The sequence below is a fragment of the Streptomyces sp. SM11 genome (genome assembly GCF_002910905.1).
Taxonomy (GTDB): domain Bacteria; phylum Actinomycetota; class Actinomycetes; order Streptomycetales; family Streptomycetaceae; genus Streptomyces.
On the sequence record NZ_NEUE01000246.1, the window covers coordinates 1 to 57,671 of the forward strand.

The following is a 57,671-nucleotide window of genomic DNA, read 5'->3' on the forward strand; positions in this document are numbered from 1 at the left end:
CGCGTCGAAGACCTCGTCGATCAGCCGCTGGGCCATGCGCGGGGCCTTCGGGCGGATCAGCTCCACGAGTCTGCGGCGGCCGGCCTTGCGCAGGGCGGCCGGGGAGCCGTGGCGCTCCAGGAGCCAGGTGACGGCGTGGTGGTCCAGACGCGGTCCCAGGACGCGTTCCTGGGAGGGGTGGAACTGGGTGAGCAGGCCGCGTATCCGGTTGCTGGTGCGGGTGGCCTCGGCGGCGAGGTCCTGGTCGAAGCCGGTCAGCACGGTCAGCTCAGCGGTGATCTCGTCGGTCAGTTCCAGGGAGCGCAGGGTGTGCGGCATCGTCCGCGCGGCATCGGCGATGGCGGCCGCGTCCTTGGCGTCGGTTCTGGCCTCGCCGGGGTAGAGGTCGGCGATCCGGCGCATGGCCAGGCCGGGCAGGTAGGCGACGCGGCAGCCGGCGTCGCGGGCGACGGTCAGCGGCAGGGCGCCGATGGAGGCGGGCTGGTCCACGATGACCAGGACGGTGCCGAACTTCGCGGTCAGCTTGTCGAACACGGCCCGCAGCTTCGGCTCGCTGTTGGGCGGCGGCTTGTCGAAGAACTTCTTCCCGGCCGGGGTGAGTCCGTGGCCGTGGTGCGCGGACTTGCCGACGTCCAGGCCGTGGAACACGCCCACGTCTTCGATCTGGAACATCGTTTCCTTCCAGGGGTGTTGACGGTGCCGGCCTCGGCTCGGGTGTCGTGCTCGCGCATCCATGTTATGCAGACCTGCCGCCCGCGAGCTGTCCGGCGTTGCGCCGGACCGGACGGTGGCCGGACCTCTGATCAGCGTCTCCGACGAACACCCCTCGGGCCCGGTGACACCACCCCCCCCAGGTCATTCCTTCGACAGGGGGACACAGTCATGCCGAGCCCGGAGGCCAGCGGCCCTCTTGCAGGACCGCAGAAAAACATAACGGGGGGAATGGCTGCCTTGTCGCTCGTATCGGACGGTGAGGCGGCGGTAGTCGAAGAGTCAGAAGATCGAGCGCTCGATCTTCCAGCGGTGGCGGCCGAGGCGTTCGCCGGACTCGATGCCGGGACGGGCGATGTGCGGGATGAGGTTCCGGCTGCGCAGCCAGCGCTCGGCGGAGTAGTACGCCTTCTCCGCACGGATCCTCCCCGGCCTCCACCGGCAGAGTCCGCGCCGGGCACGGACGGCGGGTATGCCCAGGATGAGCGGCTTGAACGCCTGGCTGTCGTGTGCGTTCGCCACGGACACCGCGACGGCCAGCGGGATTCCCCGTGTCTCGGACAGCACGTGCAGTTTGCTGCCCTTCTTGCCCCGGTCGACCGGATTCGGCCCGGTCAGCGAGCCCCCCTTTTTGCCCGCACCGACGCAGCGTCAACGATCGCGGAAGTCCAGTCCAGTTCACCTCTGGCGCCGAGTTCGTCCAGGACCGCGCGGTGCAGCCTGCGCCACAGTCCGGCCTCGGTCCACACACTGAACCGGCGGTGCGCGGTGGCCGGCGAGACACCGAACGATTCCGGCAGATACCGCCAGGCGCACCCGCTCGTCAGCACGTACACCACGGCCACGAACACCGACCGCTCATCCACCGGAGCAGTACCCCCGCCCTGCGGGCGCGACGTGAACTTCGGCAGCAACGGAGCGACCAGCTCCCACAGTTCGTCGGGAACCAGCCGACGCGACAGATCATCCCTCACGAAACAGCATCATGCCGCATCAACGAGTCACCACATGAGACATCCTCTAAGAGGATGCTGGGCAGGGACGATTAGTGATCAATTCTTTGTAGACAATGCCGATAGGATGAACCTAGGATTTGGCCGGAGATGATCGCGAAGGTAGATCGATTAAACTTTGACTTTCAGGGGATTCCTTATGCCCAGTCCCACCGTGTGGAATGTCGTTTCGGATGCAGGGCCGGGTACGGGGTCGCACGCCGACGCCGACATCGTGCTCGCCGTGGATTTCCCGGTCACGGGGAGGAACGAGGGCGGATTCGCCGATCTGGCTCCGGGCCTGAAGTTGGACTGCGCCCTGTGGCAGACCGTCGCCCCGGTCCGTGACCCGCAGACGGATGCTCTGGACGACACCTATCTGGAGCCCTGGCTCTCCGAGGTGGCCGCCTCAGGCCGCTCGGTCCGCGCCGTGCTCGGCTACTGCGCGGGCTCCGTCTTCGCCGGCGTGCTCGCCGAGAAGATCGGCGCACGGCAGGTGACCGTGCCCCGGGTGGTGCTGTTCGACCCCGAACTGGTCGACGTACCCACCGTGCACCTTCAGTTCGGCCGGGTGATCGGTAACATGACCACCGTTCTGACGACCGGGGAGATAGTCGAGCTGTCCGGCGCCGCGGAGAAGCTCGCCGCGCAGAGTGGTGTCGCTCCCGGCGTCTTCGCCGCCGGGCTCTACGCGGCCTTCCGCCCGATCGGCACCTCGGCCCTGCAGCGGGCCGGGCTTGACGAGGGCTACGCAGGCGAACTGGTGCAGTTGGTCGGCTCGTTCATGTCCTACCTGGCCACCGCTGCCGGTCTCGACCCGCGTCCAGGCTGGCAGGGCGCCACCGTCGTCACCTCCGCCAGCGAGAGCAGCGGGCTGAATCGGATGCGCGCCACGCCCGGTGTCGCACCCATCGAGGTCGCCGACGAGCGGCGCTTCGAGGTCGAACACCGTGACCTGCTGCGCACGCCCGCCATCGCCGAGACGGTGGCTGGCTTCCTGGCCGCCGGGACCGGGGAGAGCGCGTGAGCGGCGAACTCCCGGTCACCGCCGCCCAGGACGGGCGGGGGCTGCCGGCCGGGCACATACGGCCGAGCCGCAAGGAGACCACCCTGTGGCTCCTCGACGAACTCGTCCCTGGCAGCGGTGCCAACAACCTGTCGCTGGCCTTGCGGGTACGGGGTCGCCTCGACGCCGCCGCCACCGCGCACGCGGTACGCCTCCTGACGGAACGCTTCGAGGTGCTGCGCACGGTTTACCACCGTGAGGACGCCGAGCTGACCAAAGCCATCGCGCCGTCCGTGGCCGTCGACCTGGAAGAGGCGGAGCACCACGGCAGCGAGCAGGACGAACCGGCCCTGCTGACGGCCTTCGCCGCCAGGCCGTTCGCCCCGGACGGCAGCCCCCTCCTACGTGCCCTGCTCCTGCACGGCCAGGACACCGACGTCCTGTGCCTGGCCCTCCACCACGCCGTGTCGGACGTGCAGTCGACGGAGATCCTGCGCGCCGAGTTCGTCTCGCTCTACGAGGAGGTGCTCCAGGGCGGGCACCGCACCCCCACCGAGGTGCCCGCCCTGCGCGAGTCCGCACCGTCCGCCGAGAGCCGCGGCTACTGGCAGGAGCAGATGGCCGGCTTCCGGTCCTCGGGCCTGGAACTCCGCTGCGAACAGCGCGACCAGCCCGTCCCCACCCTGCGGGGTGACGAGGTCACCCACGTCCTGTCACCCGAGGCCCACACCGTGGTCCGCCGCCTCCAGCGCGAACTGCGGGCGCCGGAGTCCGTCGTGCTGCTCACCGCGTACGCGGTCCTCCTCGCCGCCCACGGGGCCGGACCCGATCTCGCCATCGGTTCGCCAGTCAACACCCGCCCCCGCGACGCGGTGGACGCGGTCGGTTACCACAGCAACCTGGTCGTCCTGCGCCTGCTCCTCGACCGTGACGCGACCTTCAGAGACCTCGTGTCGCTGACCCGGCGGACGTTCATGGAGGCGATGGCGCACAAGGACGTACCGACCGACGACGTCCTCGACATGGTTGAACGGGGTGGTTCCGGCTGGCGCAACGCGCTCTTCAAGCACGTGTTCAACTACGTTCCCTTCGCCGAGGACCAGCGCACCTTCGCGCTGGCCGGCACCGAGGCCGAACTCCTCGTCGTCGAGAACGGCTTCAGCCAGTTCGACCTCGAGTTCTTCGTCTCGGCCAACCGGGAGACGGCCACTGTCCGTGCCGCGTTCTACACGGGAGTGCTGGACCGCTCGGACGTCGAGCTGATGGTCCTGCGCTACGACGCCCTCCTAGTGGCCCTGGGCACCGGCGTCGACACCCAGATCGCCGCCCTGCCGTCCTGGTCGGACCGGGACCACGGGATCATCGACGCGGCCAACGCCACCGCCCGTACGATCGACCTGCCTTCGGTACTCACCGGATTCGTCCTTAGGGCCGCCGCCGACCCGTCGGCGGTGGCAGTACGGGAAGGCGACCGCACGGCCACATACGGCGGACTGTGGTCCGCCGCCGTCAACACGGCCGCTCGGCTGGCCGACGCCGGCGTACGTCCCGGAGACATCGTCGCGCTCCTCCTACCGCGTGGCGCCGCACTGGCCGCCTCGGTGTTCGGCACCTGGCTCGCGGGTGCGGCCTACCTGCCGCTCGACCCCAACCACCCGGTGGAGCGGCTGACCTACCAGCTCGACGACACCCGGGCCCGCGTCGTCATCGTCGGTGCGGGGATCACCGCCCCGGACGGCCAGGTCACGGTGCCCGCCACCGACTGCGACGCCGTGCCGCAGGTGCCGGTGGACGAGTCGGCGGTGAAGGTCGACCCGGACGCCCTCGCATACGTGATCCACACCTCCGGCTCCACCGGCAGGCCCAAGGGGATCCCGATCCGGCACGGCAGCCTCATCAACCACATCGTCGACTACGCCGAACGGTTCGGCGTTGCGGGCTCCACCCGCCCCACGGGCTGGCTCAGCACCTACAGTTTCGACACCTCCTCGCTCGAATTGATGATGCCACTGCTGCACGGCGGTCACACCGTCGTGCTCCCGGACGAGGCGCGCACGGACGGCGCCCTGCTGGCGGACGCCGTCCGTGCACACGACATAGGCCTGCTCCAGGCGACCCCGACCACCTGGCGGCTGGTCGCCCACGAGGCGGCCGACGCCACCGCCGGACGCGTCATCCTCACCGGCGGTGAACCCCTGTCCGCCGAACTCGCCACCCGGCTGCTCGACGCGGGCGCCGAACTGTGGAACGTCTACGGCCCCACCGAGAGCACCATCTGGGCGACCGCCGGAGCCATACCTTCCGGTCACGGCGGCCGGGTGGACATCGGTGTGCCCGTGACCAACACCCAGATCTTCATCGCCGATCCACACGGCAGGCCGCTGCCGGTCGGCCTCCGCGGAGAGCTGTGCGTCGCGGGCGTCGGAGTCGCCTCCGGCTACCACGAACGGCCCGGACTGACCGCGGAGCGCTTCGGGCAGAACGACGAGTACGGACGTTTCCACCGCTCCGGAGACGTGGCCCGCTGGCGGCCGGACGGCAGGATCGACCTGTTCGGCCGGATGGACCGGCAGGTCAAACTGCGCGGCAACCGGATCGAGCCGGCCGAGATCGAAGCGGTCCTGCTCAGCCACCCCGACGTCGAGGCGGCGGCCGTCGTGGTCGTTGGCGATCCCGGGGCGGACGGCTACCTGGCCGCCTTCGTCCGGATCCCCAGCCGACCCGAGGCCGTGGACGAACTGTGGGACCACGCCCACGGGCAGCTCCCGCGCTCGGTCGTCCCGCACCGGTTCATCGCCGTGGACGCCTTTCCCCGTACCGGCAGCGACAAGGTAGACCACCTGGCGCTCGCCGAGCAGGCCGCCCGGCACCACGGCCCGGCAGTCGGCGGCCGGCCCGAGGGTGCGGCGCCGGCCGACGACCTGACGGCCACCGTCCTGAGCCTGTTCGCCGAACTGCTGGACCGCTCCGACCTCGACGCCGGTGCGCACTTCTTCGCCAACGGCGGGCACTCGCTGCTGGCCGTCTCCCTCGCCCAGCGGATCAAGGACATCACCGGTATAAGGCTCGCGCTGACCGACGTATTCGAGACCGCCACCCCTGCCGCCCTCGCCGACCGGCTGCGCCGGCTCGTCTGACGGACCGAAAGAGACCTCTCATGGAAATCCTCAAGCTCGCAGTCAGCGGCTGGTTCGCGCGGGCCCTCGCGGTCGCCGCCCGCCTGGAGATAGCCGACATCCTCGACGGCGGATCGATGACCTCGGCCGAGCTTGCCGAGCGTACCGGGTCCGACCCCGACGTCCTCCAGCGCCTCCTCCAGATGCTCACCGTGCCGGCCGTACTGGAGAGGGACGGGGAGAAGTTCCGGCTGACCGCGGCGTACGCGCCGCTGCGCGCGGACCACCCCACCACCCAGCGCCACTTCGCCATCCTCGCCGCCGAGCTATACGACGACGCCTTCGCCGGTCTGCTGCACACCGTGAAGACCGGCAAGTCCGGCTTCCAGGAGGTCTTCGGGGAGTCCCTCTACGAGTACCTGGAGACCCACCCCGAGACGGCGGACCTGTTCGACAAGGGCATGGTCGACCTCGCGACGCCGGTGGCCCAGTGCCTGCTCGGCCTGCACGACTTCAGCACGGCGAAGAGCGTCGTCGACGTTGGCGGCGGCAGCGGCGGGCTGCTCCCCGTCCTCCTGGCCGCCCACCCAGACCTGCACGGCACCGTCGCCGACCGGGCCAGCGTCTGCGCCAGGGGCCGCACCGCCCTGGAGCGGGTCGTGCAGCAGGACGTGCGCGACCGCATCGGCTTCGTCCCCAGTGACTTCTTCGTCGAGGTCCCGGCCGGTGCTGACCGCTACCTGCTGAAGAACGTGTTGCACGACTGGACGTACGAGAACTGCGTACGGATCCTGCGCACCGTCGCCACCGCCATGGCCGACAGCTCACCGGACGCCAGGCTGCTCGTCGTGGAGCCGCTGGTCGAGAGCGACATCGACGGCTGGCGGGCCATGTTCCAGGCCGTCGCCTGCGACGAGGGCACCACGGGGCTGGACGAGTCTGCCATGCGGCAGGCGCTGGAGGAGGCGGGCTTCACGGTAAAGTCCGTGGGTCAACTGCCCACGCAGCACAAGGTGTTCGTCACCTCCCTGCGTGCCTCCTGATGCTCACGCCCGTCTTCCTGTTCGCGGGGCAGGGATCGCAGTACCACGGCATGGGCAGATGGCTCTACGGGGCCGACCTCGCCTTCCGTGACGCCCTGGACTCCCTGGACGCGACCGTCAGGGAGGTGCGCGGCGATTCGGTGATCGAGGCGATTCATGGCCCCGGCCTGGGCCCCCAGCACCCGATGTCGCGGTTCTCCCTGACCCAGCCGGCCATCTTCATGGTCGAGTACGCGCTGGCGCGGATGCTGCGGGCCCACGGGTTCGAACCCGGCGCGGTGCTCGGCGCCAGCCTGGGCGAGATCGTGGCAGCGTCCGTTGCGGGGGCCGTCGACCCGGACGAGTGCCTGCGCTCCCTGCTGCGCCAGGTCGACGTGTTCGAGGCCGAGTGCCCCCGCGGGGGGATGCTCGCGGTGCTGGCCGACCCAGGCCTCGCCCACCGAGACCCCGTCCTCGCCGAGGCGTACGTCGCCGCAGTGAACTCGCCGGAGAACTTCGTCCTGGCAGGCACCGCCGAGGCCCTGGACCGGATCGAGAGCCACCTGCACGCCACCGGAACGCTCTGCCAGCGGCTGCCCGTATTGTTCCCCTTCCACTCGCCGCTGATCGACCCGGTCGAGGGCGTGTTCAAGGAGCTGATCGGCGAGCTGACCATGAGGCCGGCCACGATCCCGCTGATCTCCGGCACCACCGGCACCGCCGTACGGCTGCCGGACCCGGCGCACCTGTGGCGGGTGCTCCGGGACCCCTTCGACCTGTCCCGGGCGCTGGGGCCGCTGCTGGACCGGGACGACCTGCTCTTTCTCGACCTTAGCCCCTCCGGGGCCATGGCCAACCTGGTACGGGCCTCACTGCCGGAGGGCAGCCGTGACCGCGTGCTGCCCCTGCTGTCCCCGTACGCCCGCGACGAGGTGTTGTACCGGGCCGTCCTCGACGCGAGCCCCAGCCTCGCCGCCACCACAAGAATCGAGGTGAACCCCATGAGTGCTTCCGCACAGACACCGGCCCGTCCGTCCACCGCCGCGTCGACGCTCGATGTCCACGTCTTTCCCGGGCAGGGTGCGCAGGCCAAGGGCATGGGCCGGGAGGTGTTCGACCGCTTCCCCGACCTCGTCGCCCGTGCCGATGCCCTCCTCGGCTACTCGATCCGCGAACTGTGCCTGGAGGACCCGGGCCGCAACCTGCGGGACACCCGCTACACCCAGCCCGCTCTGTACGTGGTCAACTCCCTCAGCTGGCTGGCAGCCGTGGGCGAGGGCGGACGGCTGCCGGACTACGTACTGGGGCACAGCCTCGGTGAGTTCTCCGCCCTGTTCGCCGCCGGAGTCTACGACTTCGAGACAGGACTGCGCCTGGTCGTCGAACGAGGCCGGCTCATGGGGCAAGTCACCGGCGGCACGATGGCCGCCGTCTCGTCCGTCGACGCCGCGCTCGTGGAGCGGGTGCTGCGGGAAAACGACCTCAATGACCTTGACATCGCCAACTACAACACGCCGAACCAGACCGTGATCGCCGGCCCCGTGGAATCGGTCGACCGGGCACTGCCCGCGCTGAAGGAGGCTGGCGCCCGGTGTGCGCCGCTCAATGTCAGCGCCCCCTTCCACAGCCGGTACATGGCCGCGGCGGCCGAGGAGTTCGGCAGGCTACTGGACGCCACCCCCTTCGCCGCGCCGAAGATCCCGGTGATCGCCAACGTGGACGCGCGGCCCTACGCGGCGGGCGAGGTGGCCGCCACCCTGCGCCGGCAGATCGCCTCGCCGGTGCGCTGGACCGACAGCATCCGGCTGCTGATGGGCTACGGCGACCTCCGGGTGCGCGAGCTCGGCCCGGGGCAGGTGCTGACCAAGATGGTTGACCGGATCCGCAACGAGGCGATGCCCCTGACACTGCCCGGCCCGGCGGAGCAGACCGCCGTCCGGCGGCCCGAGCCTGTACGTCATGAGGCTGTGCCTGCCGTGTCCGCACGCTCCGCGAAAACCCCCGCCGGGTCGCTAGGGTCGGAGGCCTTTCGTCAGGACTACGGCGTTCGTCTCGCCTACGTCGCTGGCGGGATGCGGCAAGGCGTGGGCTCCGTAGAGCTGGTCGCCAGGATGGCCAGTGCCGGACTGCTCTCCTACTTCGGGGCCTCGGGACTCGCGGCCAGGGACGTGGTTCTGGCGGTCGCCGCGGTCCGCGCACGTGTCCCGGCGGGTGCGCCCTTCGGGGTCAACGTCACGCACGACCCCTTCGACCCGCGTGCCGAGTCCGACCTGGTCGACGTACTGATCCGGGAGGACGTGCGGTTCGTCGAGGCCTCCACGCACGTCGAGGTGACACCCGCCCTGGTACGCCACCGGCTGACCGGCGCCCGGGTGCTGCCGGACGGCACCGTGCACGTGCCCCGGAAGATACTGGCGAAGGTGACCCGGCCGGACTCCGGGCGTCTCTTCCTGGAGCCGCCGCCCGCCGCGCTGGTGAGCCGGCTGGTGGAGCAGGGGCTGCTCAGCACCGAGGAGGCGGCAGCCGGCAGCCGCGTCGCGCTGGCCGACGACGTCTGCGCAGTGGGCGACGCGGGGGACCACTCCGACATGGCGGCCCTGTGGGCGCTGCTGCCCGCGCTGCGCGGACTGCGTGCGGAGCTCGGCGGCGTCGCCGGGGCGGTCCGCATCGGGGCCGGCGGCGGAATCGGCGCCCCCGAGTCGGCAGCGGCCTCCTTCGTACTGGGCGCCGACTTCGTCCTCACCGGCTCCATCAACGCGTGCACCGCCGAGAGCGGGACCAGCGTCGCGGCCAAGGACCTGCTCCAGGCTGCGGACGTCCACGACACCGCCTTCGCACCCTACGGCAACCTCTTCGAACTGGGCGGAAGGACAAGGGTGTTGCGCAAGGGAGTGCTCTTCCACGCCCGCGCGGGAAAGCTCCACGACCTGTGGCGCAACCACGACTCCTGGGAGGCGGTCCCTGCCGCGGCGCGCGCGAAGGTGGAGCGGGACTATCTGGGGGCCTCCTTCGAGGAGATCCTCGCCCGCTCCGGCAACTCCTCCGTCGGCTCTCGCGGGCAGGCTCTGGACCCCAAGCGGCGGATGGCGCTCGTCTTCCGCTGGTACTGCGCGCAGGCCGCGATCTGGGCGATCGAAGGCACGCCGGGCCGCGTCGCCAACTACCAGATCCCTTGCGGCCCTGCCCTCGGCGCCTGCAACCGGTGGCTGGCCGGCACCCCGCTGCACGCCTGGGCGGACCGGCACGCCGACGAACTGGCTGAACGCCTGATGACCGAGGCCGCCGAGGTCGTGAACGGTGGCCTCCAGCGCCGCAGCTCCTGACCGCACGTCCCGGCCTCGGCACGGCCGAGTCCCCGTGCGACGTCAGCACGATCCCCGTGCGACGTCAGCAATCTCAGCAAGCTCTCAACAGGAAACGAGGCACGCCAAATGACCGCGGTTCCCCCCACGGAACTCACCACCGAACAGGACGACCTCGCCAGTGAGTTCGATCTGTCCGACCCGAAGTTCATCACCGACCCGAAGGCGGGGGAGCGCTGGCTCGGCGGCCCCCAACCCGTCTGCCGTGGGAAGTTCGCGGACGGCAGCGACATCTGGGTGGTGACCGGGTACCACGACGTCAAGACGGTGCTCGGAGAGCCGACCCTGCGCAGCAGCCCGCCGGGCGACTCCCACCGGGAGAGCATGCTCTCCCGGGGCATCCCCGAGGACATCGTCGACATGTTCGACGCCACCCTGCTGACCATGGACGGCGAGGATCACATGCGGGTCCGCCGACTCGTCACCCGGGCTCTGTCCGCCCGTCGGATGCTCGCACTGACACCGGCCGTCGAACGTGTCGCGGCACATCTGCTCGACGGCCTCGCCGACAGGGCCGAGCCCGACCTGATCGCGGATTACGCGCACCCGCTCGCCATCATCGTCATCTGCGAACTCCTCGGCGTCGACGAGGAGTACCGCGAGCAGTGGCGTGAGTGGAGCGAGACCCTCGCCCAGGCGCTGCGCCCGAATCCCGAGCAGTTCGCCCCTGCCGTACGGGGCATGGCCCGCGTGACGAGGCAACTGATCGCCGCCCGCCGGGCCGAGCCGCGGGACGACCTGATCTCCGAGCTCGTGCAGATCCACGAGGAGGACAGCGACCGGCTGACCGACGACGAGCTGACGGCCCTGGCGATGGTGCTCGTACAGGCCGGCCACGAAACGGTCCGCAACCTCGTCGCGCTCGGCGCCTTCACCCTGCTCCAACATCCCGACCAGCTGGAGCTGCTGAGGAAAGACTCCTCCCTCGGCAGTCGCGCCGCCGCCGAACTCGTACGCCGCACGGCGCCGGTGAAGCACACCTTCCGCCGCTTCGTCACCGAACCCCTCGAGATCGGCGGTGTGCAGGTGCAGCCCGGAGAGGCGATCCAGGTGGTGCTGGCCGCCGCGAACCGCGATCCCGAGGTCTTCGAGGAGCCGGAACGCCTCGACATCACCCGTGAGCAGAACGCACACCTGGGCTTCGGCCGGGGCGCGCACTACTGCCTGGGCGCGAGCCTCGCCCTGATCGAGGGGGAAGTCGCCCTGACCGCGCTGTTCCACCGGTTCCCCGACCTGGCGCTGGCCGTGGACCCGCAGGAGATCGAGCCGCGCTTCCTGCTCCCGATGCAATGCCTTCCCGTCCGCCTGTTTCCGGAGAGCGAGATGCGATGACCGACGACCTCCCCACGGTTCCGCGCCTGCCGATGGCCCGGGGCGGCTGCCCGTTCGATCCCGCACCCGAGCTGGGCGCGCTCAGTGCCGACCGCCCCGTCGCCCGAATGAAATTCCCGGACGGCCACGTGGGCTGGCTCGTCACCGGATACCCCCAGGTCCGCGAACTGCTCGCCGATCCCCGGATGAGCTCGAGGGGAGAGGCACTGCGCGCGCCCCTCGCACTGCCGATGGCAACCGACCGCATCAAGGTGCCCGCCGGCATGTTCACGGCGATGGACCCGCCGGAACACACCCGCTACCGGCGGGCGGTGGCCGGCTGGTTCTCGGCGCGCCGCACCCTCGCCCTCGAACCTCGGCTGACGGAGCTCGCCGCGCACCATCTGGACACCATGGCCGACGGCAAGGGCGAGGGGCCAGCCGACCTGGTGGCGGAGTACGCGGCGCCCATGGCCGCCTCGGTCATCTGCGAACTGCTGGGCGTGCCCCCGGCGGAACGCCTGGCCTTCGGCCAGGCCGTCAACTCCCTCTTCGCCGTGCACTCCAGTGCCGAGGAGGCCATCGCCGGCTGGCAGGCCATCGGCGCGCTGCTACGCGGGCTGGTCGAGTCGAAGCGCACCCGGCCGGCGGACGACCTGCTCGGCGCCCTCGTCACCGAGGGCAAACTCACTGACGAGGAACTCGCCACTGTCGGCAGCGTCCTGCTGACCGCCGGGTACGACACCAGCACGAACATGATCGCCCTCGGCACCTTCGCCCTGCTGGAACATCCTGGGCAACTGGCCGCGCTGGCCGCCGACCCCTCCCTGGCGGACAGGGCGGTTGAGGAACTGCTGCGCTACCTCACGGTCGTCCACGCGGGCGGCATCCGGGTGGTGGGCGAAGACCTGGAGTTCCAGGGACACCGGATGGCGGCCGGAGACGCGGTCTCGCTCTCCTTCGCCGCCGCCAACCGTGATCCCGCGCTCTGTGCCCTGCCTGACGAGCTCGACGTGACCCGTGAGCCCGTACCGCACCTCGCCTTCGGGCACGGCATCCACCAGTGCGTGGGTCAGCAACTCGCCAGGCTGGAACTGCGGGTCTCCCTCTCGGCGCTGCTCGGCCGCTTCCCGGGACTGCGTCTCGCCGTCCCCGCCGCAGAGGTCCGTACCCGCGCAGACATGATCATTTACGGCGTCCACGAGTTGCCTGTGACCTGGTGAACGGAGAGCACGTGCTGTACCGAGAGATGTTCAAGTCCAAGATCCACCGCGCCACGGTGACCCAGGCGGACCTGCACTACGTGGGCTCCGTCACCATCGACTCCACCCTGATGGCCGCCGCGAACCTGTGGCCGGGGGAGAAGGTCGACATCGTCGACATTGACAACGGGGCCAGGCTCAGCACCTACGTCATCGAGGGCGAGGCGGACAGCGGGGTCATCGGCATCAACGGCGCCGCGGCCCACCTCATCAACCCCGGCGACCTCGTCATCATCATCTCCTACGCGTCCATGAGCGAGGAGTACGCCCGCACCTACGAACCCTCCGTGGTGTTCGTCGACGTGGACAACCGTCTCGTCACGACCGGCACCGACCCCGCCGACGTACCCGAAGGATGTGATCTGGTGCGCGGCGACACCATCACCGCCTGACTGAGGTTCTCGACTGTCCTGTTGGGGATTTTTCGGCGCGTCAGCGGGGCCACCACACACGCGGCCGAGGACGACCCCAAACGCATGACCTCCGAGGCCGCTTTCGCCCATCTGTCCGGCTTCGCCTTGATTCTGCCTCCTCTGTCACGTCGAACGCCGCACCAAGGAAGGGCTGGCCAGGAGGGACATCATGCGCTGCCTCAAGCGATTCGTCGCCCGCGAGGTCTACCGCGCACTGGCCACCACACCAACGGAATGAATCCCCCAAACCGGCCTCGCTCCAGCGGCTTGACATCCATAGGAGCATCCGACCCCCTGCGCATCGGAGACCCGTATGAGTTCCACCCCTGACGTGATGACCGCTTTCACCAGCGGCCTCGCGGACATCAACCTCGACGAGTCAGGCGGCACGCGCCGCAGCGCGAACGCCGCCGGCATGAAGTCGGCCAGCGCCACCATCTACGACATGGCCGCCACGCTCTCCGGCCAGGGAACGCTGTGGAACTGGGGCATGTACGACCCCGACCTCGCCAAGGAGATGCGCGCCCGCGTGCCCGGCTTCGGCGAGCCGTGGACCGACGGCTTCAGCGAGCAGCTCTACTTCCTCGCCCTGCGCGACCTGCCGATCGACCTCGGCAACTACGCGGGACGCCACGTCCTGGAGGTCGGCTGCGGGATGGGGGAGGGTCTCAACCTCCTCTCCCGGATCGCCCCTGGCGCCCGGATGACTGGCCTGGACCTCTCGCCGAAAGCCGTCGACCGGGCCACCGCCACCCTTTCCCGGGGCGACGCGCTCACCTTCGTCCACGGCGACGCGGAGGACCTGCCCTTCGAGGACGCCTCCGTGGACGTCCTCGTCAACATCGAGAGCTCGCACACCTACCCCGACCTCGGCAAGTTCCTCGGTGAGGCCGCCCGGGTGCTGCGCCCCGGCGGCTTCCTCAGCCACATCGACGTCTACACCCGCCAGCGTACGGAGACCATGCGGCGCACTGCGGAGGAGACCGAGGGCCTGGACTGGAAGTCCGACCACGACATCTCGGACCGGGTCCGTGCGGCCGTCCGTAGGCGCATGGCACCCGGCAGCCACTTCCGCACCACCCTGGGCAAGCAGCGCATGAACCCGCTGGTGCGCCAGATCGCCGCGCACAGCCAGATCCTCATGTTCGGTGGGATGTTCGCGGGCTACCAGCCGAGCCCCACGATCAAGGCGCTCAACAAGATGGGCATCGTGCCCTGGATGAGCGGGCTGCCCATGGAGAGCTACCGTCACCGGATCGCCGTCCGCCGATGACCCGCCGCCCGGACCGAGCCCGAAGGGAGGAACCATGAGTGCACGACTGTTCGCCGTCGCCGCCGCCACCGAAGGCCTGCTCCAGGCCCTGCTGCACGCACACCTCGACAGGGTCGGCGGCGCGGACGCCCTGCCGCCGCTCGCCAGGTACTGCCACGAAGCCGCGACGGGCACTGGCGGCGACCACCGGATGTCCCTTGCCGTCGACTCGTACGAAGACCTGCGCACCCAGCTCGAAGAGGCCTGCGCGGGCGAGGCGGCGAGGGTCCCGGCAGAGGTCACCGTCCGCCGCCCCGGCCTGGCGTTCGTCTTCGCCGGGCAGGGGTCCCAGTGGTACGGGATGGGACGCGAACTCCTCGCGCAGCAGCCGGTTTTCCGTGAGTCGATGTACCAATGCGACCGTATGGTGACGGAGTTCGCTGGCTTTTCCGTGGTCGAGCAGCTGAACCTGCCGGCCAAGAGCGCACGGCTGGACGAACTGGACGTCCTCCAGCCGACGATGGTCTCCCTCCAGATCGCGCTCACAGCACTGTGGCGCAGCTGGGGGATCACCCCCGACGCCGTCATCGGCCACAGCATGGGGGAGGTGGCCGCCGCCCACACGGCAGGCGGGCTGACCCTGCGCGAGGCCCTCATGGTCGCCTGCCGGCGCAGCGCGCTGCTGCGCCGGATCGCCGGCAAGGGGGCGCTGGCCGTGACGGAACTGCCACCCGTCAAGGCGCACGCGCTGGCCGGGGCCAGCGGCGGCGCGATCAGCGTGGCGGGGGAGAACAGCCCCCGCTCCACCGTCCTGGCGGGCGACTCGCACTCGCTGACCTCGCTGGGTGAGCAACTGGAGGCGCGGGACGTCTACTTCCGGGTGATCAAGGGGACGGTCGCCTCGCACAGCCGCTACGTGGAGGAGTTGCGAGGGGATCTGCACACCGCCCTGCGTACCCTGGAGCCGACCCCCACCCGGGTGCCGATGTACTCGACGGTGTCGGCCGAGCCGGTGATGGGTGCCGGGCTCGGGTCCGCCTACTGGATGCGCAATTTGCGGGAGCCGGTGCGGTTCAGGGCCGCGGTGGAGAACCTCGCCGCCGCGGGACACGAGGTGTTTCTTGAGGTCAGTACCCATCCGGTACTGCTCAGTCCGGTGCGCCAGACGCTTGAACACGGCGAGCGGCAGGGCTGGTTGCTGCCCTCCGGCAGGCGGGGGGCCGAGATCCGCTCGATGCTCACCTCGCTCGGGACCCTCTATGCCTGCGGGCGGGAGCCCGACTGGGCGAAGCTGTCACGGCAGGAGCGGGCGGATTCCCCGACTCCGTACCAGGCCGCCGTGCTGGAGGCCGTACGCCTCCCCAGGCCGGTGCCCGTGGGCGAGGCCTAGGAGAACCCGGGACGCGGCTCGGCGGGAAGCCATCAGGAAGCAGGAAAGGGAAGGCCGACGGGGCCCGGAGGCGGGCCCCGTCGGTGTTAGGCGGCGTTGGCCGGGGCGGCGGTCAGGCCGTACAGCCCCGACTGCCGGTGCAGGATGTCGAGGTCGACGAGCGCCCGGCGCAGCGAGACGGCGTCCAGGGCGCCGCTCTCGCACCATGGTTCGAGACGCTCCGTCACGGTGTGCTCGTCGTACTCCTCCCCGGGGGAGAAGGTGGCTTCCGCCATGTGCCGCAGGACCGAGTGCCGGGCCTCCTGCTCCGCCTCGTCGGGCAGGCTCACCAGCACCCGGCCACGTACGAAGCCGCGCAGCCGGGCGTCGGGCTGCTCCGCGGCCGTTTCCTCGTCCCGGCGGCGTGCGGCGGTCTCCGCCACCGCCTCCAGGAGGCCTTCGGAGAGTGCGAGCCGGCCGCGCCCGGCGGGTACGAGAAGTCCGTTGCGGGTCATCTGCCCGATGGCCTTGGCGGCCATCGGGGTGTCGAGCCCCGAGGCGGTGAGGATTTCGGACGAGGTGGACGAGCCGAGCGCGACCGCGGAGAAGATGCGGCGCAGGATCGGGTCGGACAGCACGAGAGTGAATTCGTCAGGTGTCATCGGAGTGTTCCGCAGCCTGCCGGTACGGGCCCGCGCGACGCCGGGGCGCTGTGCGGGCCGGGACCTCAGGGTCAGCGCCCCTTCCGCTTGATCTTGATGCTGGCCAGGTCGGTGGAGACCGACTTGAGCTCGACGCAGTCGGCGCCGAGCTTGCGGACGGCCGTCGTGGCGAGCTCCTCGGCCTGCGCGAGGACGAGTTCCTCGGTGTCGTCGTCGGTCGCGGGGATCAGTACGCGGAAAGTGAAGCCGTGCAGTCCGCGCTCGTAGGCCACGGTGCCCACGTCGGTGAACCGGGCGCTGAGTACGCCGTGTTCGTCTGCCTGGGCGAGCAGCGACGCGCGCTGCTCTTCGTCGAGGGGCGCGAACTTGCCCCGGGTGAGGACCTGGTAGGTCGTATCGCTGCTCATGGTCGTGGGTCTCCAGATGTGATTCTCGGGGCGACGGGCCGTCAGCGGGGCGGCGCCCTACGCCATTTGGTCCCGCCGCACTCGGTGGTGCGGCAGGAGTAGCACCAGGGCGGTGACCGGGATCAGGCCACCGGCCGCCCAGTACAGCGTCTCGCTGTAGGTGGACACGAATGTGTTTGCACGGATCTCACCGAGCGCGCCATCGATCGTATCGCGGGCACCGGGGTCGGCGCCCTGAACGAGTGTGGAACAGCTGGCCGGAACCTTGGCGAGATCGTCCTGGCCCAGTGCCTCGGTCGCACACTCCTGGAGGTCGGCGGCCTGTTGGGAGGAGACCGACCGGACGGTGGGCGCGACCTGTTCGGCCTCCCGGACCGCGTTGCCGGCGAGCGAGGCGAAGAAGAGGCTGCCGATGACCGCCACGCCGAGCGCGGCGCCGAGCTGACCGGTCGCGTTGATGATGCCGGACGCGGCTCCTGCCTCGTGCGGCTTGACCTCCCTGAGGATCAGCGCCGTCAGCGGAGGCATGAGCAGACCCATTCCGGAGCCGATCAGGAGCATGGAGGGGATCGCGTGCCAGGAGGTGATGTCCGTACCGAAGTGGTCGGCGACCCAGGCGAAGGAGGCGATGCCCGCGGCCATCAGGACCGCCCCCGCGAGCAGGCAGTAACGGCCGTAGAGCGGGGAGAACTTGCGTACGGCGAGACCGCCGACGATCGGTACGCACACGGAGAACGGGATCGCGGTCAGACCCGTGTGCAGTGCCGACCAGCCGAGACCGGCCTGGAGGTAGAGGGTCCAGCTGAGGAAGAAGCCGGCCGGGACGGCGCTGAAGAGGAGCTGCACACCGGTGCCGGCACCGAACGCGCGGACCTTGAACAGGGACAGGGTCACCAGCGGCGAGCCGTCCGTGCGGGTCTTGTGGCGTTCGTAGACCACGAACAGTACGAGCACGGGGGCCGCGGCGACGAGCGAGACGATGCTCCACAGCGGCCAGTCGAGTTCACGGCCGAGGGTCAGGGGCATCATGAGCAGCAGCAGCCCGGCGATCACCAGCAGCATGCCGATGATGTCCAGCCGCTTCGCATGAGGAGAGCTCGACTCCCGCATCCACTTCGAGGCGCCGATCAGGGCCGCCACCCCGACCGGCAGGTTCACCACGAAGATGCTGCGCCAGCCGAGGTCCAGCGGGCTCCAGCTGATCAGGGTGCCGCCGATGAGGGGGCCGGACACAATGGCCAGGCCGACCATGCCCGCGTAGAGGCTGACGACGCGGCCGATCTCCTGGGGTGGGAAGGAGACGTGGATGAGCGCGAGTACCTGCGGCACCATGATCGCGGCGGTGAGTCCCTGCAGGACCCGCGCGATGACGAGGAACTCGGTGCTGGGAGCCGCGGCACACAGGGCGGACGCGAGGATGAAACCGCTGACGCCGACCAGGAACATCCGCTTGCGGCCGAAGATGTCGCCGAGCCGGCCGCCGGTGATCAGCAGGACCGCGAGGCTTAGGGTGTAGCCGGCCGTCATCGCCTGGATGGCGGCGGACGAGGCACCGAGGTCGCGCTGGATGCTCGGGATGGCCACGGTGATGATGTTGGCGTCGAGCAGGTCCATGAAGGTGGCGACCAGCAGGACGGTCAGTGCGAGCCACCGCTTCGGGTCGGGCTCGGGTGCGTCTGGGGTGGCAGCTGGACCGGCGGTCGCCGGTTTTACTGTCTGCCCTGCCTTGCTCATGGGTTCTTCTCCAGTTTCTCGGTGGCCGGTTCGGCCGTGGTGCTGCGGGCGAGGGCGGTCCAGGACTTCATCAGTAGTTCCACCACGTCCACGACGGAGTCGGTGCCGCTCTCGGCGGGGCAGAGCACGCGCTGGATGGACAGCCCGTCATCCAGTGCGTGCACGATCAGCGCCAGCATTTCCACCGGAGCCGGGGTGCTCACGCCGCGTGCGGCGAACCCCTGCTCCAGCGCCTGGGCGAGCGCCTCCCTGGACCGGCGCTCGCGGGCCGCCAGCACCGGCAGCAGCTCGGGGTCGCGCAGGCCGTAGAGCCAGAGTTCGGTACGCAGCGCGAGCCAGCTGGCGAGGTTCTGGTCCCGCCGACGGTGCCAGGAGCGGAGGTGTTCGAGCATCACCTCGAAGGTGGCCGCCTCGCGGGTCATCGCCTGGATCTCTTCCAGCTCGTGCTGGGTCCGCTGTTCTAGGAGGGCGAGGACGAGCTCGTGCTTGCCTTCGAAGTTGCCGTAGAAGGCGCCCCGGGTGTAGCCGGCGGCCTCGACGATGTGCTCCACCGAGGTGCCGCTGACCCCCTGGTCGGCGAAAAGTGAGGCCGCGGACTGGAGGAGCTGCTCGCGGGTGACCTGCTTGCTCTGCTGTCTGGTGAGCCGCTTGGTGATGGTGATCGCCTCCTTGGCGCGCTACTCAGATACAGGACCGTATCCCAATCCAGTTGTGTATCTGAAATGGATTCACCCGGCAGGGGTCCCCGGAGCACGACAACGGGCCGCCACCGGCGCCCGAAGACGTGGTAGCGACCCGTTGGGGCCGTCCTGGCAGGAGGTCCAGTGCGTCAGGAGTCCGTGAACTCGGGGGCTCTGAACCGGTTGATGGCGTCGATGTGCCGGGCCCGCAACTCGTGGTCACGCACGCCCAGGCCCTCCTTGGGGGCCAGCGCGAGGATGCCCACCTTGCCGTGGTGGCGGTTGTGGTGCACCTCGTGCAGGGCCTGCCCGGTGTCCGCCAGGGTGTACACCTTCGACAGAGTGGGGTGGATCCTGCCCTTGGAGATCAGCCGGTTCGACTCCCAGGCCTCGCGGTAGTTCGCGAAGTGCGAGCCGACGATCCTCTTCAGCGACATCCACAGGTAGCGGTTGTCGTACTCGTGCATGTACCCCGAGGTGGAGGCGCAGGTGACGATCGTGCCGCCCTTGCGGGCCACGTACACGCTCGCGCCGAAGGTCTCCCGGCCAGGGTGCTCGAAGACGATGTCGACGTCCTCGCCACCGGTCAGCTCACGGATGCGTTTGCCGAAGCGCTTCCACTCCTTCGGGTTCTGGGTGTGTTCGTCCGCCCAGAACGCGTAGCCTTCGGCGGCGCGGTCGATGACCGCCTCCGTACCCATGGCCCGGCAGATGTCGGCCTTCTGCGCGCTGGAGACCACACAGATAGGGTTGGCGCCGCCGGCGAGGGCGAACTGGGTCGCGTACGAACCGAGTCCGCCGCCGGCGCCCCAGATCAGGACGCTGTCGCCCTGCTTCATGCCGGCGCCGTTCCGCGAGACCAGCTGGCGGTAGGCGGTGGAGGCGACCAGTCCGGGGGAGGCGGCCTCTTCCCAGGACAGGTGCCGCGGTTTGGGCATCAGCTGGGTCGACTTCACCAACGCGAGCTCCGCCAGACCGCCAAAGTTCGTCTCGTAGCCCCAAATGCGCTGCTCGGGGTCGAGCATCGCGTCGTTGTGGCCGTCCGGCGCCTCCAGTTCCACCGACAGGCAGTGTGCGACGACCTCGTCCCCCGGCTGCCAGGCGTGGACGCCGGGTCCGGTGCGCAGGACGACGCCCGCGAGGTCGGAACCTATGACGTGGTACGGGAGGTCGTGCCGCCGGGCGAGCGGCGACCGGGCCGCGTACCGCTCCAGGAATCCGAAGGTCGCCAGCGGTTCGAAGAGGGCCGACCAGACGGTGTTGTAGTTGACTGAGGAGGCCATGACGGCCACCAGGGCCTCTCCCGGGCCGAGTTCGGGAACCGGGACCTCGTCCAGGTGCACCGATTTGCGCGGGTCCTTGTCCCGGGCGGCGAGCCCGGAGAACAGGCCGGTTTCGCTCTTGTGCAAGGTGATGGCCCGATAGGCCTCGGGGACGGTGAGTGCGGCGAAGTCCTCCCGCACCGCTTCCCCGCTCATGACGGCGTTGACGATGTCCTGCATGTGGTGTCCGTCCTGCTCGTGGGGCCTCAAGAAGGGGGGAGGGCGGTGCTGGGACGTCGGGTCAGCGCACCAGGCGGTTCATCAGCCGGTCCAGCTCGGCCGTCGGGTCGGCGGTGAGTCCGCCGTGCACCGCGCCGGTCTGGACGACCGCGCTGCGCGGAGCCGTGAGCCAGCCGAACCGCGAGCGGAGCGTGCCCGCGCCGGCCTGGCCGGCCGACTCGTCGCCCGCGCAGATGGCGCGGATCGCCTCCAGGGCATCAGTGACGCCGGTCAGGTCGACTTCGGTGTCCAGCGCGCGCAGGCGGGCGGGGTCGATGTGAACCTCGGCCGCGAGGAAGTCGGCCTCCTTGCAGTAGAGCAGGGCGCCTACGTTGATGCGCTCACCGCGGTCGACGCGGGGAACGGCTTGTAGCAACGTGTAGTCGAAGCCCAGGCAGGGGGCGGAAGTGGCGCTGCCCGGGGAGGGCGTGGAAGTTGTGCTCATGCCAACGCCTCCGGCCACCAGGCGCGCTCACTCGCGAGACGGGCCAACAGGTATTCGACGTAGCGCCTCCGAAGGGTCTGCGGAGCCGCGCCGTCGGCCGCATTCATGCTCGCCAGGAAGACGTCGGGCACCAGGTCGAGGATCCGCTCCAGCACCTCGGCCGAGACGAGGGCGGCCAGTTCGGCGTCGAGGGCGTCGAGAAGCGGGGGGGCGAGCGAGGACACCCGCTCGGACAGGACGTGCGAGCCCATCCCGTAGTCCCGGTTGGCCCAACCGTCCACCGCGGGCCACGAGTGCTGGAAGATCAGCGCCGCGCCGTGGTCGATCGCCCACAACTGGCGGTGCCAGATGAGGAGGTTGGGATTGGACCAGGTGCGGTCCACATTGGCGGTCAGGGCGTCGAGCCAGTAGATGCGAGCGGCTTCCTCGGCCGGCGCCCGCCAGGCGATGCCGTCGTAACCCACTGAACCCGGCAGGAAGTCCATGGCGAGATTGGGACCCGTGCTGGCCTGGAGGAGTTGCTGCACTTCTTGGTCCGGCTCGCGGCGGGCCAGTTCGGCGTCCACATCGAGGATGACCAGGTCGGGTACCCGGATGCCGAGGTGACGGCCGAGCTCACCGACCACGATCTCGGCAACGAGTGCCGCGCTTCCCTGGCCGGCTCCACGGAATTTCACGACGTACGTTCCGTCGTTGTCCGCCTCAATGATACCGGGCAGAGAGCCACCTTCCCGTAGAGCCGTCAAATATTGCGTTCCTTTTACTTCTTTCAGCATGTCGATCACCCTAATGGCCTCGGATGGGCCCCTCCAAGGGTGATATCGAGTTTCGGCCATTCGGCCGCTGGATTGAGCGGGGAGGGGGTTCCGGTGGAAATGTCGCACCTCTATTGGTTTTGGTCAAGATGGGCCTGTGGCTGGAAAAGGCCGTTACCGGTGGTGAGGAGTCCGCTTGGTCTCCGCAGGGAATTCGTCGGGTGTGTTACGGGCGCGGGCCGGTCGGCACGACGATCCCGGTCGCCACGTACTCGGCGCCCTCTCGGACGACGGTTCGCCAGTGTCCGGTAAAGGTGTTTACCCGGCGCCCGCCCACCACGGGCCCCGGCACGTGCAGCGAGCTGCGGAAGGTGCCCCGTGCCGGGTCCGGGATGATGGTGCAGTCGCTGAAATCCAGCCATCGGCCCATGAGCGGGAACCATGTCTTGTATGTGCTCTCCTTCGCACTGAACAGCAGCATGTCCCAGGCGACGGCAGGATGGGACAGGGCGAGCCGGTCCAACGTACGGCGCTCGTCGGCCGAGGCCACCATCTCCTCCACGCCCCTCGGCAGCGCGGAGTTCGACTCAGCGTCGATTCCGACCGAGGCCACCGCCTTGGTCCTGGCGACCGCCGCTGCCCGGTAGCCGGGGCAGTGGGTCATGCTGCCCGCGACGCCCTCGGGCCAGACGGGGGCCCGCGAGGGATCGTGCAGGATCGGTCCGGGCCGGACTCCGATCCTGGAGAGCGCCGTGCGGGCGCACAGCCTGACCGTGGTGAACTCGCGTCGGCGCTTGTCGACCGCGTGCTTCACGATGTCGGCTTCCTCCGGGTAGAGGCGGATCCCGGGCGGGTCGGCGAACAGCTCGACGATCATCACGTCCGGCAGCACACCGGCGAGTAGGCCGGGCTCGACGGTATCGGCGTCCGCCCAGGTCGCATGGGGTTCGAGCATGGGGTGACGGTGGCCGAGCTCCGGCCCCTGGATTCTTGGCACGAGTGACCTGTCCTCTTGCGTAAAGCGGCAATGACCGTCCACGATGCTTTCTTGTCGACCCAATTCCGGTCAAGGGGAAGGAGATCGTGTCCAGGGTAGTTTCGATGTTCAACTACTTTGGCGGATACTGTGCTAGACAGGGCCCTCCGGAATGCAGTGGGAGGGGGAGTGGGGAGGGGGAATGGTGAATCGTCACCGCCGTCAGGTACGGTCGCATCCGGGTAGTGGGGCGCGCTTATTCGCCAAATTAGCCGAATCCGTTCGGGTGCCCATATGCTGACTCGTGCGGTCGTCCTGGGTCTTCCCTCGCTCTCCGTGGGCGGCCTCTCCGAGAATTGGCTGCTGCGTGAGGCCGGTGACCTCCACTGGTCGCTGCTCGGAGAGCACTTCGACCTCCCGATCGCGGAGCTCGCGGACGCCGACGGAGCACGGCTGCTGCCGGCCTTCACCCGTGCCCGGCTCCTCGCGGCCGACTCCCTGCGGTTCTTCACCGAGCACGACGAAGGCGAACTGACCGGTACGCTGGCCAAGCTCGATGAGCACACCTTCGTCAGTGACATCCGTTTCGCGACGGCAACGACCTCAGTGGCGGTCCGTCTGCTCACCTCCTTCGTCCGCCGGGGCGCCGGCAACTGGCTCGTTCCCGGCACTCCGTTTCGCGACGGCCGTACTGCGGTGGCCGAGGCCAGTGCCGAAGACCGGTATTTCCAGGGCGAGTTCCGCTCCCTGGCCCAGTCGGAGCCCGCCGGCGCCACCGGGCTGTACACCGACATCTACGAGTTGAACCCCTTCGCCGACGTGAACGCGGCGGGACTGCTCTACTTCGCCTCGTACCCGCACATCAACGACCGCGGCGAGCGCAAGTACGTACAGACGCTGGTGCCCGACGGCGAATGGGCCGTCGACGCCGCCACGGTCAGCCGCGACATCGTCTACCTCGGCAACTGCGACCTCGGCGACGCCGTGCGCTACCGCCTGGACGAATGCCGTTGGGAGACAAACGCCCGGGTGGTCCTCACCTCCTCCCTGCTGCGGGAACGCGACGGCCGGCCGCTCGCGCGTCTGGAGACCGTCAAACGGCTCGTCCGGCCCGAGGCCTGTACGGCCCTGCGGGGCGACGGAGCCCCGGCCGCGATTGCCTCCTCGTCCGCCGACTTCTCCGCCTCCTCGGCTTCTTCGGCTTCTTCTTCCGCGGCATCGGTGCGGGCCGCCCTGCCCGACGACTTCGAAGTCCGTCTGCTGGCCCTGCTGGAGAAGGTGCTCGACGAACCGGCCGGCTCACTCACCGCCGAGGATGACCTGCGCCGGCGTGGACTGGACAGCCTGGCCCTGACGGAGGCCGCCGCACGGGCCGAGGAAGAGATCGGCTGCGAGATAGACCCCAGCACCCTGTTCCAGGCCTTCACGGCCGGCGCCATCGCGCGGGTACTGCGGGACGAGCGCCCGGCTCCGGCCACGGCCGCACAGCTGCCGGCGCCCGGCGGCGTGATGTCGGCGTCCGGCGGGCCCATCCCGGTACTCGCGTCCGGCGGTGCGGTACCCGTACCCCACGGCGCGACACCTGCGTCCGACGGACCCGCGCCGATCGCCGTGATCGGCATGGCGGGCCGCTTCCCCGGCGCACGGAACGTTCCCGAGCTGTGGGACCTGTTGGGCCGTGACGAGGACGCCGTCCGGGACATCCCCGCGGACCGTTGGTCGGCGGCCGACCACCCCGGGCTGATCGGCAAGGCCGCCCTGCTCGACGACGTACGCGGCTTCGACCACGAGTTCTTCGCGATCAGCCCCCGCGAGGCTGCCTTGATGGACCCCCAGCAGCGGCTGCTGCTGGAGACCGTGTGGGCGACGGCCGAGGACGCCGGATGCGATCCGACCTCGCTGACCGGGAGCCGCACTGGCGTCTACGCGGGCGTCTGCCACTCCGACTACGCCGCGCTGATCGCCCGGCACGCCGGGCAGGACGAACCGCACCTGAGCGTCGCGGTCTCCCCCTCCCTGGTGGCGAACCGGGTCTCCTACGCCCTGGGCCTGCGCGGACCCAGCGTCGCCGTGGACACCCTCTGCTCCTCGTCCTTGGTCGCAGTCGCGCAGGCCGTCGCCGCGCTGCGGGCCAGCGAGTGCGAGCAGGCGTTCGCGGGCGGCGTCAACGTCCTGTGTGACCCTGCCCGACACCACGCCTACCAGCGCACCGGAGTGCTGAGTCCGCGTGGCCGCTGCCACACCTTCGACGACGGTGCGGACGGGTACGTCCGCGGCGAAGGCGTCGCCGCCCTGCTGCTCAAACCGCTGGACCGGGCGCTGGCCGACGGCGACCGGGTGCACGCGGTGATCCGCGGGGTGGCCGTCAACCACGGCGGGCAGGCCCAGTCCTTCACCGCCCCCAACCCGGACGCCCAGGCCGACCTCCTCGTCTCCGCCTACAACGAGGCGGGTGTGGATCCGCGCACCGTCGGCTACATCGAGGCGCACGGCACCGGAACGCGCCTGGGCGACCCGATCGAGGTCTCCGGCATGGTCGCGGCGTTCGAGCGGCTCTACGAGCAGTGGGGTCACGCGCGGCCCGCCAAACAGCACTGTGCGGTCGGTTCGGTCAAGAGCAGCATCGGCCACCTGGAGGCTGCCGCCGGAATCGCCGGCATGGTCAAGGTGATCCTGGCCATGCGGCACCGGGTGCTGCCCGCCGTGCGCAACCTCGACCGGCCGAACCGGATGATCAAAATCGACGGCACTCCGCTGCGGCTCCAACTGCGGCGCACCGCATGGGAGCCGCCTGCGGGCGGCGGCCCTCGCTTGGCCGGCGTCAGCTCTTTCGGGATGGGCGGTACCAACGCACACGTGGTCCTGGAGGAGGCACCCCGGACCGCCGACCGCGCGACCGCCGGTCCCGCGACGGCAGCACCGGTCGTCGTGCCGGTCTCGGCCCGGACCCCGCAGGCCCTGCGGGCTGCCGTGGCGGCTCTGCTGGAGGTCGTACGTTCGCCGCAGGCTCCGCCGCTCGCGTCGATCGCGCGGACCCTGCGGACCGGGCGGGCGGCACTGCCCTGCCGCGTGGCCGTCGAAGCGGCCGACCTCGGCGAACTCGGTGCGCGGCTCGTCTCGGTACTCGACACCTTGGCGAACGCACCCGCGGACGGACTGCCCGGCGCGCTGCCCGAAGGGCCGGAAACGGCCTGGGCCCCGCCCCCGGCCGCCCCGCCCGTGTCGCTGCCGACCTACCCCTTCAGCCGCGACCAGCACTGGGTGGCACCTGTCGTCGGGGCCGAACTCCTCACCACCACATGGGTGGACGCCTCCGAGCCCGACGCCCCCGAGCCCGACACCGGCGACGCCGCTCGCACTGGGCGGCTGCTGGTGGTCACCACCGACCCGCAGCTGGCCCGTACGGCAGGCGCAGAACACGCCGTGGTGCACGTCCCCGGGGATCCGCTGCCCGAAGTGGGCGGCCTGGGCGGGATCCTCGACCTGGTCGACCTGACCGCCCCCGGCGCCCTGGTCACCGAACGCATCGCCCTGCTCCAGCTGATGCTCACCTCCAACCCCCGTGCCGGGCTGCGCTGTGTGCACGTCAGCGGCGCCGAACGCTCCGTGCTCGCGGGCTTCTACCGCTCCCTGTCCGGGGAGTTCCCCATGCTCCAGGGGCGGACCGTCCGCGTCGACGGCAGCCCGGCCGAACTCGCCGCCGCCGTCAGGGCGGAGACGTCGGCCACCGACCGGGAGACCGAGATCCGTTACAAGGGCACGCGCCGCTGGCGGCCGGTGGTATCCTTCGCCCCGGCGCGGGCCACCGAGGACGCCCTCGACGGCATCGGCCAAGGCGCGGTGCTCATCACGGGCGGCCTCGGCGGCATCGGCCTGCGCCTCGCCGCCCACCTGGCCGACCGCGGCGCCCGGCACATCGTGCTCGTCGGCCGGTCCCGGATACCGGTCCGCAACCAATGGGCCGCCCTCGTCGCCGCGCCTGCCACGGATCCGGTCCTGCGCGGCCGCCTCGCCACGCTGCTCGCTCTCGTCGAGCGCGGGGTGACGCTGACCGTGCGGACCGACGCGCTGGACGACGTGGCCTCCCTGCGCAGGCTGATCGGCCGGGTCAGGAAGCAGGCGGGCGGGATCGACGCCGTTTTCCACTGCGCGGGAGTGATGGACCCGCCCACCTCCTTCCTGTCTCGCACGTCCGAGGACATCTCCCGGGTGCTGCGGCCCAAGGCCGAGGGCCTGAAGGTGCTGTGGTCGGCCTTCGGGGCCGCCCCGCCCAGGCTCATGGTGCTGTTCTCCTCCGTGGCCGGAGCACTTCCGCGCCTCGCCGCAGGCCACCTGGACTACGCGGCGGCCAACGGCGTCCTCGACGACTTCGCCGCCGCCCACGACGCCGACGCCTCCGGCTGCGAGGTGCGCGCGCTGCGCTGGCCGCTGTGGCAGGGCGTGGGCATGGGAGCGGACGGGAAGAGCGCGAGCGGCGCACTCGGCATTCCCGACCTCGCGGCGGCCGACGCACTGGACCTGCTCGACCTCGCCCTGCGGGTGCCCGGTCATCCGGTGCTCCTGCCCTGCCGTACGGAGCGCGCGGGGATGGCCGCTGACGAACTGTTCCTGGCGCCGGAGCGCCCTGCCGCGTCCCACGCCGGCCGGCCCCACGCCGACGCCAGCACGGCGCAGGGCCCCGTCGCCCCGAACACGGTCGCCCCGGGTGCGTCCGTACCGCAGACGCAGGGTGCGTCTGTCGCTGCGGTGGCTCCGGACTGGCTGTACGACCTCGTGGCCCGCACCACCAAGGTCGACGGCGATTTACTGGGCCCCGACACCCTGCTTGGCGACATCGGTGTGGATTCGCTCCTGATGGCCGAACTGGTGCGTGACTTCGAAGAGAAGCTCGGCCACCCGGTGGACCCGAGCCTCCTCCAGGAGCACCCGACGCTCGGCGGACTCGCCGCCGCGCTCGGCGCACCTCCCGCCGACCAGGCGCAGGCCGAACCGGCCCCCGCCGAACCGGCCCCCGCACCGACCGAGCACGCGCCAGTGCGGGAGCAGGCCGGGGCGCGGACGCAGCCTGCAGCCCCGTACCCCGTCGGCCCGTCCCCGGACAGGCGGCCGACGCCCATCGCGGTGATCGGGATGGGCTGCCGACTGCCGGGCGCCGCCGACACCGGACAGCTCTGGGAGGCCCTGCTTGCGGGACGCGACCTTGTCACAGAGGTGCCGTCCGACCGCTGGGACCTGTCCTCCCTCTACAGCCCCGTCGGCGGGACCGGACGCAGCCAGAGCAAATGGGGCGGATTCTTGGACGACGCCGCCCTGTTCGACCCGGAGTTCTTCGGATTCGACGCCGAGGCGGCCCGCCATCTGGACCCGCTGGCACGCAAGGCGCTGGAGGTGTCCGTGGAATGCCTGCGGGATGCCGGCTACCGCGAGGACGAGGTACGGGGAGGGGCTGTCGGCGTCTTCGTCGGCACGCGTACGGGAAACCACCGCGCACACCTGCAACCCCCGGAGCGGCCGTACATCGCCGGTGTCAACCAGAACTTTGTCGCGGCCCACATCTCGCACTTCCTGGACCTCACAGGGCCGAACCTCGTGATCGACAGCGCGTGTTCCTCGTCCCTGGTGAGCATCCATCTGGCTGCCCAGAGTCTGGCCTCGGGGGAGTCGTCGATGGCCCTGGCCGGAGGTGTGGACCTGCTCTTCGACGAGGAGCCCTACCTCATGCTCAGCGCGGCCAAGGCGCTATCGCCCAGCGGGCGCTGCCGCACCTTCGACGAGTCCGCCGACGGTCTCGTTCCGGGGGAGGGCGCCGGGATGGTACTGCTCAAGCGTCTCGACGACGCCCGTCGGGACGGGGACCGGGTGCTCGCGGTGCTGGAGTCGTCGGGGGTCAACAACGACGGCCGGACCATGGGGTACACCACGCCCAGTGGCCGTGCTCAACGGGTGCTGATCGCGGACGTGTTGAACCGTGCGGGGATCGACGCGCGCACGGTCGGCTACGTGGAGGCACACGGCACGGGCACGATGATCGGCGACCCGATCGAGCTCCAGGCCCTGACCGCCGTCCACCGGACGCACACCGAGGATGTCGGCTACTGCGGCATCGGCAGCATTAAGAGCACGATGGGGCACCTCCTCAGCGCCGCCGGCGTCGCAGGATTCATCAAGGCGGTGCAGATCCTGCGGCACGGTCTGGTCGTACCCACGCTGCACTGCGAGCGGCCGAACCCGCGCTTCGCCTTCGCCGAGTCGCCGTTCTTCCCCGTCACCCGGGTTTCGGAGCTGCCACCAAACAGCCGGGTGGCGGTCAGCGCCTTCGGCTTCGGAGGCACCAACGCCCACGTTCTGCTGGGCCCAGGCACCCCGGGGGAGCCGGGACTGCCGCCGCTGCCACCGCCCGCCTACCGGCGCAGCAGATTCTGGCGCGTACCCGCCGGGCCAGGACCGGCCGTCCGGCCGGTCCGCTCCGCCAGGCTCGAACTGACCTTCCCGTAACCCGGCGCGGCCGGGCCGACCGGCCCCCGCATCGCCGACCACCAGGAGAGATCACGTGGACCGAAGGTCCGTTCGTTGTGCCCTGCACCTGAAGCGGGACAACCCGATCGTCGACGACCACCGGGTACACGGGGTGCGCACCCTGCCGGGTGTCACCTTCCTCGACATCGTCTACCGGCTGCTCGCTTCGCGCGAAGTGGACTTGAACAGCACTGAGTTGAGCGACGTACTGTTCGTCGAACCGGTGGTGACCACGGACTCCTCCGACCGTGAGATCGCCGTCGACATCACACCCGACGGCGACGTCTTCCAGGTGACGGCGACCAGCCGCCGGATCCGGGACGGCGCTCCCGCTCCCGCCGACGACGTCGTGACGACCCATCTCCGGGCCACGCTGCGCACCGGTCTGCCCCCGCTCGCCGCGGCTACCGCCGCCCCGGCGTCGGGCACCTCGCACGACGTCGGCGAGGTCTATGCCACCGGCCGGTCGGCCGGCATCGAGCACCGGGCGTTCATGCGCTGCGAGGGCACCCTGCTGGCGACTGCGGACCGGGTGCACGCCGAGATCGCGCTCGGCCACGAGGCGCGCACCACGGTGGGCGACTTTCTGCTGCATCCTGCGCTGCTCGACGGCTCGACCATGCAGTCGTACGCACTCGTCTTCGATGGGGCGGACGCGGACGGCCGCCCCATCATCCCCCTGCACATCGGATCCTTCCGCGCGGCCCGCACCCTCGGGGACGCCTGCACCGTCGACCTGCGTCGGCACCCGGCAGGCGCCGGCGCAGGGGGCGATGTCGTGAAGGCCGACATAGAACTCCGCGACACCTCCGGGGTGCTGGCCGCCACCTTCACGGACCTGACCTTCAAACGTGTCCGCTCCGCGGCGGCGATCACCCGGCTCACCGATGAGCGGACCGGCGGGCAGAGTGCGGAGCGGGCCGGTGGGCGTTTCGGCGACGCTGTGCACACCTCCGTCCAGGCCGCCCCGACGCCCCTGCGGGACGCAGCGGATCCGGGTGTCGCGGCCGACGGGCCGGAGGACATCCGGGCGGAGGTGGCAGAGCTCGTGCGCCGGGCGACTGCCGACCCCGCACTGGCGGTGGAGGGCGACCGGGGCTTCTATGAACTCGGGCTGGAATCCTCCCAACTCCTAACCCTGGTAAGGCTGTTCGAGGGGCGATGGGGCATCTCGCTCTATCCGACCCTGCTGTTCGAGTACCCGACCGTCGACGCCGTCGCGGCCCATCTGGCCGGGCTGCTGCCGGCCGGCCGCCCCGCCGCAGCCGCGCCGGTGCACATCCCTGCGGTCCCCGCCCGCACCCACTGCCTGACGGGACTGTGGCAGCCGGCTCCCCGCCCTCTCGTGCCGACCGCGCCCCCAGTCGCGCCCGCTCCCCTGATAGTCATCGGCGGCCTGCGCGTACGGCCCGACCAGATCACCGTCCGGCGCGGCCCCGCCTTCCGCCGGATCGACCACCGCACCTACGAACTCCGGCCGTACGAGACCGAGGACCTGAGGCTCCTCCTCGCCGACACGTGGGCCCTGGGCACACCCCCGCGGGTGGTCCTGCATGCCGCGGAGCAGGACGGCGACCTCCCCGAGGCCGTACGGTCCGCCTGCTGCGAGGTCCTCGCCCTGGCCCAGGCCCTGACCGACCGGCCGGCCCCCGTGGTGTACGCCGGCTCGGCCCCGGTCGCCGCCGCCGTGGCCGGACTGGCCCGCACCGTCCGCCTGGAACAGCCTCGCCTCACGATCACCGCCGTCGAGTGTGAGGGCCCCGTCGATCCGGATGCCCTGCTCGCCGAGTTCGCGGACCTGACGGAGCCCTGGGTGCGGCACGCCCCCGGCGGCCGTAACGTCCGCCGCTACCGTGATGCCGACCTCGCTGCCACCACCACCGTCCGGCCCGGCGGTGTCTACCTGATCACCGGCGGGGCGGGCGGTATCGGCAGGGAACTCGCCGCCATGCTGACCGGGCGCGGTGCCACGGCGGTCCTTGTCGGGCGCACCCCGCGCCCCCAGGCGCAGGAGAGTACGGACAGCCCGTACGTATGCGCCGACGTGACGGTCCCCTCCGAGGTGGACGCGCTCGTCACCGGCATCCTCGGACGGCACGGCCGGCTGGACGGTGTCGTCCACGCGGCCGGTGTGCTGCGGGATGGCCTGTTCACCACCAAGACTGCCACGGACCTCGCGGCGGTCCTCGCGCCCAAGGTGCGAGGAGCCGTGCTGCTCGACGGGGCGACCCGCCATCTGGACCTCGACTTCTTCGCCGTGTTCTCTTCGGTGACCGGCGTCGCGGGCAACGCGGGGCAGAGTGACTACGCCGCCGCCAATGCCTTCCTGGACGCCTACGCCCGCGAACGCGGATTCACCTCTTTCGCCTGGCCGTTGTGGGCCGACGGCGGAATGCGTACGGACGCCGCCGCCGAAGCCCTGTTCAGCAGGCAGGGCCAGGCCTCCCTGCCGACCGCGGCGGGCCTGGGCGTGTTCGAGCAGGCCCTCGGTCTGTCCGGCACCGAACTTGTCGTGCTCCACGGCGAACCGGAGCGGGCCCGTGAAGCCCTGGGTCTGGCCGCGGCCGACAGCGCTGCCGAGGACAGCCCCGCCCCGGAGTTGCCTGGTTCCGTCACCGAGCCCTCCGCCTCCGGCACCCAGCCCTCCACTGTCGTCACCGAGCCCCGTCCTGCCCAGGAGCCCGGCACGCCGGAGACGCGCGACGGGGACATCGCGGTGATTGGCGTCGCCGGCCGCTATCCCATGGCCGAGGACCTCGACCGCTTCTGGGCCAACCTCAGGGACGGTCGGGACTGCGTCACCGAGATCCCGGCTGACCGGTGGGGCTCGGACGGCTTCTACCGGCCCGGCCGCACGCCCGGCCACTCGTACAGCAAGTGGGGCGGATTCCTGGAGGGCATCGACGAGTTCGACCCCGGCTTCTTCCGGATCACCCCTCGTGAGGCTGCCGGGATGGACCCGCAGGAGCGGCTGTTCCTCCAGTCCTCCTGGCACGCGCTGGAAGCCGCCGGCCTGACCCGCGCCGACGTGGCCGGGCGTGCGGTGGGCGTCTTCGCCGGAGTGATGTTTAACCACTACCAGATGCTGGGCCTGGGAGCCGAGGACCGGCTGCCGGTACTGCCCACGTCCTTCTCCTCCGCGGTGGCCAACCGCGTATCCTACTTCCTTGACCTGCGCGGCCCCAGCCTGGCTCTGGACACGATGTGCTCCTCGTCCCTGACCGCGCTGCACCTCGCCTGCGAGAGCCTGCGGTCGGGCGACAGCGAACTGGCGCTCGCCGGCGGAGTGAACCTCATCATCCACCCGTACAAGTACCTGCACCTGAGCCAGGTCGGCTTCGTCTCCTCCGACGGCCGCTGCCGCGCCTTCGGCGCGGACGGGGACGGCTACGTACCGGGCGAGGGCGTCGGTGTTGTCGTGCTCAAGCCGCTCGCCCGCGCGCTGGAGGACGGCGACCGGGTCCTCGCGGTGATCAAGGGCAGCGCCGTCAACCATGGCGGGCGCGCGGGGGGCTTCTTCGTGCCGAACCCCACTGCGCAGGCCGACGTGGTGCGCCGGGCCCTGCACAGGGCGGACGTGGACCCGGCCTCCGTGGGCTACATCGAGGCACACGGTACGGGCACCTCCCTCGGCGATCCCATCGAGATCACCGCGCTCTCCCAGGCATACGGCGCCGCGAGCGGTCGGCTCGGATCGGTGAAGTCCGGCATCGGTCACCTGGAGTCGGCCGCCGGCATCGCCGGGCTGACGAAGGTCCTCCTCCAGCTGCGCCACCGCACCCTGGCCCCCTCCCTGCACGCCGACCCGGCCAGCCCGAGCATCGACTGGGATGCCACCGGCTTGCGGGTGCAGCGCGAGAGCGCACCGTGGCCCGCCCCCGCCGACGGTGTGCCTCGCCGCGCCGGGATCAGTGCCTTCGGTGCAGGGGGGGCCAACGCCCACGTCATCGTGGAGGAGTTCCAGCAGCTGCCCCCGGCGGCCGGGGGCGTGCCCGTCGCAGGACCGCAGGTGGTGCTGCTCTCCGCCCGCACCCCGCAGGCGCTGCGCGAACTGGCAGGGAGATATGCGGAGCCGACGACGGCCGGAGGGCTCGCCGAAGTGGCCGCCGGGGTCGACGTAACTATCGGGGTCGACTTGGTTGGCGCGGCGGACGTGGCCGAGGCGGCCGGTCTCGCCGACGCCGATCCGCAGGCCGAGTTCGACGAACTCGGCCTGGACGTGACCGACCTGCGCAGGCTCACCCGTGTCCTCGCCGAGCGCTTCCCCGGCCGGGCCCCGCACGTCGACGCCCGCTCGACCCTCACGGCTCTCGCCGAGGCGATCTCGGCCGGCGCCGCAACAGGCATCGCATCGGGCGCCGCACAAGGTGCCGTACCGGGAATCACGCCGGACGTCGCCTCAGACATCGCCCCGGGCGCCGCGCTGGCCGACATTGCGTACACGACGCAGATCGGCCGGGAGCCGCTGGAGGAGCGGCTCGCCGTGGTCGCCTCCGACGTGGTCGAACTCCGCAGCGCACTGCGCGCCTTCCTGGCCGGCTCGGAGGCCGCCGCCCTCCACCGGGGCACCGTCGCCGGGCAGCGCCGCCCCGCTGCCTTCCCGCTCCCCGCCGACCCTCACGCCTGGGCCCGTAGCTGGGCTGCGGGCGGTGCGCCCGACTGGCGTGCGCTGCACAAGGAGCGGCAGCCGCGCAAGGTGGAGCTGCCGCAGTACCCGTTCGCCCGCGTGCGCTGCTGGATCGACGTGGAGCCCCCAGGGCGGGCCCCGCACACCGCCGCCACGGTACCGGTGCGGACCCCGGCAGAGGCCCTTGAACCGCTGGTGGAGACGGGCGTGGAAACCCTGGCAGCTTCTGCGCAGCCGGCGCAAACCCTGGTGGAAGCTGTGGCAGAGGCCCCGGCAGAGTCGCTCCCGCTGGACGTCCCCACCTGGGAGGCCACCCCGGAGCCCGTCCCTGCGCAGGTTCCGGACGGCCCCGTCGTGGTGCTCCACGCCTCCGCCCGTGCCGAGCTGGCCCGTGAACTGGCCGCCCGTCACCCGGGCGCCCTCCTCGTCGAACTGGGCATGCCCGTCCAGGTGACACCGCGCCTGGTCCTCGTCCTGACCGGCCCCACCGGCACCGCGGGGAACGAGGCGGAGCGGGTGGCGCGTGCCGAGGAGACGGGTGTCAGGGCCCTAGCCCCGTACGCCCGTGCCTGGTCCCGCGTCCCCACCCTCGACTGGGTGATCGCCACCATCGGCGCCGCCGCCCCGCCCGGCCGCCGGATCAGCGACCCCTACACCGCCGGGATCACGGGCTTCGCCCGGGTCATGGAGAACGAGCACAAGGGCTGGTCGGCCGCCTGCGTCGACCTCGACCCCGCCCACATGTCCGCCAGCCTCCTGGCGCCTGCGCCCCGCGGCACCCGCGTCGCCTACACCGGAACCGTCCGCCACGTCCAGGCCCTGCGGCCCGCCCCGGCCTCCGACGGCCCCGTCCCCCTCCGCAGGGGCGGCACCTACGTGATCGTCGGAGGAGTACAGGGCATCGGCCGGGCCATCGCCCGTCGGCTCGTCGCGGACTGGGACGCGCAGGTGGTGCTCGTCGGCCGCCGCGAGCTGTCCGACCCCGACCTCGGGGAGCGGATCCGTTACGCCCGCGCGGACGCCACCGACCCACGCCGGCTGGCAGCGGTCCTCGACGAGGCGGGCATGGTGCACGGCGTCGTCCACGCAGCGCTGGTGCGCCGCGACCGGCTGGTCCGCGACCTCACCGACGCGGACCTCGCGCAGAGCCTCGCCGCCAAGTCCGGCGTCGCCGCCGCCCTGGTGGACGCGCTGCGCGGACGGAACCCGGACTTCCTGGTGTTCTTCTCCTCCGCCCAATCCTTCCTCGGCGACCCGGGCCTGGCCAACTACGCGGCAGGCTCGACCTTCCTCGACGCCTACGCCCATGCCCTCGACGTCCAGCTGCCCCATCCGGTGCGCGCCGTCGACTGGGGCTTCTGGGGCACCGTCGGGGCGGTGGCCGACGACAGCCACCGGGACCGCCTCACCGCGGCCGGTTTCCGGTCCATCACCCCCCGGGCGGGCTTCGCCGCACTCGTCGGGGCATTGCGGCGGACGGCTCCTCAGAGCGTGGTCGTACCCGGCACCGCGGCCCTGCGCGAGCGCATGGGAGCCCCCAGGAAAACGGAGAGCACCGACGTGACGCCCACCAGCGACCGGCCCACCGTCGCCGACCTGCGCGTGGTGGAGGGTTTCCGTGCGCTCGACCAGCAGATGACCCGCATCGCGGGCGGAGCGCTGCTCGCCCTCCTGGAGGAGCTGGGCACCTGGCACGGCCCCGACCCCGATGCCGCCGAGGTGCTGCGCAGAGTGGGCGTCGTCCCCCGGTACGAGCGGCTGCTGCACACCTTGCTCGACGCGCTCGTGGACCAGGGTCTGCTCACGACCCACGACGGACGCCTGCGTCCCGCCCTGGACGCCCTGGCCGCGGCCCGTGCGGGCGGACACCTTGGGCGGCTCGCCGCCCTCGCCGAAGCGCAGCCCGAGTCCGCCGTGTTCGTCCAGCTCCTGGCGCTGTGCCTGGAGCGCTACCCGGAGCTTCTCCGGGGCGAGCTCCTCGCCACCGACCTCCTCTTCCCTTCCTCCGGCACCTCACTGATGGAACGCGTCTACCGCGCCAATCCCATCAGCGACTTCTACAACGACCTCCTCACCCGACGGCTCGTCAGCCACGTCGAGCAACGGCTCGCCGAGCTGCCGGACACCGCTGCCGTCCGGATCCTGGAAGTCGGCTCCGGCACCGGAGGGACGTCCGCCGGGCTCCTGCGCGCGCTTGCCCCGTACGGGGAGCGGATCGAGTACTGGTACACCGACCTGTCGGTCACCTTCCTCGCCCATGGCCGCGAGGAATTCGGCGGACAGTACCCCTTCCTGCGCTTCAAGCGCCTCGATCTGGACACCGACCCCGTCGGCCAGGGCTTCGGCGAGGGCAGCTTCGACCTCGCGGTCGGCGCCAACGTCCTGCACGCCACCTCGGACATCGGCCGTGCCTTGCGCCACCTGAGGCGCACCCTGCGCCCCGGGGGCGAGCTGCTGCTCAACGAACTGACGACGGTCACTTTCTCCGGCACGCTCACCTACGGGCTGTTCGACGGCTGGTGGGCCCACGGCGACACCGCTCTGCGGCTGCCCGGCTCCCCGCTGCTGGACGTGCCCGGCTGGAGCGGGGTGCTCGGCGACGCTGGGTACGACGCCGTGTCCGCGGCGCCGGACTCCAACCTGACCACCCGCAACCTCCAGCACGTCCTGGTCGCCAGGGCAGCGGTCGGCGCGACGGACACGCGGGCCTCCGGGGCCGCCTTCTGCGACCTGCTGCTGGACCTGACCTCGGACGCCTCGGGCATCCCGGTCGACGAGCTCGACCTCGACCGACAGATCGGTGACTACGGCTTCGACTCTGTCAGCTACAACCTGCTCGCCAGCCGGCTGAACGAGGCCTTCGACCTGGACGTGACGGCGGCGCTGTTCTACGAGACCCCCACGCTGCGAGCCCTCGCCGACCGGCTCGAACGCGACTACCGCGAGCCGGTGACCGCCACCGGCACCGTTCCGGAAGCGCCTGCCGTGTCCACCGCCCGTACCGCTGCCGCTGCCCCGACCCCCGACCCGGTCCCGGCTGCCCCGGCGGAGGACCTGCCTGCCCCGCGCCCCGGCGACGCCGAGGCGATCGCCGTCGTCGGCATGAGCGGACGGATGCCGGGCAGCGCCGACCTGTACGAGTTCTGGGACCACTTGGTGGCGGGTGACGACCTGGTCACCGACGTGCCCGCAAACCGGTGGGGCCGGCACGCGGTCCCGGAAGGCGTCCACGCCGACCGCGGCGGCTTCGTCCACGACGTCGACCGCTTCGACCCCCTCTTCTTCGGCATCTCTCCGCACGAGGCTGAAGGCATGGACCCTCAACAGCGGCTGGTGCTGGAAGGAGTCTGGACGGCGCTCGAGGACGCCGGGATCGCACCGGGCGGCCTCGCCGGATCTGACGTCGGATTGTTCATCGGGGCGGGATCGAGCGACTACGAAAAGGTCCGCGAAGCCGCCGGCCTGCAGGTCGACGCACATGCCGCCACCGCCACCACGCACTCCATCCTGGTCAACCGGGTCTCCTACCAGCTCGACCTGCACGGACCGAGCGAACCGGTCAACACCGGCTGCTCCAGCTCCCTCGTAGCCATCCACCGGGCCGCCGAGTCCATCCGCTCAGGCGAGTGCGACATCGCCGTGGCCGGCGGAGTCAACCTGGTCCTGTCACCGCACAATCACGTCCTCCTCAGCGCCACGGGAATGCTGAGCCCGACCGGACGCTGCCACACCTTCGACACGCGGGCGGACGGCTTCGTACGGGGCGAGGGTTACGGCCTCGTGGTCCTGGTCGGTGCGGAGCAGGCCAGGGAGCACCGGGTCAGGGCCTGGCTGCGCGGCACCGCCGTCAACCACGGGGGCCGGGCCCGGTCACTGACCGCGCCCAACCCGGCCGCGCAGGCGGCGATGATCGTACAAGCTCACGAATGCGCCGGAACCGACCCCGCCACCCTCGGCTACCTGGAAACCCACGGCACCGGCACCGAACTCGGCGACCCGGTGGAGATCAACGGCCTGCGGCTGGCCTTCGACGAGCTGCGCAGCCGTCGCGGCACACCCCCACAGACCGAGCCGCACTGCGCCCTCGGCGCGGTCAAGGCGAACATCGGCCACTTGGAGTCCGCCGCAGGCGCCGCCGGAGTGATCAAGGTGCTCCTGGCGATGGAGCACGGGGTGCAGCCCCCCACGGCCGGCCTCCAGGAGCAGAACCCGCATCTGCGCCTCGACGGCAGTGTCTTCGAGCTGCTCCGTTCGGCACGGGCCTGGCCGCTGCCGGCCACCGGGCCGCGCCGCGCGGGCGTCAGTTCCTTCGGCTACGGGGGCGTCAACGCCCACGTGGTCCTGGAGGAGAGCGTCACCGGGCCCGAGGTGCGGCGGGCGCACGGCCCGTGGGTGTTCCCGCTGTCCGCCCGTACCCCGCAGGCCCTGCGCCGGTACGCGGCCGCGCTGCTCGAAGCCGTGGAGCGGGCGGACCGGACACCGGAACTCGCCGACGTGGCGCACACCCTCCAGCGCGGCCGCGATGCCATGGCCGAACGGCTCGCCGTCACCGCCGCCGACCGAGCCACGCTCACCGCCGCGCTGAGGGCCGCCGCCGAAGGCGCCGACCACCCCGCGCTGGCCGGGCCAGGGGGCTTCGCGGACGCCGACCGCTGGGTGGTCGGCGAAACGGTCCACTGGCGGGCGGGCGGGATCTCGATCCCGCTGCCCACCTACCCGTTCGAACGCCGCCGTTGCTGGGTCGGCACCGACGGCGCCCGCGGTCAGGTGCCGGCCGCCGGCGCTGGAACGACGGCCCCCATCGGCGCCTCCCTCACTGCCGGCGCCGATGCCTCCAGCGGTGCCCCCGTGGGTGCTTACGCGCCGCGCCTGCTGCCCGTCGCGGACATGGCACTGCGCGGGCACGTCTCCGGCCCCGTCTGGGTGATCGGCCCTGTCGAGCTGCGGGGGAGCGAGATCCACCGGATCGGTGACGCGCCCCTGGAATCCCTGCCGGCGCCCGTGGCGGTCCACGCCGTGATCGAGGGCGAGCGCGGGGTGCTCGATCTTTTCCGGGCCGTCCACCACCTCCAGGCGCGCCCCGGCGCGGCGGGGGAGCTCGAGCTGACCGTCGTAACCCGCGCCGCGGCCGACCCGGCGTCTGCTGCTGCGCTGGGCCTCGCCCGGTCGCTGCGCCGCGAGTGCGAGCGCTGGCAGGTCGCCACCGTCGACATCGGCGCCGACGACCCGACAGCGGTCCGCGTATCCGTCCCGGGCGACTACTCATTGCGCGACGGCCGCTGGTACCGGGAGGTGCTCCAGCCCCTCGACACGGGAGCCCCGGCCCCGTCCGTACTGCGCGAAGGCGGTACGTACGTGATCGTCGGCGGGACCGGCGACGTCGGTCTGGACGTGGCAGAGCAGCTCGTACGTCGCCACCGGGCCAGGGTCGTCCTCGTCGGGCGCTCCGAGCCGGACGCTGCCAGGTCGGCCAGGATCAGGGCCTTCGACCTCTCGGGAACCCGGGTGGAGGTACACCGGGCCGACGCCTCGGACCCGGACCAACTCCGCACGGTCCTCGACCGGGTGGGCGTCGTCGACGGAGTCCTGCACTCGGTGACCGTGCCGAGCGACCGGTCACTGGCGGCCATGGACGAGGAGTGGTTCCTGCGGGGCATGGCAGCGAAGAGCCGCACCACCCGGGCGCTCGCCGAGGCTCTGGGCGACCGGCAGCTGGACTTCCTGGCGCTGTTCTCCTCGGTCCAGTCCTTTCTCGGCAACCCCGGCCAGGCCGCCTACGCGGCCGGGTGCACCGCCCAGGACGCCATCGGGCGCGCGCTCGCGGCCCGGCTGCCGTATCCCGTACGGGTCGTGAACTGGGGGGCCTGGGCCGGATCCGCGCTCACCGAGCGCCACCTCGGCCGACTGGCCGCGGCAGGGGTCCACCCACTCCCACCGGAGGCGGGATTCGAAGCGCTGAGCCAGGTGCTCGGCCGACAGGAGGTTCAGGTGGCTGTGGTCTCGGGCACGGACGAGTTCCTCGGCGGGATCGGGGTTTCGACGACCGGCGCGGAGGTGGCGCAGCAGGCCCGGGCCGGAGTCGCGGACGGTGGAGCGCCGGAGGCCGCGGCAGGGGCTCCGCCGGCACCCGCGGCGGCGGCCCACCCGGCACCGGGGGCCGGGCCCGTGGTTTCATGGCGGGCGGCAGCGGCGGACGAGATGCTGGCCCTCCTGCGCGAGGTAGTCGGCATCCGGCCCGACGAACTCGCCCCGGACGATCTGCTCAGCCGCTTCGGTTTCGACTCGATCACCTACACGAGGCTGAGCCACCGCATGAACGCGCGCTGGGACCTCGACCTGACCCCGGCGACCTTCTTCGGGGTGGCCACGGCGAACGACCTCATTCACAAGATCCTCCTGCACCACGCGGACGCGCTGGCGGGGTACTGGAGCGCGAAGGCACTGCCCGGGGCAGAGCCGGCCGCACCGACCGTCGCGGCAACCGGGCCCGGCGTCGCGACAGTCGCATCGGCCGCCGGACCAGCCGCCGCACCCGGGTCCGTACACCCGGAGGCTGCGGCAGCCGTTCCCCCGGGCGTCGTCCTTTCCGCCCCCACCGCGGCAGCGGTCTCCCCGGCCGCCGCCGTCCCGGCGCCCGTCACCGGCGAGCCCGTAGCCGTCGCCATAGTGGGCATGGCGGGACTGCTGCCCGGCTCCGACGACGTCGACGATTTCTGGGAGCACCTGACGGCGGGCGACGACCTCGTCGGTGAGATACCCGCCGACCGCTGGGACTGGCGCCGCCTGTACGGGGAGCCGCAGCCCGGTGAGTTCCGCACGACGGCGAAGTGGGGAGGGTTCATGCGCCGGGTGGACCTGTTCGACCCGCAGTTCTTCGGCATCTCGCCCCACGAGGCCGTGGCGATGGACCCGCAGCACCGCCTCGTGCTGGAGGCGGCCTGGACCGCGATCGAGGACGCCGGCATCCGGCCGTCTTCCCTCGCGGGCACCGACACGGGCGTCTACATCGGCAGCAGCACCTACGACTACTTCGAACTCCAGCACGCCCTGGGCGTTCCTCTCGACGGCTACAGCACGGTGGGCAGGGCCCACGCGATCATGTCCAACCGGGTCTCGTACCTGCTGGACCTGCACGGCCCCAGCGAGACCATCGACACGGCCTGTTCCTCCTCGCTCGTCGCCGTCCATCGGGCGGCCGAGGCGATCCGCAGCGGCGACTGCGAGGTCGCGCTCGCGGGCGGTGTGAACGTCATTGCCTCGCCGACGCTGTTCGTGGACATGAGCCAGGCCGAGATGCTCAGCCCGGACGGCCGCTGCCGCACCTTCGACGCGCGAGCCAACGGCATCGTGCGTGCCGAGGGCGTGGGCGTGGTGGTGCTCAAGCGCCTCGACGCGGCGATCGCCGACGGTGACGTCATCCACGCCGTCCTGCGGGGCAGCGCCGTTAACCATGGGGGCCGCACCAACTCGCTGACCGCCCCGAACCCGGACGCGCAGGCCGCCTGCATCGTCAAGGCGCACCGCCGCGCAGGGGTGGACCCGCAGACCGTCACCTACGTCGAGACCCACGGCACGGGTACCGAAATCGGCGACCCCGTCGAGGTCGAGGGCCTGAAGACCGCCTTCGCCGAGCTGTACGCCGATCACGGCACCGCCCCCGGGCAGGCGCACGTGGTGCTGGGCGCGGTGAAGAGCAACACCGGCCACCTGGAGGCGGCGGCGGGCGTCACCGGCCTGATCAAGGCACTGCTGGCGATGCGCCACGGCTCGATCCCCGGCAACATCCACTTGGAGACGCTCAACCCGCACCTGCGGCTCGACGGCAGCCCGCTGCGTCTGCCGGCCGGGAACGAGCCCTGGAGCAGGGTCCGCACGCCCGACGGGGCCGAGGCGCCGCTGCGGGCGGGAGTGAGCTCCTTCGGTCTCGGCGGGGTCAACGCGCACCTGGTGGTGGAGGAGTACCGGCAGGAACCGGTCCTCCAGACGCCGGGAGACCAGCTGTTCGTCCTGTCGGCGAAGACCCCGGAGCGGCTGCACGCCTACGCCGAGCGCCTGGCCCGCTGGGTCGCGGCACACGAGGACGTCGACCCGGCCGCCCTCGGCCACACGCTGCGCACCGGCAGGGACGCCTTCGCCGAGCGGCTCGCGGTCGTCGCCGACTCGCCACGCGTGCTTGTGGCGGTCCTGGAAGCCTGGCAGTCCGACGGCTCCGCCCCTGGCGTGTTCGCCGGGGACGGCAGGGACGCCACCACCGCCCTGCTGCTGGAAGGGCCCGAAGGCAAGCAGTACCTGCGGGCCGTCGTGGACGGCGGCCGACTGGACAAAGTCGCCCGGTTGTGGGCCGGGGGAGCCTCGATCGACTGGGCGGAAGTGTGGCCGGGCACGGCGCCCCGGCGGGTGCCCGCACCGACCTACCCGTTCGCGCGGGAGAGTTACTGGCTGACGCCCGGAGCCCGCTTCGACACCGTCCAGGCCGCTGAGGCGGGCCTGGTCGCCGGAGCGGGAGCGGGGACCGAGCCGGAGGCCGGCGTCGGAGCCGCGCCCGCGTCCTTCGCGGCGGAGACCGCTGCACCTGTCGAGGCCGTCACCCCTGCCGGTGTGGCCGTCCCGCTGCGGCCGGTGACTGCCGGGGCTCCCGCCCGTGGCGACGCTCCCGCCAGTAACGAGGCTCCCGCCGGCGAAGACGCGGAGGGCGCGGTCTGTACGCACGTACGCGCACTGCTGGCGGCCCACTTGGGGATGCGGCCCGACCGACTGCCCCTGGACCGGGCGTTGTCGGACGCCGGGGTGGACTCTCTGGGCCTGCGCAGGCTCGGCCGCCGCCTCGGCGCGGACTACCAGGTGGAGGTGCCGGCCCGGATGTTCGGAGTGGCCCAGACGGTACGGGCGGTGGCCCGTGCCGTGTTCGAGAAGTACGGGCCACTGCCCGAGTCCCAGGAGCGGGCGCCGGACCCGGTGCACGCCATTGCTCAGGCCCAGGACGGTGTGGCCGTCCTGCTGGCCGGACTACGGGCCGGAACCGTCCACGTGGACGACGCGCTGGCCGTACTCGAAGGAAGGGCGGGCCGATGAGCACCGACCTGCGTGAACTGCTGACAGCGATCGCGGCCGGCAAGGTCTCCGAGGAGGTGGCCGAACTACTGGTACGGGGCCTAGTCGATCCCACCGCTCCGGAGCAGGCTCCGGCCGCGGTCTCCGCTGCCCCGGTGGCCGCCGCCCCCCGGCCGCCCTCCGGATCCTACCCGCTCAGTCGTGGTCAAGCCGCGCTGTGGGCCCTGCACGCAGACGATCCGCAGGCAGTCTCCTACAACCTTCCGCTGGGCCTCTGGCTCGGCGAAGGCGTCGAGCCGGACAGGCTCGTCGAGGCGCTGACCGCCACCGTGCGCCGCCACCCCGAACTGAGCGTCTCCGTACGGCTGGCCGCCACCGGACCGGTGCAGCAGGCCACTGGCCGCACCCCCGAGGTGACCCGGCTGGACCTCAGCCATGCAACCGAGGGGGAACTCGCCGCCCGGGTAGGCAACCTGGTGCGCCGCCCGTTCGACCTGGAGCAGGACCCCCTTTACCGGCTGTGGCTCGTCGCCACGCCCGGCGGCGCCACCCTGCTGCTCCTGGTGTTCCACCACCTGATCACCGACGGGGTCTCCAGCCACCTCCTGCTGCGCGACATCGTCGCCTGCCACGACGCGCTCGCTGCGGGCCGCGAGCTGCCGCCCCTCGAACAGGCCGCGTCCTACGCCGAGTTCGTGGACTGGCAGCGGGCCATGTTGGCCGCCCCGGAGACCGAGGAGCACCGGCTCTGGTGGCTCGACCGGCTGGCCGGCGCCTCCACGGCGCCGGTGCTGGAAACCCTTGCCGACCGCCGGCGCGGCGGTCCGGCCTCGCACGCCAGTGGCGAGATGGTGCAGTTGCGGCTCCCGCACTCCACCTGGGCCGCTGTCCAGGACACCGCCCGCAGGGGCGGACTGACCCCGTTCAGCGTCGTGCTCGGCGCGTTCCTCGCGCTGCTGCACCGCCACTCGGGGCACCGGGACCTCAGCGTGATGGTGCCCACCGACGGTCGGCCGTCCCAGCGCTTCGACCGTACCGTCGGCTATCTGATCAATCCGGTGGTCCTGCGCGTGGACTGCGACCCCGACGACAGCTTCGCCGGGCTCATGGCCACCGTCGGCACCCGTATGGCGGAGGCCGAGGAGCACGGCGCCTACCCGTTCGCGTCGGTCGTCGACGACCTGCGCAGGACGACCGGTGCCGAGGCCGGTTTCGACATCGGTTTCTACCTGCAGCAGGGCGTGGGCGGCGACCAAGACATGGCCGACGGGCAGAGCGTCTTCCGCGACGCGCTCGACCTGACCCAGGAGGGCGAGAACGATCTCGTCGTCGAGGTCGTCGTGCGCGACACCGGTGTGCTCCTCTACCTGAAGTACGACCCGGAACTGTTCGACCGTTCCACCGCAGAGCGGCTGGCCGAGCACTACCGGCTGCTGCTGGACGCGGTGACGGCCGACCCCTCCGTCCGCGTCGGGGACCTCGACCCGCTCGCCCCGGCCGAACAGCGTACGGTCGAACGGGCCAACGCCACCCGCACCGAACGGCCGCACGACGTCACGGCCGCCGACCTGGTACTGGCCCGCGCGGGGCGTTCCCCCGGGCGCACCGCCGTCGTCGACGCGGAGGGCACACTCACTTACGCGGAACTCGCCGGACAGGTCCACGCCCTCACCCGGATCCTCGTCGAGCAGGGCGTGCGCCGGGGCGACGTCGTCGGTGTCCTCGTCGGCCGCAGGGCCGCACTCGTCGTGGCCCTGCTCGCGGTCCACGCCGCAGGGGCCGCGTACGTACCCCTCGACCCGGACTTCCCGGCGGCCCGGCTCGCCCACATCACCGCCGACGCGGCGCCGACGGCCGTGATCGTCGACCCACGCCTGGCCGACCGGCTGCCCGGGGAAGCGCCCGGCGCGCGCATCCCGCTGACCGTCCTGGCACCCGAGGAACAGACCGTGGCCCCGGTCGCCCGCCGTGACGGCGACCTCGCGTACGTGCTCTACACCTCCGGGTCCACGGGCCGGCCCAAAGGGGTCGAGATCTGCCACGGCAACCTAGTGAACCTGCTGGCCGCGACGGCCGAGCGGCCCGGTTGCTCCGAAGACGACACCCTGCTGGCCGTCACCACCGCCGGTTTCGACATCTCGGGCCTGGAACTGCTGCTCCCGCTGACCCGTGGCGCCACCGTTCACATTGCGCCCGAGGACGTGGTCCGGGACGGATTCGCGCTGGCCGAGCTGATCGGCGACGCGGGCGCGACGGTCGTCCAGGCCACCCCGGCCACCTGGGAGATGCTGCTCCAGGCGGGCTGGACCGGCCGGGTGCGCAGGCTGCTGTGCGGCGGTGAGGCGCTCAACGCCGAACTCGCGGACCGGCTGCTGGACCGGTGCGACGAGCTGTGGAACATGTACGGACCGACCGAGACGACCATCTGGTCCTCCGCGCAGCGGATCCGACGGGGCGGGCCCGTCACCGTGGGCACCCCGCTCGCCAACACCACCTTCCGCACCGCAGGCCCCGACGGGTCCCCAGTGCCCTTCGGTGCGATCGGCGAACTGCTCATCGGCGGCGACGGAGTCGCCCGCGGCTACCGGGGCAAGCTGGAGCTCACCGAGGAGCGTTTCGTCCGCGACCCGGCGACCGGCGACCGGCTGTACCGTACGGGCGATCTGGCTCGCTGGTCGGCCGACGGCGAGATGACGCTCCTCGGCCGCGCCGACCGGCAGGTGAAGCTGCGCGGCCACCGCATCGAGCTCGGAGAGATCGAGGCAGCACTCCGGCGTGCGGGCGAGGCGGGCGGCGCCGGCGGCATCGGCGACGCCCGGGTGGCCGTACGCGAGGACCTGCCCGGCCTACCGCGCCTGGTGGCGTTCGTGACGGCCGCCGCTGAGGTCGCGGAGGCCGTGGCCGAGCGGGTGAGGGCCTGGCTGCCCGAGTACATGCTCCCCTCCCGCACGGTCGCGCTGGCGCGCTTCCCGTTGACACCCAACGGCAAGGTGGACACCGGCCCGCTCACGGAGCTCCCGATCCAGGAACTCGTACGCCGCTTCGGCCACGAGGACCTTCCCGCGCCGGCTGACGCGAATGCGGCCGACCGCACAGCAGTGGAAGAGGACCGGCGGCTACGGCCCGCCGGACACGGCGAGTGGGCCGCCCGGCTGCGGCAAAGTGCCGCGGAAATCGCCGGGCTGCCGGTGGAGGAGATCCCCCTCGACCGACCGCTGGGCGAGGTGGGGTTCGACTCCATCGGCTTCACCCGCCTCGCGGTGGCGCTTCGCGAACGGTTCGGCGTCACCGTGCGCCCGACCGTCTTCTACGCCAGGCCCGACCTCACCTCGCTCGCCGCCCATCTGAGCATCACCCACCCCGAGACCTTCGCCAGGACCGAACGGAAGCCCGCCGCCCAGGCCGCACCCGCCCCGGGCCGCGCGGCAGCCGCGCCGTCCGGATACCCGCCGGTGGCCATCGTGGGCATCGGCGGACGGCTTCCCTCCTCCGCCGACCTGGAACAGTTCTGGCAGCACCTCGCCGCCGGCCGCGACCTCACTCGCCCGTACCCGATGGAGCGAGGTTTCTCCTCCCTGGTGTTCCCGCAGGGCCTGCGCGGCTCCTTCGTGGAGGACGTGGACGCCTTCGACGCCGGGCTCTTCCGCATCTCGCCCCGCGAGGCGGCGCAGATGGACCCGCAGCAGCGCCTGCTGCTGCACGCCGCGCACGAGGCCGTACTCGACTCGGGCCAGGTCCCCGCGGCGCTCGCCGGCAGCCGGACCGGGGTCTTCGTCGGACTCAGCGGTACGGACTACCTGAGCCTGCTCGGCCCCGGCTCGCCGGAGATGGGCGACCACTTCCTGATCGGCAACGTCCCCTCGATCGCGGCGAACCGCATCTCCTACGTGTTCGACCTGCACGGCCCCAGCTCCGTCTTCGACACCGCCTGCTCCAGCTCGCTCGTCGCCGTGCACCGGGCGGCCCGCGCCCTCCAGCAGGGCGACTGCGAACTGGCCCTGGCCGGCGGGGCGAACCTCCTGCTGTCGCCGCACGGGTTCACCGGTCTGCGCCGCGCCGGGATGCTCAGCCCCGACGGCCGCTGCAAGACCTTCGACGAACGCGCGGACGGCTACGGCAGGGGCGAGGGTGTGGCGCTCCTGGCCCTCAAACTGCTGGACCGGGCCCTCGCCGACGGCGATCCGGTGCACGGCGTCCTGATCGGCTCGGCGGAGAACCACGGGGGGCACACGCACTCGCTCACGGTCCCCAACCCGCAGGCACAGCGCGACGTCGTGCTCGCGGCACACCGGGCGGCAGCCGTGGCGCCCGACACGATCGACTACATCGAGGCGCACGGCACCGGGACCCCGCTCGGCGACCCGATCGAGATCGACGCCCTGAAGGAGGCGTTTGACCGCCTGTACACCGACTGGGGGGTCCCGGTCGTCCCGGGGCGCACCGGCCTCGGATCGGTCAAGACGAACATCGGCCACCTGGAGGCCGCGGCGGGTGTCGCAGGCGTCGTGAAGGTCCTGCTGGCGATGCGTCACCGCACGCTGCCCGGCCTGGTGGACCTGCGGACGCCGAGTCCGATGCTCGACCTCGCTGGCAGTCCGTTCCGGATCCAGGCAGCCGCACAGACATGGGAAACACCTGAGGGGAGGCCGGCACGGGTCGGCGTCAGCTCGTTCGGTATGGGAGGTAGCAACGTGCACGTGGTAGTCGAAGAGGCGGGACAGCGTTGATGAACGGCACCACTGAGGACAGGAACGCCCGGCTGGTCGTACTGTCCGCCGACGGCCCCGAACAGCTCGACGGGTACCGGGCCGAGTTGTCCACCTGGCTGGAGGAGCACCCGTCGGCCTCCCTGGACGGCGTCGCCCACACCCTGCGCGTCGGTCGGGAACCGCTGAGCAACCGGCTCGCCCTGGTCGTGACGAGCACCGCCGAACTGGCCGCGCGGCTGCGTGACGGGGATGGCCTCGTCACCGGCACCGCGCCGGCCGCCGGCTCCGGCGACGCCGGTCCCGTCTCCACCGAGGACCTGGCAGAGGCCGCCCGCCTGTGGGTCGCCGGCCGGGACGTCGCGCTCCCCGAGGCGCCCGGTGACCGGCCGGTGCGGCTCTCGCTGCCCCGCCCCCCGCGGCCGACCAGGCGCTACTGGATCAAGCCCCCGGCCGCCCTGACAACCGCCGATCCGGCACCCGCGGCACCTGTCGCTTCGACACCTCACGCTCCGGCCCCCGCCGCCCCGGCCGCCGGACGCTCCGAACGGCTGCTGACCGGTGAGGAATTCTACCTGCGCGACCATGCCCTGGGCAGCATCCGGATCCTGCCCGCAGTGGCGGCCCTCGAATTCGCGGTGGCCGCCGCCGAGCAGCAGGGCCACGGCCGTGCCACCGGCATCGTCAACGTGCTGTGGGCCCGCCCCGTGCTCGTCGAGGACGAGGCGGTACGCGTACGCCTGCACCTCGTGCCTACGGCCGACGGAGTGTCCTACGAGGTTCGCCAGGACGACGGCACCGCCGACGGCACGCTCTGCTCCGCGGGCACCCTCCGCTTCGGGCCCCACGGCTCGGGGAACGGCTCCGCCGCGCCGCACCTCGACCTGGACGCGATCCGTGCCGGGCTGCCCCGTACGGCCACCGCCGAGGAGTGCTACGAGGTCTTCGGCGCGCTCGGCGCCGGCTACGGACCCAGTCTCCAGGGGCTGCGTTCCGTACGGTCCGCGCCCGGCGAGGTCCTCGCGCGCGTCGCCGTACCCGCGGCGGCCGACCTCCCGTTCTCCGACTTCGCCCTGCACCCATCGCTGCTCGACGCGATGCTCCAGGCCTGCCTGTGGACCGACGAGGACCCCTCGGCCCCGCGCGCACGGGAACTGCCCTTTGCCCTGGACGCCGTCGAAATCTTCGGACCGGCCCCCGAGCAGGGTCACGTGCACGCTGTTAGGACCGCGGCCGGACACGACGTCACCCTCGCCGACGACCTGGGCCGGGTCTGCCTGCGGCTTCGCGCCGTGGTCACCCGACCGGTCGACGGTGCGGCCCGGCTGGACGACACCGTCGCCGCGCACCTGCTCGTTCAGCGATGGCAGGACGCCCCGGCACCGGCCGGAAGCCCGCCCGTACGTATCGTGGCGATCGGTCAGGAGAGCTTCCCGGGAGCCGAAGCGGGCACCGTGGACTCCCTCTTCCCCCGCGATGAGGAACTCCTCGTCGTGCATACCGGTGAGGGTGACCCGCTGCCCGCCCTCACCGGTCTCTACCGCTCCTGGGCGGCCCAGCCGACCCGCAGCCCGGTGCGCGTGCTGCACGTGTTCCGTACGTCCGGCGGGGTCGAGGACGCGCGCGCCCAGGCCGTGGACGGATTTGCGCGGGCCCTCGCCAACGAGGACCCGCAGTTCCTCGTCTCGGCGGTCGACGCGGGCACGGCCGGCCTCGTCGGCACCGTCGGGTCCGAGGCCCGCGCCCCCCACGAGTTCCGGGTCAGGTACGCGGCTGGCGGCCGACAGGTGCCCCGCTGGGAGCCCGTCACCCCCGCCCCGGCACCGCTCGCACCGCACGGTACCGTGCTGGTCACCGGAGGCGCGGGCGCGCTGGGCCGCAGGCTCGTCGCGCATCTGGGCGGCGGCGCCCGCTACGTCCTGACGGGACGTTCGGCGCAGGCCGACCTCACAGAGCTGCGCGCAGCCGGCCTCGACGTCCACTACTTGGCAGCCGACCTGGGCGCCCCCGGTGCCGCCGCCGACCTCGTCGAGCGGATCCATGCCGGCTTCGGCCCGCTCCACGGGGTGCTGCACCTCGCCGGGACCACCGACGACGCACTGCTGGTCGGCAAGAGCGACCTGCGGAGCGCGGCCGTGCTGGGCCCCAAGGTGCGCGGCACCGTCGAGCTGGACCGGGCCACCGCGGGCGACCCCCTCGGCTTCTTCATCTCCTTCTCGTCGATGTCCGGCGCCGCAGGAAGCCCCGGCCAGAGCGACTATGCCTACGCCAACAGATTCCTGGACGCGTTCGCGGCCTGGCGCCAGGGCAGCGCACGCCCCGGCCGGAGCCTCTCGGTGCTCTGGTCGCTGTGGGCGGACGGGGGCATACGCGTCGAGGCCGACGAGGCCACGGCCGCCAGGGCGGCACGTCGGATCGGGCTGGTGGCGATGCCGACGGACGCCGGACTGGCGGCCTTCGACCGGGCCCTTGGCCACGACGGCGACCACGTCATGGTGGCGTACGGCACCCTGGTGCGGCTGCGCGAGATGCTGAACGCGCCGGCGCCGTCGCCTCCGACCGGCCCTTCCGCCACGCCTGCGGTGCCTGCCGCACCTGTCGTCCCGGCCGCGGCGTCCGGCCCGACCGTCTCGTCCACGGAGCCGGCGCTCGCTCTCGCCGACGTGGCGGAGGACTTCCTGCGTGGGGTGCTTGCCGAAGTCTTCGAGTTCCCGGCGCAGGAGATGGAGGCCGATGCGCCGTTTGAGCGGTTCGGCATCGACTCGCTGCTGATCATGGACCTGACCCGGCGTCTGGAGGAGCACTTCGGATCGCTTCCGAAGACACTGTTCTTCGAGTACCAGGACCTGAGTTCCCTCGCGGGCTGGTTCATCGAGCATCACGGACCCCGCCTCGTGGAACTGGCGCCCGCGCCCGCTGCCGCGCAGTCGGCTCAGTCGGCACCCCCGGCCACCGCCGCGCCGGAGCCCGTTGCCGCCGCCCCGGCGGTGCTTCCCGCGACTTCCTCTGTAGCTACCGCTGCCCCCACGGCGTTCCCCGGAACGACCGCAACCCTCGCTCCCGCCGGGCCGATGCCCATCGCCATCGTCGGCGTCGCCGCCCGCTTCGCCGAGTCGGACACCCTCGACCAGTTCTGGGACCACCTCAGGGCGGGCCGCGACCTGATCACCGAGATCCCGGCGGACCGATGGAACTGGCGGGACTACGACGAGGCCACCCCCGCGGACCGCGCGGCCAGGTACAGCCGCTGGGGCAGCTTCCTGCACGGGATCGACATGTTCGACCCGCTCTTCTTCGGCATCTCGCCGCGCGAGGCGGAGATCGTCGATCCCCAGGAACGGCTCTTCCTCCAGACCGTCTGGCACGCCATAGAGGACTCCGGACACACCCGGGCAGACCTGCGCTCCCGCCGGGTCGGCGTCTACGCGGGCGCGATGTACGGGCTCTACCAGCTGCACGAGGCCGAGGACGGCCGGATCGGCGCCTCCTCGCACGCCTCCATCGCCAACCGCGTCTCGTACACCCTCGGCCTCACCGGCCCCAGCCTGGGCGTGGACACGATGTGTTCCTCCTCGCTGACGGCCATCCACCTGGCCGTCCGCGACCTGCGTGCCGGGGACACCGACCTGGCCGTCGCAGGCGGGGTCAACCTGCACGTCCACCCGTACAAGTACCGCTTCCTGGGCCAGGGCAGCTTCACCTCCAGCGACGGCCGGTGCCGCAGCTTCGGCGCGGACGGCGACGGCTACGTCCCCGGTGAGGGCGTCGGCGCGGTCCTGCTCCGGCCGCTGGCGGACGCCGTCAGGGATGGCGACCACATCCACGGCGTCATCCTCGGGACCAGCGTCAACCACGGCGGCAAGACGAACGGCTTCACCGTGCCCAGCCCCGTCGCCCAGGGCGACCTGGTCACCCGGGCGCTCGCCGAGGCGGGCGTCGCCCCGGCCACCCTCGGCTACCTGGAGGCGCACGGCACCGGCACGGCCCTCGGCGACCCCGTCGAGATCCGGGGCCTGGCTCGCGCGCTGGCCGAGGCAGGACTGCCCGCAGGCAGTCTGCCGATCGGTTCGGTCAAGTCCAACGTCGGCCACCTCGAAGCGGCCTCCGGCATGGCCGGACTGTGCAAGGTGCTGCTGCAGATGCGGCACGGCAGCCTCGTGCCGTCCCTGCACGCGGACCCGCCGAACCCGAACATCGACTTCGACTCCACGCCGCTGCGCGTACAGGGCGGCCTCGCCCCCTGGCCCCGGCCCGAGGGGACTCCCCGGCGCGCAGGCCTCAGCTCCTTCGGCGCGGGCGGGGCCAACGCCCACCTCGTCCTGGAGGAGTACGTCACGCCGCCCGCCGCAACACAGGAACCGGGCCCTTACCTGTTCCCGCTCTCCACCCGGGTGCCCGAGCGGCTCCCGGTACTGGCCGCCGAGCTGGCGGACGCCCTGGAACGGGGCCTGGCGGACGGCTCGGCGCCCCACCCCGCCGACGTCGCGTTCACCCTTCAGCAGGGCCGCGAGGAATGGGTGGATCGCATGGTCGTCCAGGCCTCCACCATCCCCGAACTGGTCGCCAGGCTGCGCGGTGACGACCCGGCAAGAGTCTGGACCGGCAGCGCGCGCGGCCCCGCGGCCTCCCGGGCCGCCGCGCCCACGAGCACCGACCCGGCGGCGATCGCCGCCGCCTGGGCGGCCGGAGCCCCGGTCTCGTGGCCGACCAGGACCGGCAGCAGGGTGCCGCTGCCCGGCTACCCCTTCGAGGAACTCCGCTGCTGGCTCACCGAGACCATCTGGTCGCCGCCCGCCGGGCGGAGCACGGCGGGTCCAGTGCACCCGCTGCTCGACGGGATCGACCCGGCCGAGAGCCTGGACGGCCTCACCTACCGGACCGTCTTCCGCCCCGAACACCTCTACATCGACGGCCACCGGCTGGGCGACACGCGGCTGCTGCCTGCCGCCGCCGCCCTGGAGATGGCCCGCGCCGCAGCCGAGTCCGCCGGGGCGGGGGAGCGGCTGCGGTTGTCCCACGTCCGCTGGCTGCGGCCCTTCGTGGTGGACGGCACCGCGCGCACGGCCAGGACCCGGCTGCGCCGGGGCGACACCGGCACCAGGTTCGACCTGCGCGACGACACCGGCGAACTGTTGGCCGAAGGCCGGGTGGAGACCCTGCCTGCGCAGGCCGAGCAGACGATCGACATCGAGGCCCTGCGGGCCCGGCTCGACCGACGCCACGAGGGCACCGGCCTCTACGCCGACCTCACGGACGCCGGACTGGTCTACGGGCCTGCCCTGCGGACCGTCGAATGGATCGCCGCGGGCGACGGTGAGGCACTCGTACGCCTGCGGATTCCCGCCGAGGCCGCCCCGTTCGCCGGCTGTGCCCTCCACCCCTCGATGATCGACGGCGCCCTGCACGCCTTCGCCGTGCTCAGGGACCGGGACAGCGGTCCCGCGATGGTCCCGTACGCACTCACCGCCGCCGAGGTCCACGCCCCGGTGACCGACCTCGGGTATGCCCACGTACGCGCCGTCGGCGCCGACCGCTACAACCTGACTCTGACCGACTCCGACGGGCACGTCCGGGTGCGGCTGCGCGATCTGTCGCTGCGGCCCGCGCCCGGTACCGCCCGGCCTGCGACGGGCAGGCACGCCGCCGTGACGGCCGCAGCCGAGGAGTCCGCCGTCGCGACAGCCGCAGCCGACGACCTGATGTTCGTACCGCACTGGACCGAACTGCCCGCCAGGACCCCGCAGCCGCTCCCCGCGGGGGCGGGCACCTGGCTCGTACACGGACCTGACTCCGCACCGCTGGCGGCCGTCCTGCGCGCCCGCCTCGGCGGCGCCGTCGTCACCCTCGACCACGACCGTGTGGCCACCGCGCCCGGCCGGCCCGACCACGTGATCCTGCTCGCTCCGGGCGCCGGGGCCAGGACCGACGACGCTGACGCGCTCGAAGCGGCGCAGGAACGCGGCGTCCTCGCCCTGTTCCGGCTCGCCAAGGTTCTCCACGGGACCCGCTCGGCGGTCCGCCTCACCGTGATCACCGAGGACGTCCTCAGCACGGCCGGCGAGCCCGTCGACAATCCGTACGCGGCCGGGCTGCACGGCCTCGCGCTGTCGCTCGCCCAGGAACACCCCCGCTGGCAGGTGACCGTCGTCGACCGGTCCTCCGCCGACGCCCCCGCCGCGGACGTCCTCGACGCCCCCGCCGGAGGCCCCTACGCCCTGCGCGGCAGGGTGCTCCACCACCGCCGGCTCGTCCCGGTCGCCGCCACGCCCCCGCAGGAGCGGATCCGCAGGGACGGCACCTATCTGATACTCGGCGGGGCCGGAGGCATCGGCCTCGAACTCACCGAATGGCTGGTACGGGACCACCGGGCCAAGGTCGTCCTCCTTGGCCGCAGCGAACTGGACGCCGCGCGCCGCGCGCGGCTGCGGGCCATCGACCCCGACGGGACTTTCGTCTCCTACCGCAGGGCCGACGCGACCGATCCCGCCGCGCTGCGCGATGCCGTCGGGTGGACCAGGACCACCCACGGTGCGCTGCACGGAGTTTTTCACGCCACCATCGTCCTGCGCGACCAGACCGTCGCCACGATGACGGAGGAGACCTTCCGCGCGGTCCTCGATGCCAAGGCACACACCTCGGTCGCCCTCCATGCCGCCCTGCGCGGCGCGGCCGGCCTGGACTTCGTCCTCTTCTTCTCCTCGGCGGTGGCCCTGTCCGGCAGCGCGGGCCAGAGCAACTACGCGGCCGGGTCCACCTTCGAGGACGCCTTCGCCCACCACCTCGACGGGGTGCTCGGCGCCCGGGTGGCCGTCATCAACTGGGGCTACTGGGGAACCGTCGGCATCGTCGCCGACGAGCGCAACCGTGACCGGCTCGCCGCCGCGGGAATCCACTCGATCACCCCGGCCGAGGGGATGCACGCCGTGCACGCCGTGCTCGGACGCGAGGACCGGCAGGTCGTCGTGGTCAAGGCCGACGCGACCGCACTCGCCGCCGTCGGCGCCCAGCCGCGCGGGAGCGCGGGCGTCAACAGCGGTGCGTTTTCCGGCACAGGAGGGTCCTCCGGCGCAGGAGGGTCTTCTGACACGCGTACGTCCTTGGAGGGCGTCGCGCCCGACGACGACGTCACCCTGGTGCCTGCCCAGGCCCAGCTCCCTCCGGTCGCCAGGCTGCTCACCGAGGCCGACGACGCCCGCCTGACCGAGGTCATGTGCGATTGGCTGTGGACGCTCTTCCAGGGCGAAGGGGTCTACCTCGGCGACGCCGAGAGCTGGAGCCCCGCCGCGCTTGAGGAGCGGCTGCGCATCGTCCCCGCGCAGCGGAGGCTCTTCACCGAGCTGCTGCGCCAGCTGACCGCGGGTGGTTTCCTGCACGACAGGGACGGAGCGTTCGTCACCGCCGGGCGCCGGGCCGCCGAGGACCCCGAGGGCGACCTGGTCGCGCTGTGCGACCGCAAGTCGGCGTTGAACCGCTTCGACCGGCTGCTGCGACCGTGTATGCGGAGCCTCTTCGGAGTGCTCCGCGGCAGCGTCCGCGCCACCGACGTGATGTTCCCCGGCGGCTCCAGTGCCCTCGTCGAGGGCGCCTACCGGGGCAGCCCGGTCGTTGACCGGGCCAACGAACTCGTCGTGGGAGCCGTCCAGGACCTGCTGCCCCGGCACGAGGGCCCCCTCACCGTCATCGAGATCGGCGCGGGCACCGGCGGCACCACCGCGAGCGTCCTCCCCGCCCTCGCAGCCTCGGGCAAGGAGGTCCATTACGTCTACACTGACATCTCCCGCGCCTTCCTGCGGCACGGGGAGCAGCGGTTCGCCGAGGAGCACCCCTACGTCCGCTTCCAGCGGCTCGACATCTCCGCCGACCCCGACACCCAGGGTTTCGCTTCCGGAAGCGCCGACCTGGTCGTGGCGGCCAACGTCCTGCACGCGACCGCTGACCTGCTCGCCACGCTGCGGGCCGTGACTCGGCTGCTCAGGCCCGGCGGACGGCTGGTGCTCAACGAGGCCAGCAGCAACGTCCTCACCGCCACCCTCACCTTCGGTCTGCTCGACGGCTGGTGGCTGCACGAGGACGCCGAACTCCGCCTGCCTGGCTCGCCGTTGCTCTCCGCGTCCGGATGGCGTAAGGCCCTCGCGCTGGCCGGCTTCACCCGCAGCAGGGCCCTGCCCGCGGACGAGGGGCTGAGCCAGCACGTGGTGGTCGCGGAAACGGCACTGGACGGAGCGGCACACGCCCCCGCCGTGGCGGCGGCCTCGGCCCAACGCCCGTTCGAAGCATGGCAGTCGGCGCCCCCTGCACCGTCGAGCGGGGGAGCCGACGCACTGCTGGAGGCCGCGCGCGAGTACGTGAAGGGAGCCTTCGCGCAGATCCTCCAGGTCCCGCGCGAACGTCTCTGGCTGGACGAGACGTACGAGAACTTCGGTGTCGACTCCCTGACCGTCCCGCTCATCGTGGATGTCCTGGCCGAGAGCATGGGCGACCTGCCCATGTCGCTGCTGTTCGAGTACCCGACGGTCCGTGAGGTCGCCGACTACCTGGTGGAGCGGCACCCGGACCGGGTGCGCGCACTCCTTCCCGCACCGGCCGACTCGCCTGTCACCGCACAGACTGACCCCGCACCAGCCGTCTCGCCGGTCACCGGGACGGAGGTACGTCCGGCCGGACGCCCGGCGGAGTCCGTGACGGGCACCGACCACCGGATCGCGATCGTCGGCGTCGCCGGCCGCTACCCCCGCGCCGGGGACCTGGACACCTTCTGGGAGAATCTGCGCTCGGGCCGCGACTGCGTGACCGAGGTCCCGGCCGACCGCTGGGACCACCGGGCCTCCGGCACCGCCGACGGCCGGCCGGTCGGCCGGTGGGGCGGATTTCTCGACGGCATCGACGAGTTCGATCCCCGCTTCTTCCAGATGTCTCTGCGCGAAGCAGAACTGACGGACCCTCAGGAGCGTCTGTTCCTCCAGTCCTCCTGGCACGCGCTGGAGGACGCGGGGTACACGCGGGCGCGTCTGCGGGGCAGCCGTGTCGGTGTGTATGCGGGCGTCATGTACGGGCATTATCAGCTGTTCGAGGACGAGCGGGGCCTCGCCGGAGGCATGGGCTACGCCTCCATCGCCAACCGGGTCTCGTACTTCTTCGACTTCCACGGGCCGAGCATGGCGATCGACACTATGTGCTCCTCCTCTCTCACGGCCATCCACCTCGCCTGCGAGGCCCTGGCGGCGGGGACCACGGACTACGCGCTGGCCGGCGGAGTCAACCTCGCCCCGCACCCCCGCAAGTACCGTCAGCTGGCAGCCGGCGGCTTCACCGGGGACAGCGGCCGGTGCCGCAGCTTCGCGGCGGACGGCGACGGCATGGTGCCCGGTGAGGGCGTCGGCACCGTACTGCTCAAGCCGCTGGCGGCGGCCGAGCGCGACGGGGACCGGGTCCTCGGCGTGATCCTCGGCAGCTCCGTCAATCACGGCGGCAAGACCGGTGGATTCGCCGTACCCAGCCCCGGTGCCCAGGGCGAGGCCATCGCCCAGGCCCTGCGCACGGCCGGCGTACCTGCGGACGGGATCTCGTACGTGGAGGCGCACGGAACCGGCACCTCCCTGGGCGACCCGGCCGAAGTGGCCGGACTCGTCAGGGCCTTCGGCGACCTGCCGGCCGGCTCGATCGCACTGGGCTCGGTCAAGTCCTCCGTCGGCCACCTGGAGTCGGCCGCGGGCATCGCGGCCCTCACCAAGGTCCTGCTCCAGATGAAGGCCCGT

At 71.8% G+C, this 57,671-nt stretch carries 22 protein-coding genes and 1 pseudogene (1 of these 23 running past the window's edge); 13 read left to right on the plus strand and 10 right to left on the minus strand.

Annotated elements, in window-relative coordinates; all coding sequences use genetic code 11:
* Both B9S58_RS26105 and B9S58_RS40310 read right to left on the minus strand, forming a co-directional pair.
* Positions 1–672: transposase (locus B9S58_RS26105; protein ID WP_146063528.1), on the minus strand; the 672-nt coding region annotated here is incomplete at its 3' end.
* 324 nt (positions 673–996) lie between these two features.
* A pseudogene (locus tag B9S58_RS40310) lies at positions 997–1,685 on the minus strand (IS5 family transposase); the annotation flags it as partial.
* 262 nt (positions 1,686–1,947) lie between these two features.
* Between B9S58_RS40310 and B9S58_RS26120 the strand changes: the two are divergent.
* The 9 genes from B9S58_RS26120 (at position 1,948) to B9S58_RS26160 (ending at position 15,837) form a co-directional block, all read left to right on the plus strand.
* On the plus strand, positions 1,948–2,730 hold the full coding sequence (locus B9S58_RS26120) for a hypothetical protein (protein WP_146063566.1): 783 nt from the start codon (positions 1,948–1,950) through the stop codon (positions 2,728–2,730).
* Positions 2,727–5,846 carry an amino acid adenylation domain-containing protein gene (locus B9S58_RS26125; protein ID WP_103534487.1) on the plus strand — a complete coding sequence of 1,040 codons (3,120 nt, stop codon included), beginning with the start codon at positions 2,727–2,729 and terminating at the stop codon, positions 5,844–5,846. Before B9S58_RS26120 ends, B9S58_RS26125 begins: the two co-directional genes overlap by 4 nt.
* A gap of 20 nt (positions 5,847–5,866) precedes the next feature.
* Positions 5,867–6,868 carry a methyltransferase gene (locus tag B9S58_RS26130; RefSeq protein ID WP_103534488.1) on the plus strand — a complete coding sequence of 334 codons (1,002 nt, stop codon included), beginning with the start codon at positions 5,867–5,869 and terminating at the stop codon, positions 6,866–6,868.
* Positions 6,868–10,170 carry an ACP S-malonyltransferase gene (fabD, locus tag B9S58_RS26135; RefSeq protein WP_103534489.1) on the plus strand — a complete coding sequence of 1,101 codons (3,303 nt, stop codon included), beginning with the start codon at positions 6,868–6,870 and terminating at the stop codon, positions 10,168–10,170. The genes B9S58_RS26130 and fabD overlap by 1 nt, the downstream gene beginning before the upstream one ends.
* 108 nt (positions 10,171–10,278) lie before the next feature.
* On the plus strand, positions 10,279–11,541 hold the full coding sequence (locus B9S58_RS26140) for a cytochrome P450 (protein ID WP_103534490.1): 1,263 nt from the start codon (positions 10,279–10,281) through the stop codon (positions 11,539–11,541).
* The gene (locus B9S58_RS26145) at positions 11,538–12,743 is read left to right on the plus strand and encodes a cytochrome P450 (protein ID WP_103534491.1); all 1,206 of its coding nucleotides are present in this window, start codon (positions 11,538–11,540) and stop codon (positions 12,741–12,743) included. Before B9S58_RS26140 ends, B9S58_RS26145 begins: the two co-directional genes overlap by 4 nt.
* A gap of 14 nt (positions 12,744–12,757) precedes the next feature.
* Positions 12,758–13,174 (plus strand): aspartate 1-decarboxylase, encoded by a 417-nt coding sequence (gene panD, locus B9S58_RS26150; protein ID WP_103534509.1) that lies wholly within the window; start codon positions 12,758–12,760, stop codon positions 13,172–13,174.
* A 334-nt stretch (positions 13,175–13,508) separates the two neighbouring features.
* The gene (locus tag B9S58_RS26155) at positions 13,509–14,468 is read left to right on the plus strand and encodes a class I SAM-dependent methyltransferase (RefSeq protein WP_103534492.1); all 960 of its coding nucleotides are present in this window, start codon (positions 13,509–13,511) and stop codon (positions 14,466–14,468) included.
* A 34-nt stretch (positions 14,469–14,502) separates the two neighbouring features.
* The gene (locus B9S58_RS26160) at positions 14,503–15,837 is read left to right on the plus strand and encodes an acyltransferase domain-containing protein (protein ID WP_103534493.1); all 1,335 of its coding nucleotides are present in this window, start codon (positions 14,503–14,505) and stop codon (positions 15,835–15,837) included.
* A gap of 86 nt (positions 15,838–15,923) precedes the next feature.
* On the opposite strand, the gene B9S58_RS26165 is transcribed toward B9S58_RS26160, so the two are convergent.
* The 8 genes from B9S58_RS26165 to B9S58_RS26200 all read right to left on the minus strand — a co-directional run bounded on the left by B9S58_RS26165 (position 15,924) and on the right by B9S58_RS26200 (position 22,995).
* On the minus strand, positions 15,924–16,478 hold the full coding sequence (locus B9S58_RS26165; protein WP_103534494.1) for a DUF2087 domain-containing protein: 555 nt from the start codon (positions 16,476–16,478) through the stop codon (positions 15,924–15,926).
* 71 nt (positions 16,479–16,549) lie between these two features.
* Positions 16,550–16,885 (minus strand): DUF6204 family protein, encoded by a 336-nt coding sequence (locus tag B9S58_RS26170; protein WP_103534495.1) that lies wholly within the window; start codon positions 16,883–16,885, stop codon positions 16,550–16,552.
* Positions 16,886–16,942: 57 nt separating this feature from the next.
* Positions 16,943–18,619, minus strand: a complete 1,677-nt coding sequence (locus B9S58_RS26175) for an MFS transporter (RefSeq protein WP_103534496.1) — start codon at positions 18,617–18,619, stop codon at positions 16,943–16,945.
* On the minus strand, positions 18,616–19,281 hold the full coding sequence (locus B9S58_RS26180) for a TetR/AcrR family transcriptional regulator (RefSeq protein ID WP_103534497.1): 666 nt from the start codon (positions 19,279–19,281) through the stop codon (positions 18,616–18,618). Before B9S58_RS26180 ends, B9S58_RS26175 begins: the two co-directional genes overlap by 4 nt.
* Positions 19,282–19,448: 167 nt before the next feature.
* The gene (gene ccrA, locus B9S58_RS26185; protein WP_103534498.1) at positions 19,449–20,801 is read right to left on the minus strand and encodes a crotonyl-CoA carboxylase/reductase; all 1,353 of its coding nucleotides are present in this window, start codon (positions 20,799–20,801) and stop codon (positions 19,449–19,451) included.
* Between the two features lie 61 nt (positions 20,802–20,862).
* Positions 20,863–21,285, minus strand: a complete 423-nt coding sequence (locus tag B9S58_RS26190) for a DUF3037 domain-containing protein (RefSeq protein ID WP_103534499.1) — start codon at positions 21,283–21,285, stop codon at positions 20,863–20,865.
* On the minus strand, positions 21,282–22,121 hold the full coding sequence (locus B9S58_RS26195) for a HipA family kinase (RefSeq protein ID WP_308457924.1): 840 nt from the start codon (positions 22,119–22,121) through the stop codon (positions 21,282–21,284). Before B9S58_RS26195 ends, B9S58_RS26190 begins: the two co-directional genes overlap by 4 nt.
* Before the next feature lie 145 nt (positions 22,122–22,266).
* Entirely contained in the window at positions 22,267–22,995 is a 729-nt protein-coding gene (locus B9S58_RS26200; RefSeq protein ID WP_103534500.1) for a 4'-phosphopantetheinyl transferase, read from the minus strand.
* Between the two features lie 315 nt (positions 22,996–23,310).
* Here B9S58_RS26200 and B9S58_RS26205 point away from each other — a divergent pair, with 315 nt between their 5' ends.
* The 4 genes in view from B9S58_RS26205 to B9S58_RS26220 are tightly spaced (at most 55 nt apart) and all read left to right on the plus strand, a layout consistent with a single transcriptional unit that may run on beyond the window.
* Positions 23,311–29,511: a beta-ketoacyl synthase N-terminal-like domain-containing protein gene (locus tag B9S58_RS26205; RefSeq protein WP_103534501.1), complete on the plus strand. Its 6,201-nt coding sequence runs from the start codon at positions 23,311–23,313 to the stop codon at positions 29,509–29,511.
* Positions 29,512–29,566: 55 nt separating this feature from the next.
* The gene (locus B9S58_RS26210) at positions 29,567–43,231 is read left to right on the plus strand and encodes an SDR family NAD(P)-dependent oxidoreductase (protein ID WP_103534502.1); all 13,665 of its coding nucleotides are present in this window, start codon (positions 29,567–29,569) and stop codon (positions 43,229–43,231) included.
* Positions 43,228–47,937 (plus strand): non-ribosomal peptide synthetase, encoded by a 4,710-nt coding sequence (locus B9S58_RS26215; protein WP_103534503.1) that lies wholly within the window; start codon positions 43,228–43,230, stop codon positions 47,935–47,937. Before B9S58_RS26210 ends, B9S58_RS26215 begins: the two co-directional genes overlap by 4 nt.
* Positions 47,937–57,671 carry the 5' end (the start) of an L-histidine N(alpha)-methyltransferase gene (locus B9S58_RS26220; protein ID WP_103534504.1) on the plus strand. Its footprint extends 10,044 nt past the window's final position, so 9,735 of the gene's 19,779 nt are visible here — the first part of the coding sequence; the start codon lies at positions 47,937–47,939; its stop codon lies beyond the right edge, outside the window. Before B9S58_RS26215 ends, B9S58_RS26220 begins: the two co-directional genes overlap by 1 nt.

Coding starts and splice junctions, on each gene's coding strand:
- B9S58_RS26165 (WP_103534494.1), bottom strand. CDS start 16,478: ATGACACCTGACGAATTCACTCTCGTGCTGTCCGACCCGATCCTGCGC.
- B9S58_RS26130 (WP_103534488.1), top strand. CDS start 5,867: ATGGAAATCCTCAAGCTCGCAGTCAGCGGCTGGTTCGCGCGGGCCCTC.
- B9S58_RS26140 (WP_103534490.1), top strand. CDS start 10,279: ATGACCGCGGTTCCCCCCACGGAACTCACCACCGAACAGGACGACCTC.
- ccrA (WP_103534498.1), bottom strand. CDS start 20,801: ATGCAGGACATCGTCAACGCCGTCATGAGCGGGGAAGCGGTGCGGGAG.
- B9S58_RS26145 (WP_103534491.1), top strand. CDS start 11,538: ATGACCGACGACCTCCCCACGGTTCCGCGCCTGCCGATGGCCCGGGGC.
- B9S58_RS26205 (WP_103534501.1), top strand. CDS start 23,311: ATGCTGACTCGTGCGGTCGTCCTGGGTCTTCCCTCGCTCTCCGTGGGC.
- B9S58_RS26170 (WP_103534495.1), bottom strand. CDS start 16,885: ATGAGCAGCGATACGACCTACCAGGTCCTCACCCGGGGCAAGTTCGCG.
- B9S58_RS26175 (WP_103534496.1), bottom strand. CDS start 18,619: ATGAGCAAGGCAGGGCAGACAGTAAAACCGGCGACCGCCGGTCCAGCT.
- B9S58_RS26215 (WP_103534503.1), top strand. CDS start 43,228: ATGAGCACCGACCTGCGTGAACTGCTGACAGCGATCGCGGCCGGCAAG.
- B9S58_RS26155 (WP_103534492.1), top strand. CDS start 13,509: ATGAGTTCCACCCCTGACGTGATGACCGCTTTCACCAGCGGCCTCGCG.
- B9S58_RS26160 (WP_103534493.1), top strand. CDS start 14,503: ATGAGTGCACGACTGTTCGCCGTCGCCGCCGCCACCGAAGGCCTGCTC.
- fabD (WP_103534489.1), top strand. CDS start 6,868: ATGCTCACGCCCGTCTTCCTGTTCGCGGGGCAGGGATCGCAGTACCAC.
- B9S58_RS26190 (WP_103534499.1), bottom strand. CDS start 21,285: ATGAGCACAACTTCCACGCCCTCCCCGGGCAGCGCCACTTCCGCCCCC.
- B9S58_RS26195 (WP_308457924.1), bottom strand. CDS start 22,121: ATGGCCGAAACTCGATATCACCCTTGGAGGGGCCCATCCGAGGCCATT.
- B9S58_RS26200 (WP_103534500.1), bottom strand. CDS start 22,995: ATGCTCGAACCCCATGCGACCTGGGCGGACGCCGATACCGTCGAGCCC.